Genomic DNA, 55,606 nt, shown 5'->3' with positions numbered 1-55,606 from the left:
AACACCGGCCGCCAGCCGGTTCCGAACAGGTCGGCGTCCACGAGCACGCCGCCGAGCACCATGCCGGAGACGCCGCCCAGCGAGATCACCGCCGCGTACGCGGACAGCGCCCTGGCCCGCGCCGCGCCGTCGAACCGGACCTGGATCACGCTCATGATCTGCGGCATCACCAGCGCGGCGCCGGCACCCTGGACGAACCGGGCCACGATCAGCGTGACCACGTCCGGCGCGAGCCCGCACACCAGTGAGCTGGCGGTGAACAGCAGCACGCCGAGTACGTACATCCGCCGCCTGCCGTAGATGTCACCCAGCCGCGCGCCGGTGATCAGCAGCATGGCGTAGCTGACCGTGTAGCCGGCGACGACGAGCTGCAGGGCCGAGCCGGACGCGTTCAGGTCGGAGCGCATCGACGGCATGGCGACGTTCACGATCGTCACGTCGAGCAGTGCCATGAACTGACCGATCAGCAACACGGTCAGCATCAGCCAGCGGGTGTTCTCCTTGCGCGGCAAGGGTTTCGCGGTCAGGGTATCGAGTGTCACGGCGGCAAGCCTGCCGCCAGCCGGGCCGGACAACCGAGAGCCGGTTGATCCTGGTACTGACAGCACCTGGATCCGTTTGTCGGTGTTCGGTGCGACGATGGGTACGTGACCGTCGAACCACTGTCGTCCGTCGATGTCGCGCCTCGTCGCCGCGCCGAGTTGGGCGAGTTCCTCAAGGCGCGTCGCGCACGGCTGCGGCCTCAGGACGTCGGCCTGCCCCCGGGCGGCAGGAGGCGCACCGCCGGCCTGCGTCGCGAGGAGGTCGCGATGCTCGCCGGCGTCGGCGTCACCTGGTACACGTGGTTGGAGCAGGGCCGCTCGATCAACGCCAGCTCGCAGGTACTCGACGCGGTCGCGCGCACGCTCGGCATGGACAACGCCGAGCGCGAGCACCTGTACCGGCTGGCCGAGGCCACCCCGATCCGCATGGACACCACGACCACCGACGTGCCGGCCACCATCCAGGACGCGGTGCGCGCGCTGGACCCGCTGCCGGCCGCCGTGCTCAACAGCCGGCACGACATCCTGTTCTCCAACGACGCGCACCACGATCTGTTCGCCGACTGGCACACCCTGCCCTGCGTGCACAAGAACAAGCTGTGGTGCTGTGTCACCGAGCCGCTGGCCCGCGAGCGCCTGCTCGACTACGACAAAGAGGTCGCCTACCTGGTCGCCAGGCTGCGCGCCGAGTACGGCCGGCACGTCGGCGATCCGGCGTGGGAGGAGGACATCCGCAGGCTGACCGAGCTGAGCGACGAGTTCGCCGCGCTGTGGTCGCGGCACGAGGTCGCCCCGGCGTCGGTGCGTACGCTGCGGTTCTGGCACCCGGAGGCCGGCGAGCTGACGTTCGAGTCCACACCGTTCACGGCCGCCGCCGAGTCGGATCTGCAGATCCAGGTGTACACGCCGGCCGACGACGGCACCGCGAAACGCTTGTCCCGCACCAGAATTCAGGCGCCGGCGTAGGTGCCGAACGTCCAGCTGTTGCCCTCCTGGTCGGCGACCGTGAACCCGTGCGAGCCGTAGTCGGTGTCGGTCAGCTCCTGGACGATCCGCAGCCCGGCGGCCCGGCACCGCTCGTACACGGCGTCCACAGTGGACGGTGCGTCGGTGTTCACGTACACGCTCGAACCACCGGACCGTTGACCCTCGTGCGCACCCGAACTCGCCTTGACCGAGCCGAGCATCACCCCGCCGCCGTCCGGCCAGCGCAACTCGGCGTGCGCGACGAGATCGTTCTCCCCCGGCACGACCAGCGTCTCGGTGAACCCGAACACCTCGGTCAGTGTCGTCAGCGCGGTGCGGGCGTCGTCGTACTGGAGACCGGGCCACACCCGCGGTTTCGTGTCGTTGTTCGTCATGCCACCGAGTCTCGCGGCGGGCGGGTGTCGCCGTATTGGAGATTTGGGAGCTCCTCGCCGATCCACGTGCCCGGCGTACACCCGGCCAGCGCGCGCCACTCGTTGGTCAGGTGCGCCTGGTCGTAGAACCCACTGGTCACCGCGAGTTCGGCGAGATCGGCACCGGGTGTGCGGCGCAACGTCTCGCAGGCCCGCTCGAACCGCAGCACCCGCGCCGCCTGCTTCGGCGTGAGCCCCACCTCGCGGCGAAATCGTTCGGACAGGTGCCGCCGGCTCCAGCCGACCTCACGGGCCAGCGCGTCGACCCGCCCGGTGCCGGCCAGCATCGACCGCCAGGCGTGGCCGACCTCGGGCGGCGGCTCGTGTTCGCCGCGCGCCGCAGTCAGGAGCACGTCGTCCAGGATCGCGAACCTCTCCGCCCAGGTGGGCGCCCCCGCCAACCGTTCGGGCAGTTCTCCCAGCCCGAGATCGGCGAGGTCCACGACCTGACCGGCGAGTTCGTAGGCCGCGACGCCGAGCAGCCGGCGCACGCCGAGCGGGTTCAGGTCCACCTGCACGCCGGTCTGCGCGCGCCCCTGGGCCATCAGCGCCGGCGCGGTGTGCAGGCCGCCGACCAGGCCGTACAGCGCGGCGGGCGATTGGTCCCCCGGCATGTCCACGATCCGCACCGGCTCGTCCAGCGCGACGACCAGCGTCACGTGCCGCGACGGCAGTCCCCTGTGGATCTCGGGAACACCGTCGTGCTGGCGATAGCCGATGTACCGCGCGGCGATCCCGCGCAGCGCCGGGTGCGGGCTGTGCAGGCTCCACCCTGGACTGTCCACAGTGGACGTCTACTTAGGACACGGTGACGACGGGTTCGCCGGACTCGGCCGTCTCGCCCATGTCCTCGGCGATCCGCATGGCCTCTTCGATCAAGGTCTCCACGATCTGCGCCTCGGGCACGGTCTTGATCACCTGGCCCCGGACGAAGATCTGGCCCTTGCCGTTGCCGGACGCCACGCCGAGGTCGGCCTCGCGCGCCTCACCGGGCCCGTTCACCACACAGCCCATGACCGCGACCCGCAGCGGCACCTCCATGCCGGTCAGGCCCGCGGTGACCTCGTCGGCCAGCTTGTACACGTCGACCTGGGCGCGGCCGCAGGACGGGCAGGACACGATCTCCAGCTTGCGCGGCCGCAGGTTCAGCGACTGCAGAATCTGGTTGCCCACCTTGACTTCCTCGACCGGCGGCGCGGACAGCGACACCCGGATCGTGTCGCCGATGCCCTGCCGCAGCAGCGCGCCGAACGCCACCGCCGACTTGATCGTGCCCTGGAACGCCGGGCCCGCCTCGGTCACGCCGAGGTGCAGCGGGTAGTCGCACTGCTCGGCCAGGATCTCGTAGGCGCGCACCATGATCACCGGGTCGTTGTGCTTGACCGAGATCTTGATGTCGTGGAAGTCGTGCTCGGCGAACAGGCTCGCCTCCCACAGCGCCGACTCGGCCAGCGCCTCGGGTGTCGCCTTGCCGTACTTCTTCATCAGCCGAGGGTCCAGCGAACCGGCGTTCACGCCGATGCGGATCGGCGTGCCGTGGTCGCGCGCGGCGGCCGCGATCTCCTTGACCTTGTCGTCGAACTTCCTGATGTTGCCCGGGTTCACCCGCACGGCCGCGCAGCCGGCCTCGATCGCGGCGAACACGTACTTCGGCTGGAAGTGGATGTCGGCGATCACCGGGATCTGCGAGTGCCTCGCGATCTCCGGCAGCGCCTCGGCGTCGTCGGCGCTCGGGCAGGCCACGCGCACGATGTCGCAGCCGGACGCGGTCAGCTCCGCGATCTGCTGCAGCGTGGCGTTCACGTCGGAGGTCAGCGTGGTGGTCATCGACTGCACGGAGATGGGGTGTTCGCTGCCCACACCCACCTTGCCCACCATGAGCTGCCGCGTCTTGCGCCGCTCGGCGAGCACTGGCGGGGGCGTGCTCGGCATCCCCAGCATCACGTCGGTGTTCACGGTTCCAGGCTACTGCCCGATTCGGATGGGGTTGACGATGTCGGCTGTGACGGTCAACAACACGATGCCGGCTCCGATGAAGACGATTACCATCGTTACCCCGGTCAGCTTGGTGTAGTCGACCGGACCACCTGCCGGCTTCCCGCGCAATCGCCTGATCGTGTCACGCACCTTCTCGTACAACGCGATCGCGATATGGCCGCCGTCCAGCGGTAGCAGCGGCAGGATGTTGAACACACCCATGAAGAAGTTGAGGCTGGCCAGCAGCAACAGGAACAGTTCCCACAGGCCGCGCTCCACGGCGTCACCGCCGATGACGCTCGCGCCGACCACGCTGACGGGCGTGTCCTTGTCACGCTCCCCGCCGCCGATGGCCTCGACGACCTTCGGGATCTTCTCCGGGAAGCGCATCAAACCTTCCCACGTTCGGGCGAAAAGGTCGCCGGTGAACGTAGCAGCGCCACCGAGCCCGCTCAGGCCGTTGTAGTGGTACATCTCGGGACCCTGGTCAGGCGTGACGACCCGGACACCGATCGCGCCCGCGTTGTTCACCTTCGCGACGTCGACCGTGAGCGGCACCACCTGGCCACCGCGGCTGACCGTCAGCGGTGTCGGTCCCGACCGCGCGGCGATCTCGGTCTTCACGTCGTCCCACGACTTCGTGGGCTTGCCGTTGACTGAGGTGATCGTGTCGCCCGCCAGCAGACCGGCCGTCTTCGCCGGCGCCGGCGCGCCCTGCGGGCAGCCCTTGTCGGTCTCCCCCACGCACGGTGAGATCTGGGCCACCACCGGCGCGGTGGCCTTGGCGTCGATCGGCTTGATGCCGAGATTCGGCAGCCCGACGCTGATCGCGGCGAAGTACAGGATCACGAACCCGAGCACGAACTGCATGAGGATGCCGGCCGCCATCACGGTGACCCGCTTCCACACCGGATAGCGGTACATGGCCCGCGGCTCTTCGTCCGGTGTGAGCTCGTCCATCGCGGTCATGCCGGCGATGTCGCAGAACCCGCCGAGCGGGATCGCCTTCAGCCCGTACTCGGTCTCACCCCGGCGGAACGACCAGATCTTGGGGCCGAATCCGATGAAGTAGCGCCGGACCTTCATGCCGAACGCCTTGGCGGCCCACATGTGCCCCGCCTCGTGCAGGGCGACCGACAAACAGATGCCGATCGCGAACAGCACGATCCCCAAGATCCACGCGAGCACGAATCAGTCCTTCCACACCCGGTTACGGGTCACGCCGTCACTCCAAGCCGCTCTCGTGCCCGCGCACGCGCCCACTGCTCCGCCGCGAGCACCTCGTCGACGTCGGCCGGCTCGTGGTGCCAGTCGCGCGCGTCGTCGAGGACACGATGCACAGTGTCCACAATGGCCGTGAAGGTGGTGTGTCCTTCCACGAAGGCGTTGACCGCCTCCTCGTTCGACGCGTTGTAGATCGCGGGAAGGCAGCCGCCCTGCTCGCCGGCCTGCCTGGCCAGGCTGACCGACGGGAACACCTCGTTGTCCAGCGGCTCGAACGTCCAGGCCGTCGGCTCGTCGAACACGCACCGGCGGCCCGATCCGGCCACCCGGTCCGGCCACCCGAGCGCCAGCGCGATCGGCAGCTTCATGTCGGGCAGGCTCGCCTGCGCGAGCGTGGAGCCGTCGGTGAAGGTGACCATCGAGTGGATGATCGACTGCGGGTGCACCACCACGTCGATGCGCTCGTAGGGCACGTCGAACAGCAGGTGCGCCTCGATCAGCTCGAGCCCCTTGTTGACCAGGGTCGCCGAGTTGATCGTGATCACCGGGCCCATGCTCCAGGTCGGGTGGGCCATCGCCTGCTCGACCGAGACACCGTCCAGCTCGTGCCGGGCGCGCCCTCGGAACGGCCCGCCGGACGCGGTGATCACCAGCCGGTCGACCTCGTCGGCCCGGCCGCCGCGCAGGCACTGCGCGAGTGCGGAGTGCTCGGAGTCCACCGGCACGATCTGCCCGGGCTTGGCGGCCCGCAGCACCAGCGAGCCGCCGGCGATAAGCGACTCCTTGTTGGCCAGCGCGAGGGTCTGCCCGGTGGCCAGCGCGCGCAGCGTCGGCGCGAGGCCCCGGGAGCCGGTGATGCCGTTCAGCACGACGTCGGCCGGAGTGGAGTCGATCAGCTCGAGCACGGCGTCCTGGCCGGCGTGGATCCTCGGCAGCGGCGCGCCGTTGGCCTTGGCCTCCAGTGCCGCGCGCAGGTCGTCCACGGCGTTCGGATCGGACACCGCGACGGCCGCCGCACCACTCTGGATCGCTTGCGCGGCAAGGGCTTCCGGATCGGAGCCACCGGCGGCGACACCGGCGACGGTGAACAGGTCCGGGTTGGCGGCGATCACGTCGAGCGCCTGGGTTCCGATCGAGCCGGTGGAACCGAGCACGAGGACCGTGCGGGGGTCAGATGAGGTCATCACGGCCATTGTCCCCGACGCCCGGCGCGGCTCGAACGGCGCCATGCGATGATGTCGCCATGGCGCGCTCGAAGGAGAAGAGCCCGGCGTTCGTCGTGGATCCACAGGACGAACCGTCGGCGGAGTGGGGCTGGCACGGCACGTTTCCGCGAGCCACCCGCGTCGCGGGGTGGATCACGGCGATCGTGTGCTTCCTGTTCCTGATCGGCAATCACCGGGGCAACGTCGAGAACCTGTGGCTGATCTTCACCGGTGCCGGTCTGATCGTCCTGTTGATCATCGACCAGGTGCGCCGCAGGACCTCGTGGCGCCGGTAGCTAGCCGGCCTTCTTCTCAATCTTGGGTAGCTTGCCGAGCAGCTGCTTCGCCGCTCGCTGCAGGTCGGCCTCGTCGTGGCCGAAGTCGTACAGGTAGGACCGCAGCGCCGCCACGATGAGAGTCAGCTCGTCGTCAGTGACCTCGATCACATTCGCGCTCATGTCTCCACGGTAGGCCCGACCGGCGCGCCTGACATCACACTTCGGCCGCGATCGTGCCCACCTGGCAGGATCGCCGCGTGACCGATCTGGACCTCGCGGCGGCGGGCGGCACTGACGCCGGTCTCACCGGCAAAGGCAACTACGACGTCGTGCACCTCAGCGTCGACCCGCTGCTCGCGATCGTCGCCGACGGCATGGGCACCGGGGACGGCAGCGCGATGGCCGGCAAGACCGCCGTCGAGACGCTCCTCCAGCACGTCCGCGCCGCCGGTGACCAGGTCGGACCGGCCGAGATCCGGCGGGCACTGGCGGCGGCGCATCAGGAGATCGGCGCGTTCGGCCAGCGCATCGGGGCGCTCGCCGGGTGCACGCTCACCGCGATCATCGAGTCGGCGCACGGGTTCTGGATCGTGCAGCTCGGCGACTCGCGGATCTACCGGCTGCGCGCCGGCACGCTCGAACTGCTCACCGTGGATCACACGATGGCGTGGCTCGGCGCGGTGCACGGCTGGTACCCGTTCGACTCGCCGCAGGCCGCCGCGGCGCGGTACCACCTGCTCCGCTACGTCGGCCATCCCGGCGCGCCCGACCCGGACGTCATGGCGCTCCATCCGCGTCCGGGCGACGTCTACCTGCTGTGCACCGACGGGATCTCCGACCAGGTCGACTACCACCGGATCGCCGGCCTGCTCGGCGCGCGCGAGGAGCCGGCGACCACGGTGGACGGCCTGATCGCCGCCGCGAACGCCGCCGGCGGAATCGACAACGAGACCGCGATCGTGATCACTGTTGCCGGTAGAGTGCGCAGGTGAACCGGCATATTCGCAGTATCGAGGACGTGCTCCGGCTACTCGACGGACTGTTCGCTCCGAACACCGACCGGTGGACCGACGACGGCGGCTCGTCGTGGTGGGACGGGTTCTACGCCGACCGCGCCAAGGACGTGCCGTTCTTCGCGGACAAGCCCGACGAGAGCCTGGTCTCGTGGCTCGAACACGGGCCGCTCGTGCCAGGTCGCGCGCTCGACCTCGGCTGCGGGCCCGGACGCAACGCCGTGCACCTCGCCTCGCACGGCTTCACCGTGGACGCCGTCGACCTGTCCCCCACCGCGATCGAGTGGGCGCGGGAACGGGCCACGACAACAGGCGTGGACGTGCGGTTCCACCGCGGCGACGCATTCACGGCCGAGCTGACCGGGCCGTACGACCTGATCTACGACTCCGGCTGCTTCCACCATCTCCCGCCGCACCGGCGAGTCAGCTATCTCGACCTGCTCGACCGGTGTCTGGCTCCCGGCGGGCACTTCGCCCTGACCTGCTTCGCGGAGGGTTCGATGGGATCGGAGCTGCCGGACGCCGACCTGTACCGGCACGGCGGCCTCGGCGGCGGGCTCGCCTACTCGTCGGAATCGCTGCGGTGGATCTTCTCCACCCTCACCGAGATCACGCTGCGTCGGCTGAACGACGAGCCGTCGGAGTCACCGTGGTTCGGCGAGCCGTTCCTGTGGACGGCGCTGTTCCGCCGCCCATCAACCGCCGGTTGACCGCGACGACCAGCACCGACAGCGCCACCAGACCGGCGGCGGCCCAGGGCAGCCCGGCCGCGCCCCCGTCGAGGATCACACCGCCGAGGAACGCGCCGCCGGCGACCGCGCCGTTCCAGGTGGCGATGGTCATCGACTGCGCCGCGTCCGACGTCGGTCCCGCGACCATGGCCGTCACACCCTGGAACGCCGTCGGCGCGCCGCCGAAGGAGACTCCCCACACGCCCGCGGCGATCAGTGTCGTCGCGGGATCTCCACCGCCGATGCCGAGCAGCGCGATGCCGACCACGGTCCCCGCGCCGCACGTACCGAGCACCGCGCGCGGACGGCGATCGAGCACCGTGCCCACCATCAGCAGGCCGGCGACCGTGCACGCCCCGAAGACGAGCAGGGTCACGCCGAGCATTCCGTCGCGCTGGACATCGGCCAGCACCGGACCGAGATACGTGTAGAAAACGTTGTGCCCCAACGAGAACGCCAGCACGATCAGGAGCACGGGGCGCAGCCCGGGGACGCGGAGCACGGTGTGCGGCCGGGTGCGGGTCGCCCTGGCCTCACCCGGGTACGGCGGCACGGAAACGATCACCCACACCAGCAGCGGCACAGTGATCAACCCCATGATCGCGAAGGCCCAGCGCCAGCCGACCAGTTCGCCGAGCACCGTCCCGGCGGGGACGCCGACCGCGAACCCGACCGGCGTGCCCGCCATCGCGAGCGCGAGCGCCTTGCCCGCCTTTCCCGGCGGCGCCATGCGCATCGCGTACCCGGCGACGAGCGACCACATCACGCCGGTCACCGCGCCCGATCCGATCCGGGCGGCCAGCACGAGCGGGTACCACGAGCTGATCGCGACGACCAGGTTCGTCAGCAGGAATCCCACGACCAGCACCAGCAGCAGGCTCTTGCGCGGCACGCCGAGGGTGAGCGCGGTGAGCGGTATCGCGGTCAGCGCGGTGGTGATCGCGTAGACGGTCACCAGTTGGCCGGTCACCGACGGAGAGACCGCCAGGCTCTCCGACATGCCCAGCAGCAGACCCGCGGGCAACACCTCGGTCAGGCAACCGAGGAACACCGTGGTGGCGAGCGCGAGGAGCGGGGAAACGGGCAGCGTCGTGGTGCGCGGCTCGGCCAGCACGGTGCTCCTTCCGACGATTCTTCTCAGTCTTCACGTCGGTAGAGCGCCGCGGTAATGCCACTTACCCGTGCTGCCGGGTTATCACCGCCGAGCCACCGGTCCCCCGCCAGAAGTAGTGAGTAGTCGGAAATGCGTACGTGCCCTGGTTGACCGTGGCCGCCGGAGAAGGCGAACTTGATTCTGTCTCGATCCCCGCGCCGCCATCGGAGGGCTGTCGCCATGCGGACCCGTCATCGCTTGCGGATGGTTACGGCACTGCTGACGGCGGCCGCGCTGTCGTTCGCGCCCTCATTGGCCTCGGCCACGCCACCGGACCAGCCGGCGAACCCGTGGCAGGCCGACCATTGGCCGCAGCGCCAGCCATGGCAGGAGCAGCGCCCGGCCGTCGCGCACGGCGTGCCCGGTTTCCCGGCGCCGATCGATCCGCAGAAGTGGGTCAACCCGGATCACATGACCTGGCAGGACTACAAGAAGATTCCCGGAACGAACTGGGCGGACCCGGCGGTGCCCGGATCGACGCGCCAGTTTCGCGGCGCGCTCGTGCTGGCCGACTTCTCGGACAAGCCGTTCGTGGTGACCCAGCCACAGAATTCGACGGTATTCGGCAATCCCACGGCGGAGGCGCACGACGTTCCGCGGGACACGGTGGCGCGGTTCTACCAGGATCTGTTGAACAAACCCGGCACGCTCAACCGCGGCCACACCATTCACGAATACTGGATGGAGGACTCGGGCGGGCGCTACGGCGTCAACCTCACCGCGTTCGGGCCGTACAAACTTGCCGGCAAGGCGCACGAATACGGCATGGACTTCCAGGACGCCTGCCCGCCCGGCGACAACTGCAACCGGAATTTCGCCGGTGATGCCCGTTCCGCGTGGATCAAGGACGTCGGAAGCGAGGTCCCCAAGGGGTTCGACTTCGTGTTCTTCGTGTCCGCCGGGCAGGACGAATCGGGTGCCTGGCAGGAGTTCGGGATGATGAAGTTCCCGAAGAAGGAGGACGTCACCGACCCGTTCGGCCCACCGGCGAGCAGCATGCCCAACTGGTCGGGGACCCGGTACGTCGACTGGACGTCGTGGGCGGCGGGCGCCTCGATCTGGCCACACGCGAGCGGTGGCTACTCCGTGCAGACCGAAAGCTCGGGAATGTCCGTCTACGCCCACGAGTTCAGCCACATCCTGGGCATCGGCGACAACTACAACAATCCGTACGGACAACCTCCGCACCGCGCGTTCAGCGGAATCTGGGACATGCTCAGCCGCGGCACGTTCAACGGTCCGGGTGGCCCGCACAGCCGCTGGCCGATCCCGGCGACCGCGGGGGCGACCATGGGCGCACAACACATGTTGCGTAACAAGATGAAGCTCAACATGGTCGGCGACGACGACGTGCTTCGGCTCTCCCGCGGCGACTTGGCGAAATCCGGCGTCGTGGTCACCAATGTGAAGGCGAGGTCCCTGGTTCCCGGCGAGAGTGAATTGTCGGGTATCAACATCCAACTCGACGGCGGCGACCACAGCGGCCCGTGCGATCCGGACACCGACCCGTTGTGCGATTTCGGAAAGTACGACAACTACACCCTCGAAATCGTCGACCGAATGGGCACCGACTCCTTCACGCCGGACTCGGGCGTGCTGCTCGCGAAGACCCGCAACGTGGACCAGGCGCCGTTCATCTGGGTGGTCGACGCCAATCCGCAGGACATCGGCATGACCGACTACGTGCTGCCGGACGGCACGAAGGTGCCGATCACCATCGGCGACTACCGGCAGCTGTCCGACTCGCTGTTCCACGCCGGCACCAATTCCGGCAGCGAGTACGAGTACGTGGACGAGGCCAATCGCCTGCACTTCTACGTGCTCGGCGTCCATCGCGACCAGGAGGGCCTGCTCTCCTACACGGTCGCCATCCGCAACCTGGACGGCGCGGGCGCCCAGCAGCGCGGAGTCGCGGTGAAGCCGACCAGCGCGGCGCCGGACGCCGACGGGCTGGCGACCTGCCAGTTCCCCGTCACCAACACCGGATCGGGCGGCAGTCCCGGCAGCGACTCGGACGTGTACCGGCTCAGCGCGACGGCGGGCGACAGCTGGCAGATCGTCGTCCCCAACGACCTCGCCGTGGCGAAGGCCGGCCACGAGGTGCGGGTCCCGGTGTACGCGCGGGCGAAGACCGGTGACGCGGGACAAGCCGCGACGGTGACACTGACCGCGAAGTCCGAGAGCGACCCGTCCAAGACCCAGACCGCCGACTGCACGATCCAGTCCCGCTAACGGTGCCGTTCCGCCGGCCCCACCCCCATCACTACCTCACGTGAGGTAGTGATGGGGGTGGGCGATGATTGGGCTAGTTCGGCCCGACCCCAGCGGCCGCGTCGTTGGCGTCCGCGCGGGCCAGGGTGGCGTCGAGCACGGCGTACTCGGCCTCCTCGAGCGCGGCCAGCGCGAAGGCGACGGCCATGTCCGCGCTCTGTTCGGCGCGGTCGGCGCGCCGCTGGATGCGGGTGGCGTCGAAGCTGGCCTGCGTGTCGCGGACCTCGGTGCGCACCGTGCGCACCAGGTTTTTCCACTGGGCCTGCATGCCGCTCCACCTGTTGTCGACGTCCTCGAGCATGCGGTCGCCGTCGGCCAGCAACCCATCGGCGCGCCGCTCGGCCTTCTGCCGGGCTTGGTCCACTATGTCGGTCAGCTTGTCCCGAGTCTGCGTCTTTGCCGCGGCAACGGCGTCCTCGGCGGCTTTGGCGCGGTGGGACAGTTCGACCAGTCGATCAGACACTTGCTGCATTGTGCTCGTCCTTTCCCTGATGATCGGGGAACCCGAGCACAACACCGGGCCAGCCGGCCGGCAATTCGGCGCGGCTTGCGGGGCAGGCCCGCGGGCGGTGTGTTCCCCAGGTCAGCAGTGAACGATCGATCATCCGTTCCCCACCAATTCCTACACTGTTGAGTGAAGATCGCGGTGATCGCTTTCGGCCCGGCGTCGATCCTGTTGGAGCGGAACGCTATGCACGATCCAGGCGTGGGACGAGCATTTCTCGTACCAGCAGTTGCAACGCCGCGGCGACGGGGATGGCGATCACGGCGCCCACGACGCCCAGCAGCGCGCCGCCCACGATCACAGCCACCACGGTGGCCAGGGCTGGTACCTGGACCACCCCTCCGATGATCTTGGGGATCAGGAGGTAGTTCTCGACCAGGCGGTAGACAACGAAGAATCCGATGGTGGCCAGGCCCACCGGCAGTGACACGGTTAACGCCGCCAGAGACGCGATGATCCCGGCGGTGATGGTGCCGACCAGCGGAATCATGTCCAATATCGCCACCATGATCGACAGAAGCAGCGCGTAGGGCACACCGAAGATCAGCAGCCAGGCATAGGCGACGACCCCGGCGATGACCGAGATCAGCAGGTTGCCCAACACGTAGCCACCGACTTTGGCGACGATCTCGTCACCGAGCAGGATGGCGCGCGGTCGACGCGACGCCGGCACCATGCGATAGCCCACTGCCCGGATGCGGGGCAGGTCGGCCAGGAAGTACACGGTCAACACCACCAGGAGCACAAAGCTGCTCAGTGCGGTCAACACCGCTTGGCCTGCCCCCAGGAGACCGCCGATCAGGACGGACTCCCGGCCACTCAGCGCCTGCTCGAATCGTTGCTGGAGTTGGATGCGTTCATTGAGTTGGCCCAACAAGGAATTGCGCTCGGTGGCCTGTTCCAGGTAACCAGGTGCTCTGTGCACGAGTTGCGTTGCCTGGTCCACCAGGACCGGGATCGTCGCGGCCACGAAGCCGCCCACCGCTGCCAGCGCGACCAGGAACACCGTGGTGACCGCGACCCATCGGGGAAAGCGGCGAGCGACCAGCCAGGACACCGCCGGTTCCAGACCCACGGCCAGGAACAACGCCAGTCCGACGAGGAGCATGATTCCCCGGACGCCCAGCAGCAGTTGAACCAGCCCGTAGGTCGCGGCGACCCCGGCGGCTGCCGCCATCCCGACCAGGAACGGCGAACGGCGGTCGAACGGCTTGCCCCGCCCGCCGAACGGTTGGTCGGGGGTGCTGAGCTCGGCGGCAGCCGCTTCCGCATCGGCGATCGGGCCCTCGCGCATGGAACCTCCCGGGTGGACTCATACAGCGGAGGTCCGACGTTCCGCTCTGGATTGGTCAGCGGGCGGTGTCGTCGAGTTTGAGGTTGTCGATTTTGGCTCTGAAAGCGGGCAGTTTGCTTGGGCAGTAGGTGTCGATGATCAGTGTGTCGGCGAGGGCGATGTCGCGGTCGGAGATGATGGGCCGTTGGCCAGGGCCGGTGGCTCCGTTGGACATGTCCTGTTGCCATCGGGCTTGTCGCAACGCGCTTTCGGGGTCGGCGCACACGGCTCCGCCGTCGCTGCGGAACATTCGGGTGATGTCGTTCAGATCGACGGGGAAAGGCAGGCGGGCGGCGGTGAAGCGAGCCTGCAGTTCTTTGGCCTTGTCGAGGTCCTGCTGGTCGACCCGGGCCTGGTGGTAGGCGATCGCCGCGATCGCGGTGAGCACCACGAAGGCCGCGGCCAGGATGAGATACATGAGCCGATGGGTGCGGGGGTTGCCGTGCCCATCGGTGGAGTGCTGTGGTGCGCTCGATGTATGTGCGGTCACTGCTCAGCACCGCCCGCGGTGGTCGGCTCGGCCTGCCATTCGGGCCGCCGGAACTTCAGCAACAGAAACGGAACCAGCAGTCCGATCACGCCCATGCCGCCGCCGACAATCGCGAGATAGGCCAGCAGGTTCCCATCGCCGAACTGTGACGGGGGCACGAACCCGATGAACATCGCGGCGGCTGAGGCGGCGAAGCCGACCGTGCACAACGTCTTGAGCGCGGGCGCGGTGAACCCGCGCGGGTGGTCGGGGTAGCGCCGGCGCAGACGCAGCGCCGCTACGAACATCAGCAGGTACACGATGAGGTACACCTGGGTGGTGATCGCCGACAGGATCCAGTAGGCGCTGGACACGTCCGGGATGAGCGCGTACATCAACGCGATCAACGTGGTGACCACGCCCTGGGTCACCAGGATGTTCTGCTGCACACCCGCCTTGTTGAGCCGTTGCAGGAACGGCGGCAGGTAGCCGTTCTCCCGTGAGATCATCAACAGGCCTTTGGATGGCCCGGCCAACCAGGTGAGCATGCCGCCGAGCGCCGCCGCGATCAGCAGGATGCCCAGGATCGGGGTCATGAACCCGATCCCGAAGTGACTGAAGAACCCGTCGAAGGCCTGCATCACGCCCGCGGTCAGGCTCAGGTTCCCCGCCGGGACCACCCAGCTGATCACCAGCGCCGGCACGATGAAGATCACCAGCACCAGCCCGCAGGACACGAACATGGCTCTCGGGAACTCGGTGGCCGGCTTGCGCAGCGAGGAGACGTGCACCGCGTTCATCTCCATGCCGGAGTAGGCCAGGAAGTTGTTGACGATCAACACCAGGCTGGCCAGCCCGGTCCATTGCGGCAGCAGGTGATCGGCGGTCATCGGTGCGGCCGACGCGTTGCCCTGGCCGAGGAAGATCAGTCCCAACACGACGAGCAACGCGCCGGGGATCAGCGTGCCGATGACCAGGCCCGCGCTGGACAACCCGGCAACGGCCTTGGTGCCCCGCGCCGAGATGTAGACGCCCGCCCAGTACAGGATGATGATCACCAGGGCGGTGTAGAGGCCGTTGCCGGCCAGCCTGGGGTCGATGACGTAGGCGAAGGTGCTGGCCACATAAGCGAGCAGGCTCGGATAGTAGAAGATCGTCATCGCGAACTGGCACCACACGGCCAGGAAGCCCAGCGGTTTGGACAGACCTTCGCTGACCCACCGGTACACCCCGCCGGCCCAGCCCGACGCCAGTTCCGCGGACACCAGCGCGGTCGGCAACAGGAAGCAGACAGCCGGGATGACGTAGAAGAACACGCACGTCAGCCCGTAGACGGCCATCGTCGGCGCCGAGCGGAGGCTGGCTACCGAACTCGTGGTCATCAGCGCCAGCGTCACCCAGGTGATCGCGCTGGCCGGCGCGACGATCTTGATCTTCGCGGGCGCCGGCTCGGGTGACCTGGTCTGTGCCTGGGCACCGTCAGCGGCGGTCATCGCGAGCTCCGACCACGCCCAGTCGCGGCGTACTCATTCAGGAACAACGCCTCCGCCAACGCCATGTGCTCGATCTCGACGGGATCGACGCTCTCGTTGGGCGCGTGGATCAGGCAGTGTGGCTCCTCCACTCCGATCAGCGCGATCTCCGCTCTGGGAAACATGGTCGACAGCACGTTGCACAGGGGGATGGAGCCACCCTGGCCGGCGTAGACCATGTCGGTGCCGTACGCCGCCCGCATGGCCGCGCCGAGCGCGGCGTAGGCCGGACCGTCGGTCCTGGCCTGGAACGGCTGCCCCACCGCCTCCGTGTCCACCGAAACCTTGGCGCCCCACGGAGCCGCCGCGTACAGGTGCTCGGTCAGCGCCACCAGCGCCTTGTCGGAGTCGACGCCGGGCGGCACCCGCAGGCTCACCCGGGCCCGCACCGAGGCCGGCACCGCCGCCGCCGAGCCCACCACCGGCGGGCAGTCGATCCCGAGCACGGTCACCGCGGGCCTGGCCCACAACTCATCGGCGATCTCACCGGAGCCCAACAGCGTCACGTCGTCCAGCACTCCGGCGTCGGCCCGGAACCGCGCCGCGGGATAGGCCACCCCCTGCCACCGGCCGCCGGCGTCTAACCCCTTGATGGCGGTGCCACCTTCCGCGTCGCGCAGCGTGTCCAGCAGACGCACCAACGCGGCCAGGGCGTCCGGGGCGGGTCCACCGAACATCCCGGAGTGCATCTCACCGTTCAAGGTCGACACCGAGACCACCACGTTGACCAGCCCGCGCAACGAGGTGGTCGCGGTCGGCAGCCGGGGTGCGAAGTTTCCCGTGTCGCACACCAGGATCGCATCGGCGGCGAACAGTTCCGGCTGCTGTGCTACCAACTCCTCCAGCCCGCCGGTGCCCTGCTCCTCCGATCCCTCGGCGACGAACTTCAGCCCTACCGGGAAATCAGCGGCGCCCAACGCCCGCAACGCGGTCAGGTGCATCACGATATTGCCCTTGCAGTCCGCCGAGCCCCGCCCATACCAGCGGCCGTCCCGCTCGGTCAGCTCGAACGGCGGCGTCCGCCATGCCTGCTCGTCCAACGGTGGCTGCACGTCGTAATGGCAATACAACAACACCGTGGGCGCACCATCCGGTCCCGGCGCGTTGCCGACCACCGCGTCGCTCCCGTCGGATGTGCGCACCGTCCGCATCTCGCCCAGTCCGGCTTCGGTGAATGCGGACACCAGCCACTCGGCCGTGGCGCGACATTCCTGCGGTGGGAACTGCTGCGGGTCAGCCACCGATTGAAACGCAACCAATTGAGCCAGGTCGGACCGTGCCCTGGGCATCAGACCGCGGACGGTGTAATGAAGTTTCGATTCCACCGAGTCTCCACTCCCGACATCACGCGACGGTCCCGAGAGGACGGTCACCCAAAAGCAGGATGCTGGAACAATCTCGCCTACGCATCCCGATAACTGTCGCACCCACCGAACGAGTGAACGACCAGCCGGCCGGCCGCAGCATTCTCGAACACAACCCGTCGTAATCCTCGCAAAAGCCACGAATGCCCGCGGCCTGAGCTGGCGGCAACAAATCAAGGACGGTCGCGGTCCGAACAATGGACAGGCCAGGAGAGGTGTCAACGGGGATAGTTAGGGCGCGATCTCCACGAGTCGGTGGCGTCCGCAGCCGGCGCCGAAGGGAACTGTGGCCGGCGCGCACTGGCCATAGTGCCGCTGATCAGCGCCGTGATGGCCAGTCCGATGGCCAGGTTGATCAACGCGGTGGCCACCTTGGCCTCAAGTGCGACGCTCAGCGTCAGCGGCAACACGATCGCGATCAGCGTCACCAACGCCATGATCCAGCCAAAGAACTGACCGGGCGTTGGGGTCGCCACACACAGCAAATGCGCTAATCCGGTCGCACCGAGTGCGGCCGCGGCGGCGATGAGGGCATAGGTGAGAGTATTCGCATTGCCCCAGATCCCGCCGCCTTTCGGGGCAAGCACCTCTACGTCGAACAGTCCCCGGGCGATGAGCAGGCCCACCACCGCCACGAGTGCGGCGACCGCGGCGGTCGCCGCGCCACCGGCCCACAATTTCCTGTAGTCGAAAGCAGTCCGGTTCGCTGGACCTTGGTAGCTCATCGATCCGCTCCCTCCGCGCACTGTGCCGGTCGGCCTCATGCGGTTCACGCAGTCGGGTCAGGCATGGGTGGGCGACGGTGCCCCGGTTTTGACAAGTTGGGCGCTGCGACCGAAGAAGAACCATCCCAGGCATCCCAGGAACGAGAAGCCGATGATTACGACGAACCAGAGGAACTTTCCGCCTCCGGTCAACCTGTCATGGCACAGAATCGAGATCGCGGCGGCAATCCACAAAATGAGCTGGATCAGACCGAGGATCACCGCGATCACCACGATCACCGCGACACCGGCATCCGACCCGTCCGTCCCCTCCACGAGAAGCGCTGGCGCAGCGGTCAGCATGAACAAACCTCCTCTCAAGCAACGAACTGATCCCAACACTACGAGCGGTCCTCCCGCGACACATTTGGATGGAACCCAAACCACCCAGACGTGTCACTGCCCCTGAAAGGCGCACACCTCTGAGCGCAAGCAAGCCGAGTGCCGACATCGGCGATCCACCTGGCTCGGCTCGACTTGGCCGTCGCGGCCACAATGCGTCCATGAGCGCACGACACGACGCGGTGGCCGCCCTGGTTCGACTGGCGGACAGTCCCCACGTGCCGGATCGGGCGGACGCGGGCCGCGCGCTGTCCAGCTTCGCCGAGATGGCCGAAGCCCGTGAGCCGCTGCTGACTCTCGTCCTCGACGCGCACGACACCTTCGTCACCGAGGAGACGACGGAGGCGTTGCTGCGCCGGCACGACAAGGCTGGGCTGACCGTGGTCGCCGCCGCGATCGGCACCGCCGACGAGAACACCCTCGATCACCTTCACGACGCGGTCACCGCCGTGCTCTCGATCTACTCCCGCGACCGGGACGCCGCGCTCCGCGTCTGCCAGGAACTGCGCGACGACACCGACGAGCGAGTGCGCTCCGGCGCCGATCAGTTGATCGCCGACCTCACCGAGATCACTCCGGTACTCGTGCCAGCCGGCGAGTAACGCTACCCCTGCGCGGCCTTGATCTTGCGCCAGCCGCCGGCCCGGTTGTTCGCGATGATGTGCTTGAGAAGCCGAGTGAGCGCGGGCACGTTGATCGGCTCGCCCTCGTGATAGGAGATCATCCGGGCGGTCTTGTTCTGGTGCCCGGCCGTGATGATGCCCTCCGGGTCGGGAACGATGCCGCCGTCGTAGAGGAACACGTTCACGTGGTTCTTGGCGGCGAGCAGCGCGCAGACGTTGCCGTCCAGCACGAAGTACGGCTGGACCGTCCGCTTGATCGTCTCGACGACCTCGGGGTCGGCCGCGTGCACGATGTCGCGCACCTGATGGCAGATCTCCTGCTGCCAGTCCGGCAGCTTGTCGATGTAGTCGTCGACGCGTGGATCCTTCTCGTAACTCACGATGTCCTCCCCTGGGCTCGTCGTGTCGATCCCGTCGCGGCGCACTGCGTTCCTAGGCTACGAGCGCTTCCATCGTGGCTGGGAGGGACCCGAGTGTCTGAGGTGCGACGTAGTGTGCCAGCCATCAGGAAAGGAGGACGGATGACGCAGCTGGCTGACAAGGTGCGAAAGCTCTTTGATGACAAGAACTTCGCCGTACTGTCAACGCTCGAACCAGACGGCAAGACACATTCGACCGTTGTCTGGGTAAAGCGCGACGGAGACGAGCTCTTGTTCGCGCTGCCCAAGAGCCGCCGCAAGATCGCCAACATGAACCGCGATCCGCGGGTGACCGTGGCGATCTTCGACGCCGCCAACCCGTATGACAGCGTCCAGGTGCAGGGCACCGCGTCGGTCGAGGACGATCCGGACGGCATCCTGATCGATGAACTGTCGCACAAGTACACCGGCGGCCCGTATCCCGGCTTCGCCGGGCCGAACCCGCAATGGGTGATCGCGAGGATCAGGGCCGACAAAGTCTCCACGAGCTGGCCGGACTCATAAGTCGAGTCAGCCCTCCGCGGCGAGCTGGCCGCAGGCGGCGGCGATCTCCTGACCACGGGTGTCGCGCACGGTGCACGCCACGCCCTGCTCGTTCACCCGCCGCACGAACTCCCGCTCCACCGGCTTCGGCGACGCGTCCCACTTCGACCCCGGCGTCGGGTTCAACGGGATCACGTTCACGTGCGCCAGCGGCCCCAAATGCTTGCGCAGCAACTTGCCCAGCAGATCCGCCCGCCACGGATGATCATTGATGTCGCGGATCAGCGCGTACTCGATCGACACCCGCCGACCGGTCTTGTCCGCGTACCCGCGCGCGGCGTCCAGCACCTCGGACACCTTCCACCGCGTGTTCACCGGCACCAGCGTGTCCCGCAGCTCGTCGTCCGGCGTGTGCAGTGACACGGCCAGCCGCACCGACAAACCTTCCTCGGTGAGCTTGCGGATCGCCGGCACCAGACCCACCGTCGACACGGTCACCGACCGCTGCGAGATGCCGAGCCCGTACGGCTGGGGATCACAGATCCGGCGGACGGCGTCCACCACCCGCCGGTAGTTCGCCAGCGGCTCCCCCATGCCCATGAACACGATGTTGGACACCCTGCCGGGCTCACCCAGCTCGCCGTCTCGCATGGCCGCGGCGGCGGCACGCACCTGGTCGACGATCTCCGCCGTGGACAGGTTGCGCTGCAGCCCACCCTGACCGGTCGCGCAGAACGGGCACGCCATCCCGCACCCGGCCTGCGAGGACACGCACAGCGTCACGCGGTCCGGGTAGCGCATCAGCACGCTCTCCAGCAGCGTCCCGTCGTGCGCGCGCCACAGCGTCTTGCGCGTCGCGCCGTCGTCGCAGCCGAGATGCCGCACGGCCGTCAGCAGCGGCGGGAGCAGCTCGCCGGTCAGCCGCTCGCGCGCGTCGGCGGGGATGTCGGTCATCGCGTCCGGATCGGTGGTCAGCCGGGCGAAGTAGTGACGCGACAACTGGTTGGCACGAAAGGGTTTCTCGCCCAGCTCGGTGACCACGGAGCGACGCTCCTCGACCGAGAGGTCGGCAAGGTGACGCGGCGGCAGACCACGGCGCGGCGCGTCGAAAACCAGGGGAAGTGAAGTCATGACCGCGTCATTGTCCCACGGCGCGGCTGAACCCTGTGCCGACACTCACAGTTGCATCGCGATCGGTTCCGATATATCGTTGACATGTCGCTCGAGCAGACACCATGAACGACCACGACAGACACAGGAGAAGATTCATGCGACAGCGAATGCGAACGCACCGACGCCGTCACGACCACCAGTTCGACTTTCAGGAGGCACACATGGGCGGCCCGCCGTTCCCGCCAGGTCCGCCGTTTCCCCCCGAGGGGCCGTTCGGCGGACCGGGCTTCGGGCCCGGTTTCGGCCGGCGCGGCCGGGGCCACGGCCGGGGAAGGCGGCAGCGCGGCGATGTCCGGGCCGCGATCCTGGCCCTGCTGACCGAGCGCCCGATGCACGGCTACGAGATGATCCAGGAGATCGGCGAGCGCAGCGGCGGGTTCTGGAAGCCCAGCCCCGGCTCGGTCTACCCGACCCTGCAGATGCTGGCCGACGAGGGCCTGATCGTCACCGAGGAGGGCGCGGGCAGCAAGCGGCTGTTCCAGCTCACCGAGGACGGTCGGACCGAGGCCGCCAAGCAGGAAATCCCGCCGTGGGAGCAGATCACGGCCGACGTCGACCCGAACGAGGTCAACCTGCGTACGTCGATCGGCGCCCTGATGGGCGCGACGCACCAGGTCTCCTCGATCGGCTCGTCCGACCAGAAGGAGCGCGCGGTCGAGGTGCTCAACAACGCCCGCCGCGAGCTGTACACCATCCTCAGCGAGATCGAGCCCACCCAGTCCACGGAGGACTGATCATGTGGAGCGGGCTCGCATGAGCAACTCGGCGACGAGGTCACCGAACTCAGCGTCGGTGACCTCGTCCAGCTGTTCGCTCACCGACACCTCGATCACCGACGTGCCGGACAGTTCCGCCGGCTCGACGTACAGCGGCAGCGCGACCCGGCGCTCGGCGAGCAGAGCCTCGGACGTGGCGGCCACCGCGTCCGCCGGCGCCTCCAGGTACAGGTGCAGCATCGACGTCTGCGGCACGCCGGGCACCACCCGCACACCCTCGAGGTCGGCGACCGCGGCCGCGAGCTTGCGCGCCCGCTCGGCGAACTCCGCCATCCTCGGCATCACCTCGTCGAGCCCACGCTCGGCCAGCAGCGCGAACGGCCACGCCCGGGATACGTTGCCGCCCAGGCGATTCCGCCACACGGTGGCCCGCGCGATCAGGTCGTGGTCGCCCGCGAGAACCGCGCCGTAGCTGCCCATCAGCTCCTTGTCGAACGCCACGAACACGGTGTCGAACAGGCCCGCGATCTCGGCGTACGTGCGGTCGTAGAACGGCTGCGCGAGCCACAGCCGGGCTCCGTCCATGTGCGTCGCGACGCCCCGCTCGCGCGCCCACGAGGTCTGCGCGACGAGGTCGTCCCACGCGGGCAGGCGGCCACCGAGATCACGCTGCGGCAACTCAAGCAGCAGCGCGGCCAGCGGCTCGGCGACCTCGTCCAGATCGGACAGTTCGACCAGCGCCTGCCGCCGGCCGACCAGGACCGCGTTCAGCCCGTGCACCACCGAGTAACCCTTGTGCTCGTGCACTTCCAGGTGACAGTGGGGATGAAAGGCGACGGAGCGCACCCCTCGCCGGTCGGCGTGCAGCCGCAGCGCGACCTGCTGTGCCATCGTCCCGGTCGGGAACATCACCGCGGCGGTCTTGCCCAGCAGGCCGGCGATTCGCTCCTCGAGCCGCGACACCGCCTCCCACTCCCGGCCGCGCGCCTCCACCCGGCCGCGCAACACCTCGACGGCCAGATCGGGATCACGCTGGGGCGCGCCGGCGATCGACACGGCGCGGCGCCTCGGTCCGTCGGTCATGGAACCACCAATCCTGTCGGCTTGCGTCGCACGTGCACCCGGTAGCCGACCGGCAGGCTGAGCCCGACCGCCTCGGCGACGGCCCGCTCGGCGACCCGTTGGGAGAACTCGATCCGCAGCACCGCGGCGAGATCGTCGCGGCTGTCGAACCGCCACTCGGTCACGACCCTGCGGCACTGGAAACCCTTGAGGGCGAAGAACTTCTCCACCTCGGCCGGATCGTAGGACGGCAGATCGGCGCGCATCCAGTCGCCGTAGGGGCGATGGGCCGCGTCCAGGTCCACGATCACCAGCGCGCCGCCCGGCCGCAGCACCCGGTCGGCCTCGCGCAACCCCGGCTCGCACCCCGGCCCGAAGAAGTACGCCGTGCGCGCGTGCACCACGTCCGCGCTCGCGTCGGCCAGCGGCAGCCGCTGCGCGGACCCGTTGATCACCGAGGCGCCGGGCAGCTCGCCGATCCGCTGCTCGGCGCGGCGCACCAGCGGCTCGTACGGCTCGACACCGACGACCGTGCGCGCGGTCTCGGCGAATCGGGGCAGATGGAAACCGTCACCGCAGCCGACGTCCACCACGTCGCGGTCGCGCCAGTCGCACAGCTCCCCCAGCACCCGCCAGATCTCGTCGTGCACGTCCTGCGCCCGGTTCTCCACCGCGTACACCTCGGGCCAGTGCCAGAGGTTCGGGCTGGGCAGCACGTCGTCACGACCGTGCAGGCGTGCCCGCATCCGATGTGCGAGCTCGCTCACTCTTCCCACCAGGCAAGCAAACCACGGCCCGCAAACACATTTGCCCATCAGTGCGTCACACGATGGTGACCGGTCCCACTCGAAAGGGCTAACCTGCCGCGGTGAGCGTGACACCAGCGACCGAGCCCGCACCGCAGGGCACCCCGTGCTGGCTGGAGCTCGGCACGACCAACCTGCCGGCGTGCACCGATTTCTACGCCGGCCTGCTCGGCTGGGAGTACCAGCCGGACGACAGCGGCTATCTGACCGCGCACACCGACGGCGTGCCGGCGGCCGGGCTGTACGCGTTCCCCGACGGGCCGCCGCTGCCCACCACCTGGACGCTGTACCTGTCGGTCAACAACGTGGCGAACACCGCCCAGCGGGTGACCATGCTGGACGGCCAGGTCGCCGTCGAGCCGAGAGAGATCCCCGGTCAGGGGCGGCTCATGATCGCGGCCGACCCCACCGGCGCGCTGATCGGCTTCTGGGAGCCGGCGACCATGTGGCCGTTCGCGCAGGGCGGCGCCGGCGCGTTCGCCTGGGCCGACCTGCACACCACCGACGGCAAGCTGGCCGACGAGTTCTTCGTGTCGCTGTTCTCGTTCGACACCGAGCAGGTGGGCGACGGGATCGACTACGACTACACCATCTGGACGCTGGACGGCCCGTCGCTGCTCGGCCGGCTGCGAATGGGCGCGGAGTTCGAGCCCGGCACGCCGCCGCACTGGATGAACTACGTCGGAGTCTCCGCCGCGCTGGGCGTCGATCTCGCCGCCACGCGGGCGATCCAGCTCGGCGGGCGGCTGCACGCCGAGCCGTTCGACTCGCCGTACGGGCGGATCGCGGTGATCGAGGACGTCGCGGGTGGCGTGCTGTCCCTGGTGGACACCTCGCGCCGCACGCCGATCGCCGAGGAGGACATCGGCACCGCCGCGGTGGACGACCCGTACGACGACTAGGCCGAGAGTAGGTTTCGTCATTCGGCGGCCCGCAGCCGGCGATCTCCCTCCTCCGCGACGACGAGCCGAACAACGGGCATGCCCGGCTGCACATCCGGCCTACGCCTGCCGGCGCACGTCGTCGCGCAGTTTCGGCAGCAGGTGGTACAGCGTGTCCCCGGGACACGCGGTGGCGAAGAAGTCGCGGTGCCCGTAGATGCGGCCGGGCCGGATGTCGTACTGGCGGCACAGCCACGCGCACAGCCGCACCAGCTTGGCGTAGTGCTCGTCGCGCATCCGGGCGTCGGTGTAGGTGCCCTCGTTCTCGATGCCGATCTGCTCGTTCTGACCCGGGCAGTGCGCCCCGATCACCACCTTGTGCCCGTCCCGCGCGGCGCCGAGGCTGCCGCGCCGCCCGCACATGATGTGCCCGCCCCGGCTGACCGTGAAGTGCTGGCCGGTGTCGTCCCAGCCGTTGCCGAAGTGCGCCTGCTGGATGCCGCGTGCCAGTTCGTAGGCGTGCCGGCGGGAGTAGTCGTCGCTGTTGGGGGTGGCCGTGTGGTGGATGACGATCTTGTCCGGCCGCTGGCCGACCACCGACAGGTTCCCGCGCGGCGGCGCGGCGCCCCAGTCGTCGCAGCTGGCGATCTCCGGCGCGGCGACCGCGGACCCGGGCAGCCACAACGCGGTGCCCGCCGTGACCAGCGCTGCACCCGCTCCGCCCAGAACCACTCGTCTGGTGACCTTCTTCTCGAACATGACCCGCCTCCTCGTCCGGCGTGCTGGCGACGCGGACGCTACGGACGGCCGGACCGGGCGATAAGCCCGTTGTGCACACGGCGGCGGCATCGCTGCTCAGCCGGACAAGTCCGCTACGGTCCGGGCATGCGGACCATGACCTACCCGGACAAGCCAAAGCCCGGCGACCGGGTGGCCGTGCTGTCCCCGGCCGCCGGTCTCCCCGGGCTGTTCCCGGTGCCACACGACCTCGGGCTGCGCCGGCTCACCGGGGACTTCGGGCTCGTTCCGGTCGAGTACCCCACCACGCGGCGGTTGGGCAGCTCCCCCGCCGACCGCGCGGCCGACCTGCACGCGGCGTTCGCCGACCCGGACATCACGGCGGTGATCACCAGCATCGGCGGGGACGACCAGATCACCGTTCTGTCCCATGTGGACGATGAGCTGCTGCGCGCGAACCCCAAGCCGTTCTTCGGGTACAGCGACAACGTCAACCTGCTCACCCGCCTGTGGGAACTCGGAATCGTCGCCTACCACGGCGGCTCGATCATGACGCAGTTCGGCCGGGCGAGCCGGATCCATCCACTCACCGAGGAGTCACTGCGGGCCGCGCTGTTCACTCGCGGCACCTATCGGCTGTCGGCGCCCGACTCCTACGGCGACGAGGACGTGCCGTGGGACTCCGGCGCGATGTCCGTTGAGCCGCCGATGTTTCCCAGCACCGGCTGGGAGTGGCACAACGCCGACCGGATCGTCGAAGGTCCGTCCTGGGGCGGCTGCCTCGAGGTGATCGCCGGGCTGCTGATGGCGGACAAGGTGCTTCCGGTCGAGGAGTACGCCGGCTGCGTGCTGTTCCTGGAGACCTCGGAGGAGATGCCGTCCGCCGGCGATGTCCACCGGATCCTGCGCGGCATGGGCGAGCGCGGCCTGCTTGGCCAGTTCGCCGCAGTGCTGTTCGGCCGGCCGAAGGCGTGGTCGATCGACCGCCGCACCACACCGACGGAGAAGGCCGAATACCTTGCGGCACAACGGGAATCGGTGCGGCGTGCGTTCGCCGAGTACGCCCCCGACGCGGTACTCGTACTCGACGTGGACCTCGGCCACACCGATCCCCAGCTCGTGCTCCCGTACGGCGGGACCGTCCGGGTGGACGGCCCCGCCCGCACGATCACCGTGGAGTACTGACCTGTGGCCCCGCCGGCCCTTCGTCACGCGTGCTCGGCGCGCAGGACGGCGCCCGGTCGCGAAATCCGCCCGTCGCGAACGTGGTCACCGTTCTGCCGTCCTTGCCCAGGTACTGAGCCGCGCCGACCACGACGAACAGGCCCAGTGGAGTCGGGATCTCCGGGTGGTACGTGAACCCGTCAGAACTGACCGAAACCGGGATCGTAATGATCATGTCCGGCGGACCAGGGTGGACCCGCTGCCCCATGTCCCGGCAGTCCGGCCGCGCCGGCACGACCACCACCGGTACGCCCATCTCCCGGAGCTTCGCGTTGACCGGGTCGAGGGCCCCCAGCATCTCCCTGAGGGTGACGGTGACCGTCCCGTCCGGTGCGCGTTCCACGGCGTAGGCCGCCGGAGGCGAGCCGCCGAAGAAGCTCGGACCGACGATCACCCCGGCGCCGGCGACAGCCACTACCCCGGCGGCGACCGCGATCACCCTGCCGGTTCGCTTCTCCTTGCGTGGCAACGATTCCGGCAGGTGTGCCAGGTCGGCTCCGTGGTGCTCTGCCAGGTCTGCCCAGAGAGTGTCCTCGAACTTACTCATGCGCGTACGCCTCCTGTGTCGGTGTGACGGGGTTTTCCTTGGCAGCACGGCGAAGTCGCCCACGCGCACGACTCAGCCGGGTCCGCATGGCACCTGTCCGCAGACCGAGCAGCGCGGCCGCCTCGCGCGGCTCGAGCCCGGAGAGGTCGACCAGCTCGACCGCCTCTCTGTCCACATCGGACAGTTCAGCGAGGCCGGCGAGCAGCGCACGCCCAGGACGCTCCGCGTCGATTCGCTGGATCAGCTCGTCGAGTTGGTCGCCGTCCAGCTCACGCCGTCCACCGGCGCGTCTGGCCAGCTCGCTCCCCCGGTTCGCGGCCTCCAGATGCGCCGCGAACGAGCGCCGCGCGATACCGATGAGCCACGATTTCGCCGACCCCTTGGACGCGTCGAACGTCGCGAACGAGGTGATCGCGCGGACGAACGTGTCCGAGGTGAGGTCGGCGACCAGATGCGGATCGACGCACCGGCGCGCGAAGTACCGGGTCACGTCGGTGACGTGATCGCGGTAGATCCGCTCGAACGCCTCCAGCGCCGTGCGGTCAGGTGCCTGTTTTCGCTTCACACCAACACATTGCGGACTTCCCGCCGAACCGTCACACCGGCACGAACGCGGTCAGCAGCAGCCAGGACACCACGGCGGACGGCAGCAGCGAGTCCATCCGGTCCATCAGGCCGCCGTGGCCGGGCAGCAGGTTGCCCATGTCCTTGATGCCGAGATCGCGCTTGATCAGCGACTCGACCAGGTCGCCTACGGTCGCGGTGATCACCAGCGCGGCGCCGAACACCACACCGTGCCACGCCCGGCCGTCCAGCATGAGGCTGACCGTGAGGGCGCCGGCGACGCACCCGGCGAGCAACGAGCCGCCGAAGCCCTCCCAGGTCTTCTTCGGGCTGATCGCCGGCGCCATCTTGTGCTGTCCGAACAGGACACCGGCGGTGTATCCCCCGGTGTCCGACGCCACCACGGCGATCATGAAGCAGAACACCCGCGCCGCGCCGTCCTCGGGAATCACCAGCATCGCGGCGAACGCGGCGAACAGCGGCACATAGGCCGCGGTGAAGATCGAGACGGCGACGTCGCGCAGATAGCCGTCGGCGCCGCCGATCATCCTCCACATGAGACAGACGAGCACGGTGACCACGAACGCGGGCAGCACGCCGTCCACGCCGAACGGCCACGCCAGCCACACGATGGCTTGCCCGCCAACGAGAATCGGCCACAGCGTGACCTGAATGCCGGCCGCGCGGCGCACCGCGCCGACCAGTTCCACCGTGGACACCGCGACCGCCGCCGCCACAATCCCGACGAAGATGTGCCGCACGGTCAGCAGCGCCACGATGATGGCGCCGCCGAGCAGCAATCCCACGCCGATCGCCGCCGGCAGATTCCTGCCGGCGCGCGGCCGCTTGGGTTCCACGGCCTCCGGCTCGCCGTCGCTCACCCGCTGCTCCTTGTGGAGTTCGCCGGTCAACCCGACGGGACCGGACACCATGGCAGTACCTCAGACCTCGAGAAGCTCGGATTCCTTGTGCTTGACGAGCTCGTCGATCTGTCCGACGTACTTGTCCGTCAGGTGCTGCAGCTCCTTCTCCGCACGGCCGACCTCGTCCTCACCGGCCTCGCCGTCCTTGGCGATGCGGTGCAGCTCCTCGTTGGCCTTGCGGCGCACGTTGCGAATGGCGATCTTCGCGTCCTCGCCCTTGGACTTGGCCATCTTCACGAAGTCGCGCCGCCGTTCCTCGGAGAGCTGCGGGATCACGATGCGGATGATGGTGCCGTCGTTGCTCGGGTTCACCCCGAGGTCGGACTCGCGGATCGCCTTCTCGATGGCGTGAAGCTGGCCCTGGTCGTAAGGCTTGATCACCGCCATCCTCGCCTCGGGGATGTTGACACTGGCGACCTGGTTGAGCGGAGTCGGCTGCCCGTAGTAGTCGACGTGGATCTTCGAGAACATGGCCGGAGTCGCACGTCCGGTGCGGATCGCGGCCAGATCCTCCTTGGCCACGGTCACCGCTTTGTCCATCTTCTCCTCAGCGTCGAAGAGGGTTTCGTCGATCAAGGCTGCTCCTTGGGAGTACTGACCAATGTGCCGATCCTCTCACCACGCACCGCGCGCGCGATGTTGCCCTCGATGAGGAGGTTGAAAACGATGATCGGCATGTTGTTGTCCATGCACAGGCTGAAGGCCGTCGCGTCGGCGACCTTGAGGCCCTTCTGCAGCGCCTCACGGTGGGTGATGTGGGCGAACATCGTGGCGTCCGGGTCGGTCTTCGGGTCCGCGGTGAAGACGCCGTCGACCGCCTTGGCCATCAGCACCACCTCGGCGCCGATCTCCAGCGCGCGCTGGGCGGCCGTGGTGTCGGTGGAGAAGTACGGCATGCCGGCGCCGCCGCCGAAGATCACCACCCGGCCCTTGTCCAGGTGACGCATGGCGCGCCTCGGGATGTACGGCTCGGCGACCTGCCCCATGGTGATCGCGGTCTGCACGCGCGTGTCGATGCCGTGCTCGCGTTCCAGGAAGTCCTGCAGCGCCAGGCAGTTCATCACCGTGCCGAGCATGCCCATGTAGTCGGCGCGCGCCCGGTCCATGCCGCGCTGCTGCAGTTCCGCGCCGCGGAAGAAGTTGCCGCCGCCGATCACCACGGCGACCTGCGTGCCGTCGCGGACCACGGCGGCGATCTGTCTGGCGACCGTCTGGACGACGTCCGGGTCAACGCCGACACCGCCTCCGTCGAAGCCGCCGAACATCTCGCCGCCGAGCTTCAGGATCACGCGGTGATAGCCACCCTGGCGTACGTCTTCGGCCACCTGTCAGACCTCCTCGGTGTGGCTGTGCCCCGCTCTCGATCGCGCGAGAGCGGGGCACAACGTTAGCGCTGCGGGCCTGATCAGGCTTGGCCGACCTCGAACCGGGCGAACCGGGTGACCTGCACACCGGCGTCGTCCAGAACGGCCTTCACGGTCTTCTTGGACTCCTGCACGGACGGCTGCTCGAGCAGCGCGACGTCCTTGAAGAAGCCGTTGACCCGGCCCTCGACGATCTTCGGCAGGGCCTGCTCCGGCTTGCCTTCCTCGCGGGCGGTCTGCTCGGCGATGTGCCGCTCGTTGGCCACGATGTCCTCGGGCACGTCGTCGCGGCTGACGTACTTCGCCTTGAGCGCGGCCACCTGCATGGCGGCGGCACGGGCGGCGTCGGCGTCGGCACCGGTGTACTCGACCAGGACGCCGACGGCCGGCGGCAGGTCGGAGGCGCGGCGGTGCAGGTAGGTGGCGACCTGGCCGTCGAACACCGCGACCCGGCGCAGCTCCAGCTTCTCGCCGATCTTCGCGGACAGCTCCTGCACGGCCTCGTCGACGGTCTTGCCGTCGAGCTGGGCGCTCTTCACGCTGTCGACGTCGGCCGCCTTGATCTCCTGCGCGGCCGCGGCGATCTTGTTGGCCAGCTCGACGAATTCGGCGTTCTTCGCGACGAAGTCCGTCTCGCAGTTCAGCTCGATCAGCGCGCCGCCAGACGAGGCGACCAGGCCATTGGCGGTCGCGCGCTCGGCACGCTTGCCGACGTCCTTGGCACCCTTGATCCGCAGGTACTCGACCGCCTTGTCGAAGTCGCCGTCGTTCTCCTCGAGCGCCTTCTTGCAGTCCATCATGCCGGAGCCGGTCAGATCGCGGAGGCGCTTGACGTCGGCCGCGGTGTAGTTCGCCATCGTGGCTTTACCGTCCTTCTTCGGTATTCGCGCGGGTGAATTCTCAGGCTCGACGGTGGCGCATCCGTTGTCCCGCAAGGGAAACGGACGCGCCACCGGTCGGGCTCAGGACTGGTTGGACTTCTCGGCGCCAGCGGAGGCACCGGCGTCGGCGGAGCCACCGTCGGCGTTCGCGCTCACCAGCAGCTCGCGCTCCCACTCGGGCAACGGCTCGTCGGCTGCGACCTCCGGCTTGTCCGAGCCCTCGGCCACGCCGTTGCGGGCACCGGAACGGGCGATCAGACCCGCGGCGGCGGCCTCGGCGACGACCTTGGTCAGCAGCGCGGCCGACCGGATGGCGTCGTCATTGCCCGGGATCGGGTAGTCGACCTCGTCCGGGTCGCAGTTGGTGTCGAGGATCGCGACGACCGGGATGTTCAGCTTGCGAGCCTCGCCGACGGCGATGTGCTCCTTCTTGGTGTCCACGATCCACACGGCGCTGGGCACCTTGGACATGTCGCGGATACCGCCGAGGGTCTTCTCCAGCTTGTCCTTCTCACGGGTGAGCATCAGGATCTCCTTCTTGGTGAGACCCTGGAAGCCACCCGTCTGCTCCATCGACTCCAGCTCCTTGAGCCGCTGGAGGCGCTTGTGGACGGTCTGGAAGTTGGTGAGCATGCCGCCCAGCCAGCGCTGGTTCACGTAGGGCATGCCGACGCGGAGCGCCTCGTTGGCGATGGCCTCCTGCGCCTGCTTCTTCGTGCCGACGAACAGGATCGAGCCGCCGTGCGCGACCGTCTCCTTGACGAACTCGAAAGCCCGGTCGATGTAGGTCAGCGTCTGCTGCAGGTCGATGATGTAGATGCCGTTGCGCTCGGTGAAGATGTAGCGCTTCATCTTCGGGTTCCAGCGCCTGGTCTGGTGCCCGAAGTGCACGCCGCTGTCGAGCAGCTGCTTCATGGTGACGACGGCCATGGCCGGGTTCGCACCTCTTCGTTCAGGCGCGCCGGGCATCAGCTCCGGCACGCGGTGTCGGTTGTCGCGACCCGCCGGGTGGCGAGCGCCCTGGTGCTGTGCTGACGCCCGAACCCGCTGAACACCGTGATCAGTGGGACCGCCGGACGCCGAGGCTCGTGAGTCGGGAACCCCCACGATGTGCACTCGCACGCGAAGTCAGCTCGTGTGACACGAACCGCGTCTGGGAGTGTACGCCGTCCCGGTGGCCGATCGGGAATCGGATTGCCCCAGGCAGGCCGGTTATCCACAAGGTCCGTGTTATCCACAGATTCCGGTCGCCCCCGCCCACTGTCCCGACCACCGGGGAATCGTGGACGCATGCACGCAGCACCTCGCCTCGAGCGCCGACCGTGGCGCCGCCGGCTCCTGTTCACGACCATGTTGATCCTGCTCATCGTGGCGGCGTGGCCGTTCGCGGAAGCGCTGTCCGCGTCCGAGCGCGCGGGTCAGCCGCCTCCCCGGTCCTCGTTCGTCTGGCCGGCGCCGGACCCGCATCCGGTGCTCCGCCCGTTCGAGCCACCGCAGACGCCGTTCGGTCCCGGGCATCGCGGTGTGGACATCGGCGGCCTGGCCAACGCGCCGGTGTACTCCGCCGGCGACGGGATCGTCGCGTTCGCCGGCCTGGTCGCTGGCCGGACGGTGGTGTCGATCCAGCACGACGGCGGCATGAAGACCACCTACGAGCCGATCACACCGGGTGTCGCGATCGGTCAGGCCGTCCGCCGCGGCGAGGTGATCGGCCATCTGCAGCCAGGGCACCCGGAATGCCCCGAGCCGGTCTGCCTGCACTGGGGCGCCATCCAGGGCGAGGAGTACCTCGATCCGCTGACACTGCTCGACGGCCAGGGCGCCGGCCGGGTGCGCTTACTCCCCTTGCGGGCCGAGGGCTGATCACGCTCTCAGGCGCTGGCGGTCTCCAGCAGGCTCGCCCGCAGACGCAGCACGGCGCGGGTGTGCAACTGGCACACCCGCGACTCGGTGACCCGCAGGACCTTGCCGATCTCGGCGAGGGTCAGGTTCTCGAAGTAGTACAGGGTCACGACGACGCGATCCCGTTCGGACAGTCGCCCGATCGCGTCGGCCAGCTGCCGGCGGTTGTCCTGGTCGACCAGCATGGCCACCGGGTCCTCGGCGTCGTCGTCGGCCAGGGTGTCGGCGAGCGGCGTGGTGCCACGGCCGGCACTGGTCAGCTCGTCAAGGGCCACCACGCTGGTGAGCTGCAGTTGGGCGTAGATGTCCTTGAGTTCGGAGACGGTCACGCCCATCTCGTCGGCCAGCTGGCGGTCGGTGGGCGTGCGCTGCAGCCGGGCAGCGAGCCGTTCGAGCGCCCGCTCCAGCTCCCGCGCGCGGCCGCGAACCGATCGCGGCACCCAGTCCTGCGAACGGAGGTCGTCGAGGATCGCGCCGCGGATTCGCTGCATTGCGTAGGTCTCGAACTTCAGGCCGCGCTCGGGTTCGAACCGCTCGATCGCGTCGACGAGCCCGAAGATGCCGGACTGCACCAGATCGGCCACGTCGACGTGCGCCGGAAGGCCGGTACCGACCCGGCCGGCCACGTACTTCACCAGCGGTGCGTAGTGCAGGACGAGCCGGTCGCGCAGCCGCTGGTGGCCGAGCCGCCCGTACTCGCGCCACAGCGCGACGATCCCGGCTTCCACGTCATCGGCCGACCGCAGATCCCCTGGCAGCACGCCGGACGACTGGCCGCTGCCGTACGGCGTTGCGTGCCCGCCATCGCCACCGGTCATGGCCGGTGGTGCGAGGTCCGCGGGACGGGAGGTCGCCGTGATGGCGCGTGAACCTACCCGAACGTCGTCAGGACCGGGGGTGGGTTCGATCATGGATCGCCTTCAGCCGTTCGACGGTCACGTGAGTGTATAGCTGGGTGGTCGCTAGCGTAGCGTGACCGAGTAGCTCCTGGACGCTACGAAGGTCCGCACCTCCCTCGAGGAGGTGAGTCGCGGCACTGTGGCGTAGGCCGTGCGGCCCCATGTCCGGCGCGGCCGGCACCGCCTCAAGCGCCTGATGGACGATCCGGCGCGCGGTGCCCGGGTGCAGCCGGCCGCCCCGAGCCCCGAGCAGAAGCGCTCGCCCCGAGTCGCCTCCGGCGAGTTCCGGGCGGCCGTCGGCGAGCCAGTCTCGGACAGCGCGCTCGGCGGGTTCGCCGAACGGCACGGTCCGCTCCTTGCTCCCCTTGCCGAGCACGCGCAGCACACGCCGGTCGTGGTCGACGTCGTCGAGATCGAGCCCGCACAACTCCGATACGCGGATCCCCGTCGCGTAGAGCAGCTCCAGCACAGCGTGATCGCGCAGGGCGACCGCGTCGCGCTCGGCGGCTCCCGACTCCGAGGCGGCCATCAGGTCCGCGGCGTGGTCCTGCCGCAGGACCGTCGGCAGCGTTCGGTGCCGGCGCGGTGCGACCAGTCGCACGCCCGGATCCACCCGCAGGTGCTCCCGTCGGTGCGCCCACGCGGTGAAGGTCCGGATCGACGCGGCCCGCCGTGCCAACGTGGACCGCTCGGCTCCGTCCGCACGCTGTGCCGCGAGCCAGGCGCGAAGCACGGGCAACCCGATCGCGTCGAGCCGCTGCTCGCCCCGCTGCTCGCCCTCGCCGTCCGGCAGCCCGTAGGCGTGCGCCATCAACGAGAGCACATCGCCCAGGTACGCGCGGACGGTGTGCGCGGACAGTCCCCGCTCCAACTCCAGATGCCGCTCGTACGCGTCGACGACCTTCGCGACGGCCGGCGAGAGGGCTGACCGGACACGGCGGACGTTGACCCGATTCGGGCTGCCGGGTGTCGGAGAGGGCACGGTTCAACGCTGGGGGACGGAGACCGTCAGGTCAAGCATCGCCACACTACGTGTACCAGAAAGCCGGCCGAACAAGATCACACGGCGCCGTGGACGTCAGGTGCGCATCGGCCCACCTCCGCCCGCACTCGTGCGACGCCACCCGTCGTCACCGCACTCGGCCAGGCCGGTCAGCTCGAGCTCGACCAGCGACGCCCGGACCTTGCGCAATGGGACACCCGACTCCGCGGCGACGCGCTCGGGATGCCGTGGGTGCCGGGTGGCGAGCGCGTCGTGCACCCTCGACGCCGCCTCGCTGAGACCGTCGGTGCTTCTGGCCTCCGCACCGACCGCCGCCGGCCCATCCGCCCGAAGTGGTCCGATCACTTCAATCACCTCTTCGGGGGAGGTCACCACGCTCGCCACGCCGGCGCGCAGCAGATCGTGGCAGCCGATCGACATCGAGGACGTGATCGGCCCTGGCACGGCAAGCACCTGACGCCCCAGTGCCGCGGCGGTGGTCGCCGTGTTGCGAGCGCCGCTTCGACGGCCGGCCTCCACAACGACCGTCCCGGCTCCCAGGGCGGCGATGAGCCGGTTCCTGACGAGGAAGCGGTGCCTCGCGGGCGGTGTGCCGGGCGGGTACTCGCTGACGACCAACCCGTTGGCGGCGATCCGATCGAGAAGGTCGGTGTGGCCGGCCGGATAGGCGACGTTCACGCCACAGGCGACCACGGCGACCGTGCTGCCGTAGGCCGCCAGCGCACCACGGTGCGCCGCACCGTCGATGCCGTAGGCCGCGCCGGACACCACCGCGTACCCGCGCTCGGCGAGATCGTGACCGAACTCGCCGGCCACATCGGAGCCGTACACCGTCGCGGCCCTGGCGCCGACGATCGCCACCGCCGGGTCGGCCAGCTTGGCCAACGGTGCGGTGCCGCGCACCCACAGGGCGAGCGGCGCGACGGCCCAGCGCAGACCGCGGCTGACCGCGTTGTCGAGTGCGAGCAGCGGCCAACTCGGCCACTCGTCGTCCTCGGGAATGACGAGCCGCGCCCCGGCGGACTCCGCTCGGGCGAGATCGACCTCGGCCATCTCGATCTCGTGCCTGGCGACCGTCTCCTCCCGCACCGGCTCTGGGACCGTGCCGGTGCGAACCAGCCTCGCCGCCTCGACCGCGCCACACTGGCCCACGAACGCGGCGAGCGCGGGCGCCGGAGGTTCGGCGACGCGCAGCAGGTACGCCCGCGCCAACCGAACCGGATCGCCGGCCGGACCGGCTTCCGGCACTCGAAGTGGATCATGCGCCGTGGTCATGCCGCCGCCCTCCGGTGCCGGAACTCGAGCGCGGCGGCGACCTGATCGGGCTCCGGCTTCTCCTGGTCGGCGAGGTCGCTCAGCGTCCAGGCAACCCGAAGACACCGGTCGGCTCCGCGCGCGGTCAGCAGGCCTCGCTTCAGCCCCTTGTCGAGCACCTCGGTGGTGGTCGTGGGCAGGTCGAAGTCACGGCGCAGCACCGGACCCGGCGCCTCGGCATTGGTGCGCCAGCCGTACGCCGACCACCGCTGGGCCGCCCGCTCCCGCGCGCCGAGCACTCGCTCCCGCACGGTCGCCGTGTCCTCCGGCGTGCCGACCTCGGCCCGCGACATCACGGTGATCGGCCGCATCCGCACCCGCAGGTCCACCCGGTCCATCAGCGGCCCGGACAACCGCGCCAGATAGCGCCGCCTGGCGTCCGGCGCGCACGTGCAGTCGCGGTCTCTCGCCGGTGCGCACGGACACGGGTTCGTCGCCAGGACGAGCTGGAACCGCGCCGGGTAGGTGACGATCTTGTCGCGCCGGGCGATGCGCACCTCGCCTTCTTCCAGCGCGGTGCGCAGCGCGTCCAGCCGGTGCGCGCCGAACTCGCACGCCTCGTCCAGGAACAGCACCCCGCCGTGCGCGATGCTCACCGCTCCTGGCCGCGCGTAGCCAAGCCCGCCGCCGATCAGCGCGGCCACCGACGTCGAGTAGTGCGGCGCGACGAACGGCGGCGCCGCGATCAGCGGGGCGTCCTCGGACAACGCCCCGGCGATCGAGTGGATCGCCGTCACCTCGAGTGCGCGCTGATCGGACAGCGGCGGCAGCAGGCCGGGCAACCGCCGCGCGAGCATCGTCTTGCCGGTGCCCGGCGGGCCGGTCAGCAGCAGATGGTGACCACCGGCCGCGGCGACCTCCAGCGCCCAGCGCGCCTCGGGCTGGCCGAGCACGTCGGCGAGGTCGGCCACGTCCGGCTTGTCCGCACTGACGGCGCGCGGGCCCGGGCGGATCAGCGGCCCCTGCTCGTCGGACTCGTCGGCGGCCAGCCACGCCAGCACGTCCCGCAGCCGGGCGGCACCGAACACGTCCAGCCCGCTCACCAGCGCCGCCTCGGCCAGCGCTGCGTCGGCGACGATGGCACGGGTGAAGCCGTGCCCTCGCGCGGCGATCAGGGCCGGGAGCACGCCGGCGACCTGACGGAGGCGACCGTCCAGCGCCAGCTCCCCGATCAGCACGGTCCCGGCCAGACGGGTGGACGGGACCGCGCCGGCCGCCGCCAGCACCGCGCAGGCCAGCGCCAGGTCGTATCCGGAGCCGACCTTGCGCAGCGCGGCGGGCGACAGGCCGATCGTCAGGTGCTTGTTCGGCCACTCCCTGCCGCTGTTGCGCACGGCCGACCGGACCCGGTCCTTCGCCTCGTTGAGCGACGCGTCCGGCAGGCCGACCAAGTGCACACCGGGAGTGCCCTGGCCGATGTCCGCCTCGACCTCCACCATGTGCCCGCGCAATCCCTGCAGGGCCACCGACCACGCGCGTGCCAACGGCATCAGAACGCCCCTTTCAGGTGTTCCAGCCTCGGCTTCTCCCCCGGCGGCCACACGATCGAGACGATGTCGCAGCGCACCTCGCAGCCCCGGCAGTGATGCGCGGCCATCCACTGCCGGGCGAGCCGGCGGATCCGCGCGGCCTTGTCCGCGGTGACCGCCTCGGTCGGCGTGCCGAAGCCGACGCCGGCGCGGGTCTTCACCTCGCAGACGAGCAGCAGCCGGCCGTCGGTCGCCACGACGTCCAGCTCACCGTCACGACATCGCCAGTTCCGAGACAGCACTACAAGGCCCTGGCTTTCCAGGTACCGAACCGCGAGCTCCTCGCCCTTGCGGCCCAGCCGATGTGGCGCGTGCTCAGCAGCGCCGTCGATTACCGTCGCGTCCATGCCGTCGAGCCTGCCCGGCCGCGCGGGGTGCTCCGGGAGGTCGACCCGAATCTGTGGATAACTCGGGGCTGTGGATAACTTTCTCGGCGATCAGCTGCCGAACGGTCCGTCCTCGGGCAGCCGCAGATCCGGCTTGTCCAGCTCCTCGACGTTCACGTCCTTGAAGGTGATCACCCGGACGTTCTTCACGAACCGGGCCGGCCGGTACATGTCCCATACCCACGCGTCGGACATCCGCACCTCGAAGTAGACCTCGCCGTCGGTGTCGCGCACCTGCACGTCGACCACGTTGGCCAGGTAGAAGCGGCGCTCGGTCTCCACGACATAGGTGAACTGGCCGACGATGTCGCGATACTCGCGGTAGAGCTGCAGCTCCATCTCGGTCTCGTACTTCTCGAGATCCTCGGCGCTCATGCGGACCGCGCTCCTCCTCGTGGCCTTGCTGACTCCCCATTCTGAACCACCTCGGCCGCGGCGACCGACAGTGCCACCCGGTGCGGCGCGCGCAGCCCGTGTCGCGCACCCGCGGAGGCCACGTTCACGAACGACCAGCGGTGCTCGGCGCTCGGCCCGTGCTCGCCGAGCGCCCGCGTGTGCGAGGGAGTGCAGTAACCCTTGTGCTCGTCGAATCCGTACACCGGAAGATCGTCGTGCAGGCCGGCCATGATCCGGTCGCGGGTGACCTTCGCGAGCACGGAGGCGGCGGCGATGCAGGCCACCGCGAGGTCGCCCTTGATCACCGGGATGCTCGGCGCGGTGATGCCCGGCACCCGGAACCCGTCGGTCAGCACGTACCCGGGGTGCCTGGTCAGCCGGGCGACCGCGCGCCGCATGCCCTCCACGTTGGCCACGTGCACGCCGATCCGGTCCACCTCCGACGGCGGCACGATCACCACGGCGTAGTCCACCGCCCTGGCCATGACCTGGTCGTACATCCGGTCGCGCGCGGCCGCGGTGAGCAGCTTCGAGTCGGTCAGCCCCTCGAACCTGGCCGAGTCGCCGGGACGCAACACGCACGAGGCGATCACCAGCGGGCCGGCGCACGCGCCCCGGCCGGCCTCGTCGACGCCGGCGACCGGGCCGAGTCCGCGCCGGTCCAGCGCGGACTGCAACCCCCAGGTCCCCGCGTCTCTCCTGAGCACCGCACGCGGCGGGCGAAGCTGGTCGACAGGTCGGGCCACGCTACGGCCGCCCTCTGCGCAGCGAGGTGCGCACTCGACGGCCGAGCCACAGCGTCGGGTACGCCGCGATGGCGCCGACACCCAACGGGATACCGCTCTGCCACGCGGGCGCGGACATCGCGAGTGCCTGCGGGTTGTCGTCACCGATGCCGTTCCAACGCGACGGCGGCAGCACGATCACACGCGCCTTGCCGATCACGTTGTCCACCGGCACCAGCCCGGCCTGGCCGCCACCGCCCTGCTCCCTGGAGTCGTAGGACACGTTCCGATTGTCGCCCATGACGAACAGGAACCCTTGCGGGACCGTCACCGGCTCGAAGGCCTCCTGGTGCTGCGGGAAGCCCTCCTCCCAGTGCAGGTAGGGCTCGTTCAGCGGTTTGCCGTCGACCTGGACGCGATGTTGATCATCGCAGCACTCGACGGTCTGCCCGCCGACCGCGATCACCCGCTTGACGATGTCGTCCTCGTCCGGGGACGCCAGCCCGAACAGCGCGCCGACGCCCTGCAGCCAGCGCACCACCGGGTTCTCGGACCGCTCCGGGGTGAACTCCGACTTCCAGCTCTCCGGCCGCTCGAACACCAGGACCTCGCCCGGCTCCGGATCGGTGAAGGCGTAGACCACCTTGTCCACCAGAATCCGGTCGCCGGTGCAGCCGGCGCAGCCGTGCAGGGTCGACTCCATCGAGCCGGACGGGATCACGAACACGCGCGCGAGGAACGTCTGGATCAGGATGCTGAGCAACAGCGCGACGCCGATCAGGATCGGCAGTTCCTTCCAGAATGAGCGCTTCTTCTTCTCCGCCTTGGGTTTGCGCCGCAACCAGCGCCTGCCGCCCTGCTCCTGCGTCTCAGAGGTGTCTTCGGTGGTCGTGTCGTCGGTCACCTGGTCGCCGGCGGACTGTGTCGTGCTCTCCTTGTCGCCCTCCTCCGGGATGCTCTCGTTGCGCGCGGATTCTGCGGAGTCGCCCATGTAGTCAAACCTATCCGGAGCAGGTGAGGATGCCGTTCAGCGACGCGGCTTGGGCCGGAATGCCGCACCCAGTCGTGTGCCGAACCGCCGGCCGAGCCAGAGGGTCGGCCACGCGGCGGCGAACCCGACGCCGAACGGAAGGCCCTGCTGCCAGGGTGCCGCGACGAGCCGCTCGTTGACCTGCGGGTTGGGGTCGTCGATGCTTTGCCACCGCGACGGTGGCAGCACGATCGCCCGCGCCTTGCCGATGACGTTACCCACCGGCACCACGCCACGCAGGTTGGGTTGCCCGTCGTTGAGATTGCCCTGGCAGCGCGAGTCGCACGAGTCGTTGCGGTTGTCCCCCATGACCCAGATGGTGCCCTCCGGGACGCGGACCGGCTTGAACGACTCTTGAGTCTTCCTGGACGCGTTCTCCCAGTAGATGTAGGGCTCGGCCAGCGGGTTGCCGTCCACGACCACCCGGTTGGCCTCGCAGCACCAGACGGTCTGGCCGCCGACCGCGATCACCCGTTTGACGAAGTCGCGCTCGTCCGGCGGGGCCATGCCGATCACCGAGCCGACAGTCTGCAGGGCGCGCACGAAGACGTTGTCCGAGCGCGGTTCGAGCACGTCGTTCTCGGTCCACGCCTCAGGACCCTTGAACACCACCACGTCGCCCGGCGCCGGGTCGGTGAACAGGTAGGTCATCTTGTCCACGAGCACCCGATCGCCCGTGCAGCCGGTGCAACCGTGCAGCGTCTGCTCCATCGAGCCGGACGGGATCACGTAGACCCGCGCGACGAACTGCTGGATCAGGAACGTCAGCAGGAACGCGACGACCAGCAGGATCGGCAGCTCACGCCAGAACGAACGCTTCTTCTCCGGCGCGCGATGCGCACCGCGATGGCGCCGGGCGCGGTTGCGAGTGTCCGGTGTCCAAGGCTGCCCCGACGGGCGTCCGTCCGGGAAGCGCGCACGGTCGCCCTCAGGCGCGTCGTGAGGCAGTTGGGCGACCACGCAAACAGATTACGTTAGGTAGCCCTGTGCCGGCTCAAGACGCGGGCGAGGTCTCGCGACGCTCCTCGCGGCGCTCCTTGATCTTGGCGGCCTTGCCGCGGAGGTCGCGCAGGTAGTACAGCTTCGCCCGGCGCACGTCACCGCGGCGCGCGACCTCGATCTCGGCGACGTTCGGCGAGTGCACCGGGAAGGTGCGCTCGACGCCGACGCCGAAGGAGATCTTCCGCACGGTGAAGGTCTCGCGGATCCCGCCACCCTGGCGACGGATCACCACGCCCTGGAACACCTGGACGCGCTGGCGCGAGCCCTCGATGACTCGGACGTGCACCTTCAGCGTGTCGCCCGCCCGGAAATCCGGGATGTCGGAACGCAGTGACTGGGCGTCCAGGGCATCCAGGGTGTTCATCGGTGTGTCCGTCCTCGTTCGTGATGGTGATCGTGCGCCCGTGCGGGCGCCACGCAGCCCGCTTGTCGGGCCGAAGTCCTTTGCGCGCCGAAGACATGCCCGGCTGCAGCAACCTGTCCAGTGTGCCAGACGTGCGCGGCCGGACGAAAACCGGGGCCTCGGTGATCAGGTCCGATCGGCGCGCAGCCGGTCCAGCACGGCGCGATCGGCCGCGTCCAGTTCGGCGTCGTCGAGCAGCTCGGGGCGCCGCGCGAAGGTCCGCTCCAGCGCGGTGTCCCGCCGCCAGCGTTCGATCGCCGCGTGGTTGCCCGAGCGCAGCACGTCCGGCACCGCGAGGTCGCGCCACACCTCCGGCCGGGTGTAGCTGGGGCCTTCGAGCAGCCCGCTCAGCGACGCGGAGAACGAGTCCTGCTTGGCCGACGCGGGATTGCCGAGCACACCGGGCAGCAGGCGGGCCACCGCCTCGACGATCACCATGACCGCGACCTCGCCGCCGACCAGCACGTAGTCGCCGATGGACACCTCGTCGACCGGCATCCGGCGCGCGGCGTCGTCGATCACCCGCTGGTCGATGCCCTCGTAGCGGCCGCAGGCGAACACCAGCCACGGCTCCTCGGCGTACTCCTCGGCCACCGCCTGGGTGAACGGGCGGCCGGACGGCGTCGGCACGACCAGCCGGGGCGGGGTGTCTGTGTCCTGCGGGGCACCCGCACCCGGGGAAGCGCACACCGCATCAAGCGCGTCGCCCCACACCTGCGGCTTCATCACCATGCCGGGTCCGCCGCCGTACGGGCTGTCGTCGACCGCCTTGTGCACGTCGTGCGTCCAGCCGCGCAGATCGTGCACCGCGACCTCGAGCAGACCGCGGTCGATCGCCTTGCCCAGCAACGCCTCCCGCAGCGGCGCCAGGTAGTCCGGGAAGATCGTGACGACGTCGATCCTCACGGGATCAGGCCCTCCGGCGGGTCGATCACGACGCGGCCGGCGCCCAGGTCGACCTCGGGCACGATCTCCCGCACGAACGGCACCAGCACGTCCGCGCCCTCGGACCGCTGGACGATGAGCAGCTCGCCGCCAGGGCCGTGGGTGACATCGCGGACCGTGCCGAGCGCCGTGCCGTCGGCGAGCACCACGTCCAGCCCGGTGAGCTGGTGGTCGTAGAACTCGTCAGGGTTCTCGATCGGCGGCAGATCGGCGGTGTCGGCGTACAGCAGCACGCCGCGCAGCGGCTCCGCGTCGTCCCGCGTGGGGACCTCGGTGAACCGGACGAGCAGGCGCTGATCACGGTGTGGGCGAACGCCCTCGATGGTCAGCGGCCTGGTCTCGCCGTCGTGCAACCGGGCGTGCACGACGGCACCCTCGGCGAAGCGACGTTCGGGCGAGTCGGTGCGCACCTCCACGGCCAACTCGCCGTGAATCCCGTGCGCCTTGGCGACTCGCCCGACAACGACGTCCATGACGCCCCCGCCACTGTCCTTAATGGTCGGTGTCCACCACGTCGACGCGCACCCCGCGGCCGCCGATGCCGGCCATGACGGTGCGCAGGGCGGTCGCGGTACGCCCGCCCCTGCCGATCACCTTGCCGAGATCCTCGGGGTTGACGTGGATCTCCAGCGTGCGACCGCGGCGCGTGGTCACCAGTTCGACCCGGACGTCGTCCGGGTTGTCCACGATGCCGCGCACCAGGTGCTCCAGCGAGTCGGCGAGGAAGCTCACTCGCCGTCCTTGGCGGACTCGTCCTTCTTGGCCTCGGCCTTCTCGGACTTGTCGGCCTTCGCCGGCTTCTCAGCCTTCTCGGCCTTGGCGTCCGCCTTGGGCGCCGACTTCTCGGCGGCCTTCTCCGAGGACTTCTCGGCGGGCTTCTCGGAAGCCTTCTCCGGGGCCTTCTTGCCGCCACCCTTCTTCTTCGGGGTGGTGGCGTCGGTGCCCGGGTCGCCGCCGGCCTCCTTGAGCGCCTTCTCGAACAGCTCCTGCTTGCTCGGCTTGGGCTCCTTGACCTTCAGCGTGCCCTCGGTACCCGGCAGGCCCTTGAACTTCTGCCAGTCGCCGGTGATCTCCAGCAGGTGCTTCACCGGGTCGGTCGGCTGCGCGCCGACGCCCAGCCAGTACTGCGCACGGTCGGAGTCGATCTGGATGACGCTCGGCTCGTCCTTCGGGTGGTACCGACCGATCGTCTCGATGGCCTTGCCGCTGCGACGGGTGCGCGAGTCGGCGACGATGACGCGGTAGTACGGCGCGCGGATCTTTCCGAGGCGCTGCAGCTTGATCTTGACAGCCACGGGTTGTGGTGCTCCTCAACACTTCTCATTGATCGTGGGTGGCCGCACGCGATCCGAGTGGGGACGGATGCGAGCGCCCGAAGGCTTGGCGCTGAGCCGGTGAGAGGGGCCGGCCACAACGGACAGTCGGCTATTGTGCCAGACCCCGGTCAGGCGAACGGGTCGAGGGTGACCCCCGCGTCCTCCAGGGCGGCCCGCACCGCGCGCGCGTGCTGCACCGCGCCCGGGGTGTCACCGTGCAGGCACAACGACTCGGCGCGCACGGACAACACGGAGCCGTCCACGGCGACCAGCTCGCCCTTGGCGGCCAGCCGCACCGCCCGCTCGACCACGGCGTCGGTACCGGACAGCAGCGCGTCCGGGCTCGACCGCGGCACGAGCGTGCCGTCGGGCGTGTACCCGCGGTCGGCGAACGCCTCGGTCACCGGGCGCAGGCCGGCCTCCTTCGCGGCGGCGAGCAGGGCGGATCCGGGCAGTCCGAGCACGGGCAGCTCGCCGAACGCGCGCACGCCGTCCACCACCGCGTGTGCCTGTGCCTCGTGGTGCACCACCGCGTTGTACAGCGCGCCGTGCGGCTTCACGTAGGCCACGCGGGTGCCGGCCGCGCGGGCGAACGCGTCCAGCGCGCCGATTTGGTACAGCACCTCGTCGGCCAGCTCGGCCGGGGCCACGTCCACGAACCGCCGTCCGAATCCGGCCAGGTCGCGGTAGGACACCTGGGCGCCGATCGCCACTCCCCTGGCCGCCGCCGAGGCACACACCGCGCGCATGGTGGACGGGTCGCCGGCGTGGAACCCGCACGCCACGTTCGCCGAGGTCACCACGGACAGCAGCGCGTCGTCGTCGCCGAGGCGCCAGATGCCGAAACCCTCACCGAGATCGGCGTTCAGATCCATGATCACTCCGGGATCGCACCGAGCGCGATCAGCAGCACCGCGAGCGCGGGCAGGAAGTTGTTCACCTGGTGGGCGATGACGCTCGCGCCGAGCCGCCCGGTGAACAGGCGCGCGAGGCCGATCGGGATGCCGATGACGATCAGCAGCGAGGTGCGCAGCGGCTCCAGGTGGCTCACCGCGAACACCACGGTGGACAGGGTGAACACGATCCAGCGGCCCCAGTTCAGCCGCTCCAGCGCGCCCCAGAGCAGCCCGCGGTAGATGATCTCCTCGCACACCGGGCCGACCAGCCAGACGTACAGGAACATGATCACCGCGGCGTAGATCGGCAGGTGCGTGTCGTCCACCAGCGCGCCGACCGCGGAGTTCGCGTTCTCCTCGCCGACGATCTTGGTCCACAGCACGGCGCCGATCGTGGTGCACAGCAGGCCGATGAAGCCGAACTTGAATCCGGCGCGCAGGTCCTCGCGCCGCCACGACCAGCGCAGGTCGATCTTGGGGCCGTTGCCGCGTAACACGGTCACCAGCAGCGCGACACCCGTGGCGACCACCGTCGGCAGCATCGTCGCGACCAGGATCGCCGCGACCGACAGCGGCTGGCCCTCCGCCGGGCGGAAGATCGCCGCGACGAACGCGAACGACAGCAGGAGCACGGCTTCGACCAGGAGAAACGCACCGATTCCCCACTTGTGGTCCCGCCGCTCGTCAGCGGATTGGTCGGTGTCCGCGACATCCGAGGGCTCCCGCGAGTGCAGCTGGGTCACGGGCGCCTCCGTGCGACGACGACGATCCCGGCGTTGGGGGGTCGCCCCGCCGGCCTACGCTCCCGAGCCTAACGGCCGCGCCGTGAACGGCACGTTCAACGTGTGATCACGCGGCCACGGAGCATGATCAACACGGGATCGCGCAGCGCCTCGAGGTCGTCCCGCGGGTCGGCGTCGTAGGCGACCAGATCGGCCGGCGAGCCCTCGTCCAGCGCCGAGTAGCCGAGCCAGCGGCGCGCGTTCCAGGACGCCGAGCCGAGCGCCTGTTCGGTGCTCATGCCGGCCTGGTGCAGCGCCACGATCTCGTCCACGATCCGGCCGTGCCTGATGCCGCCGCCGGCGTCGGTGCCCGCGTACACCGGGATACCCGCCTCCACCGCGGCGGACACCATGCCGTTGACCCCCGCGTGCAGATCGCGCATGTGCGCCGCGTAGGCGGGGTACCTGACGGCCTGGTCCGCGATACCGGGAAACAGCTCGATATTGATCAGCGTGGGCACCAGCGCGGTGCCGCGGCGGGCCATCTCATCGATCGTGTCCTCGCGCAGGCCGGTGCCGTGCTCGACGCAGTCGATCCCGGCGTTGATCAGCCCGGGCAGCGCGTCCTCGCCGAACACGTGCGCGGTGACCCGCGCGCCGGCGTCGTGCGCGACCTTGATCGCGTCGACCAGGATCTCGTCCGTCCACAGTGGAGCGAGGTCGCCGGTGCCTCGGTCGATCCAGTCGCCGACCAGCTTCACCCAGCCGTCGCCGTACGCGGCCTGCTCGGCGACCGCGGCGGGGAGCGTCTCCTGGTCCTCGAGATCCACGCCGAGGTACGGGATGTAGCGCTTCGGGCGGGCGATGTGCCGCCCCGCGCGGATGATCCGGGGCAGGTCGAGACGCTCCTGCAGCGGCCGGGTGTCGATCGGCGAACCGCAGTCGCGCAGCAGCAGCGCGCCTGCGTCGCGGTCGGTGCGCGCCTGCTCGGCGGCCTGCTCGACGTCGTCGGCCAGAATGCCGACGTGGCAGTGCGCGTCGACCAGTCCGGGCACCACGAAGCCACCGTCCACAATGGACTCCGCGCCGGCGACCGGTTCGGTGCGCACCCGCCCGTTGACGATCCACAGGTCCCGCTCGACGCCCTCGGGGAGCACGACACCTCGCACGTGCAGCGCGGGCATGCGGTCACCACCTCTCGCTGATCAAACCGGCGCGACCTCGACGGTATACGGGCGGCTGGTCAGCTTCGGCGACGCACCGGGCGCCGGCAGCGTCTCGTACACGCCGGCGAACACCTCGACCGGCGAACCGACCGGCGGCATGGTCACCTCGGCGGCGTCGCCGGTGCACGGGACGGTGCGCTGCTCCTCCCTCGGCTTCTCGCCTGCGGTTGACCGCTCCTGGTACGCGCGGACCAGCGCGTTGTCCCCCGGGACGCAGCGCACCCAGAGGCGCACGGCCGTTCCGCCCGTCAGCTCGAACCGGGCACGCCCTCGGCCGAAGTACAGCGACGCACCGACGCCGTCCTGCGGCGGGTTGGCCACCAGCACCACGCGCTGGTCGAGCACGCGGCGCAGGTGAGCCAGTTCCGAGCGGGTCAGCGGCGGACCGTTCACCGGCAGCTTCTTGATCGACTTGTCGCCGTCGATCGGTGTGGTGATCTCGTACCTCGGGCGGCTGGCCGAACCGCCCGGCTTGGCCGGGATCCACACGCTCAGGTAGCCGCCCGGCACCGGCGAGCCGCCGTCGGCGTTGACCACGAACATGGTCGAGACGCCACCGGTGGCGCAGACCTTCTCGTCCACCTCGGCCCACCGCACGGAATCCGATGGCAGCCGGAACAGCTTGTCCATCGTGCTCGGCCGACCGCCACCGAACGGTGACACGAGCCGAAAACCCTTGGCGCGCAACGGAACCGTGATGGCCTCGCACCACTTGGCCGGCACGCTGTCTGACAGCGTCAGGTCAGCCTCGTAGCTGGCATCGGTCGGATCGCCGTCGCCACACTCGGCGAGCCCCGAGCAGCCCTTGTCGAACCGCGCGCTCGCCGGGTCGAGGCGCACACCGTCCGGCAGCGGTGCCTTGGCCGCCGCGTCCTCCATGGTCTTGCGGAGGTCGGCCACCTCACCCTCGCCGCGCGTGCAGGCGGTCAGCGACACCACAGCCAGCGCCGCGATCGCGACACCTCTGATGATCACGCAGGCGGCTTCTTCTTGAAGTTGAGTTTGGACGGGTCGAATCCGGGCGGCAGCTCGTTGAGCCCCTGCGGCATGTTCGACAGGTCCGGCATACCCGGGGGCATCCCGCCCGGCATTCCGCCGGGGAGACCCGGCATGCCGCCGCGCACCTTCGGCTGCGTCGGGCCGCGCCCCTTGCCCTTCTTGCCCTTCTTTCCCTTCCTGCCCTTGCTCGACCCGCCACCACCGCCGCCGAACCCGAACCGGCCGGCCATCTGCTTCATCATCTTGCGGGCCTCGTAGAACCGGTTCACCAGGTCGTTGACCTCGCGCACGGCCACACCCGAACCGTTGGCGATGCGCTTGCGGCGGGACCCGTCGATGATCTTCGGGTTGGACCGCTCGGCCGGCGTCATGCCTCGGATGATCGCCTGCAGCCGGTCCAACTGCTTGTCGTCGACCTGGGAGAGCTGGTCCTTCATCTGACCGGCGCCGGGCAGCATGCCGAGGAGGTTCGCGATCGGGCCCATCTTGCGCACGGCCAGCATCTGCTCGAGGAAGTCCTCCAGGGTCAGCTCGCCGGTGCCGATCTTCGCGGCGGCGGCCTCGGCCTGATCCTGGTCGAAGTGCTGCTCGGCCTGCTCGATCAGGGTGAGCACGTCGCCCATGCCGAGGATGCGGCTGGCCATGCGGTCCGGGTGGAACGCGTCGAAGTCCTCGAGCTTCTCGCCGTTGGAGGCGAACAGGATCGGCTGACCGGTGACCTCGCGCACCGACAGCGCGGCGCCACCGCGCGCGTCACCGTCCAGCTTGGTGAGCACCACGCCGGTGAACCCGACGCCGTCACGGAACGCCTCGGCGGTGGTGACCGCGTCCTGACCGATCATCGCGTCCACGACGAACAAGGTCTCGTCGGGCGTGACCGCGTCGCGGATGTCGGCGGCCTGCTTCATCAGCTCCTCGTCGACACCGAGCCGGCCGGCGGTGTCCACGATCATCACGTCGTGCTGGGCGTGCTTGGCCTCGTCGATGCCCCGCCGCGCGACCGAGATCGGGTCACCCACACCGTTGCCGGGCTCCGGCGCGAACACCGGCACGCCGGCGCGCTCGCCGACCACCTGGAGCTGGGTCACCGCGTTGGGCCGCTGCAGGTCGCACGCCACGAGCAGCGGGGTGTGGCCCTGTCCCTTGAGCCAACGCGCGAGCTTGCCGGCCAGTGTGGTCTTACCGGAACCCTGCAGACCGGCGAGCATGATCACGGTGGGCGGCGTCTTCGCCATGTTGAGCCGGCGCGTCTCGCCGCCGAGGATCGCGACCAGTTCCTCGTTGACGATCTTGACGACCTGCTGCGCCGGGTTGAGCGCGGCGGACACCTCCGCGCCCTTGGCCCGCTCCTTGACCTTGGCGATGAAGGCCCGCACGACAGGCAGCGCGACGTCGGCCTCCAGCAGCGCGATCCTGATCTCGCGCGCGGTCGCGTCGATGTCGGCGTCGGACAGCCGGCCCTTGCTGCGCAGGTTGGAGAGAACCGAGGTGAGCCGGTCGGAGAGGGTGTCGAACACAGGTGTCGCACTCCACGTAGCAGGTAGACAGTCTCTAACGAGAGTAGCCGTACATCGGAGTGGACTCCGGGGCCACCCGGAAGGACCCGACCCCTCGTACGGGCCCTTCCGGGGGCGACTGGCACACGCCGGCCGGTTCACCTCTCCGAATGTCGGGCCGCCCGACCCCCAGTCGCGGGCGGCTCCCCCTTGATTCCGGTTCGGTGTTCCGTTCTGCGTGACAACACCAAGATTGCCCGGAAGGGGGGTGCCTCCGGCAGCGTGATCGCCCCCGAGTACGGCTGCGTATTCCTACTCAACCGCGACTGAGTCGATCAGCCGACGGCCATGAGTACCGCCCGCTCGATCTTCTGCCGCCAACCGAGATCACCGCTGGTCGCGGACACGAGGGCGAACGAGTCCACGACCGTCGCACCGACCGTGGACACGCGGGCCCAGTGCACGCCCACCCCCGCTGCTTCGAGCGCCTCGGCGACCCGGTGCAGCAGGCCGATCCGGTCGGCCGCGCGCAGTTCGAGCACCACGTCACCCGAGCCGGCCTCGCCGTCGAACCACAGCACCTTCGGCGGCGGCCCGTCCTGGGCCACCCCGGCGTAGTCGCGCTCCTTGGCCGCCAGCTTCTCGCCGAGCGGCAGCGACCCGGTCACCGCACGGGTGAACTGCTCGCGCAGCAGGGTCGCGTCGGGCAGCGACCCGAACCTCGGAGACACGTGGAACTGTTGCACCCCAACGGATCCGTGCGTCCAGACGGTCGCCGCGTGCACCTCCAGGGAGTTCAGCGCGAGCACGCCGGCCGCCCGGGACAGCAGGCCCGGCCGGTCGATCGCCATCGCCGTGACGGTGGCCAGCGACGTGCCCGGGGTGCTCTCCGGCTCCAGCACGATGTCCGGCTTCCCCGACGCGGCGACGGTCTCCGCGCGGGCGCGCTGCTTGTCGTCCAGCGGGTCCGGGCCGGGTGGGCGCTTGCCGGCCATCGCGGTCCGGCACGCGGCGACCAGCTCCGCGACCAGGGTGGCCTTCCAGTCGGTCCACACGCCGGGGCCGGTCGCCCGCGAGTCGGCCTCGGTGAGCGCGGCGAGCAACTCCAGCAGCACCGGATCGCCGTTCAGCGTCTCCGCCACGCGGGACACGGTGGCCTCGTCGGTGACGTCGCGGCGGGTCGCGGTGTGCGGCAGCAGCAGGTGGTGCCGCACCATCGCGGACACCGTCTCGACGTCCGATGTGGACAGTCCGAGCCGGCCGGCCACCTGGCGGGCGAGCTTCGCGCCGACCTCGGAGTGGTCGGCGTCGCGCCCCTTTCCGATGTCGTGCAACAGGGTTCCGACGAGCAGCAGGTCCGGCCGGGACACCGAGGTGACCAGACCCGCCGCGTGCGCGGTGGCCTGCACGAGGTGCCGGTCGACCGTCCACATGTGCGCGGCGTCGCGCGGCGGCAGGTCGCGCACGGCGCCCCACTCGGGGAACAGGCGCGCCCACAGTCCGGTGCGGTCCAACGCCTCCACGATGTCGACCAGGCCGTCACCGGCGCCCAGCAGTGAGATCAGCTCCTGGCGCGCGGAGGCCGGCCACGGTGAGCGCGGCTCGGGTGCGCTGTCGGCGAGCCGGCTGAGCGTGCCCTGCGCGATCGGGTGTTTGCCGCGCGCGGCGACCGCGGCCACTCGAAGGAGCAACGCGGGGTCTCGTTCGGGTGACACGTCGCGCGCGAGGGCCACCTCGGCTCCGTGCAGCACCACCCCGTCGGCGAGCCCACGCCGTTCCGGACCGCGGCGCAACACACCGAGGACCCGCCGCCCGGTCGCCGGCCGTGCCGCGCGGAACGCCACGTCCACCGCGTACCCGACCGCCCGTCCCGCCCCGGACAGCGCCCGCGCGAGCACGAACCGGTCGGTCATGCCGAGTGCGGCGGCCACCTCGTCGCCGTCCTGCGGGCGCAGCACGTCGCGCGCCCGGCCGGCCAGCCTGCGCAGCTCGGTGCGGGCGTCCAGCAGCAGCGCGTGCGCCTGCGTCACGTCGTCGGCCGGCCGGTCCACGAGCTGGGCGAGCGCCAGCGCCTGCACGATCGCCAGGTCGCGCAGCCCGCCCCGGCCGTGCTTGAGATCCGGCTGCACCCAGTGCGCCACCTCGCCGGCCCGCCGCCAGCGCTGCCACGCCGACTCGACCAGGTCGTCCACCCGGTCCCGGACACCGGTTCGCCACTGGGCGCGCGCCGAGGTCGCCAGCCGCTCGGTGACCGTCGCGTCGCCGGCCACGTGCCGCGCGTCGAGCAGGCCCATCGCCGTGCGCAGATCGGTTCTGGCCACCTGGAGCGCCTCGCCGACCGTGCGCACCGAGTGGTCCAGGCCCACGCCGGAGTTCCAGAGCGGGTACCACAGCCGCTCGGCGATCTCCCTCACGTCGGACCGGCCGTCGTGCACGAGTACGAGATCCAGATCGGAGTACGGCACCAGCTCGCGCCGCCCCAGCCCGCCGACGGCGAGCAGCGCCACCCCGGCCCGACCGTCCACACCGGACTGTCCAGCGTGGACGGTCAGCCAGAACTCGTACAGGTCCGCGAGCGCCTCGCGCAGTACCGGAGCGGGCAGTTTCGAGCGCCCGGAACCGTTGCCCAGCAAGCGATCCCGGGCCAGCGCCACGTCGGCGGTCGTTGCTTCGACCGCCGACGTGGCGTCCACTCTGTCTTCCCCCTGGTTGTCGGACACGGGGTGCCTCTAGAGAGCGTCCGCGCCGCGTTCCCCGGTCCGGACCCGCACCACGTTGTCGACCGGCGTCACCCACACCTTGCCGTCGCCGATCTTGCCGGTGCGTGCGGCTTCGACCACGGCGTCCACCACCTTCTCCGCGGTGGCGTCGTCGGTCACCACCTCGATCTTCACCTTGGGCACGAAGTCCACCGCGTACTCGGCGCCGCGGTACACCTCGGTGTGGCCCTTCTGCCGTCCGTAGCCCTGCACCTCGGAGACCGTCATGCCGAGCACGCCCAGCTGCTCCAGTGCGGACTTCACGTCGTCAAGCGTGAACGGCTTGATGATCGCGGTTACCAGCTTCATGGCGCTCAGCCTTCCTTGCTCGCGCTGGCGGGGATCTTGCTGGCGATTTTGTCGGCGTTGCGGCCGATCGGCGATCCGCCGCCACGCACGTCGGAGAACTCGTAGGCGCTCTCCGCGTGCTCGGTCTCATCGACGCCAGTAACCTCGGACTCGTCGTCCACTCGGAACCCGATCGTCACCTTGATCAGGAAGCCGATGATCAGCGTGGCCACCAGCGAGTAGCCGAGCACCGCGAACGCGCCGACCGCCTGCTTGCCGAGCTGGGTCGCCCCACCACCGTAGAACAGCCCGTCCACCGAGGCCGGGTTGACCGACGTGGTGCCGAACAAACCGATCAGCAGGGTGCCGACGAGCCCGCCGACCAGGTGCACGCCGACCACGTCGAGCGAGTCGTCGTAGCCGAACTTGTACTTCAGGCCGACCGCCAGCGCGCACAGGGCACCGGCGATCAGGCCGATCGCGAGCGCGCCCCACACACCGACGTAGGCGCATGCCGGGGTGATCGCGACCAGGCCGGCCACGATGCCGGACGCGCCGCCCAGCGTGGTGGCCTTGCCGTCCCGGATGCGCTCGATCAGCAGCCAGCCGAGCATCGCGGCACAGGTGGCGCCGAGGGTGTTGATGAACGCGACACCGGCGATGTTGTTGGCGGCCAGCGCCGAGCCGGCGTTGAACCCGAACCAGCCGAACCACAGCAGACCGGCGCCGAGCATCACGAACGGCAGGTTGTGCGGCTTCATCCGTTCCTTGGGCCAGCCGCGCCGCTTGCCGAGGACGAGCGCCAGCGCCAGGGCGGCCGCACCGGCGTTGATGTGTACCGCCGTGCCGCCGGCGAAGTCGAGCGCCTTGAGCTTGTTGGCGATCCAGCCGCCGACCGTGGAGCCGTCGGTGGCGTCGAACGCGAACACCCAGTGCGCGACCGGGAAGTAGACGATCGTCGCCCACAGGCCGGCGAACACCAGCCAGGAGCCGAACTTCGTCCGGTCGGCGATGGCGCCGGAGATCAACGCGACGGTGATGATCGCGAACATGGCCTGGAACGCCACGAACGCGGTGGCCGGCGCGGTGCCCGACTTGGCCTCGGGCAGCAGCAGGCCCTTCAGTCCGAAGAACTCGCCGGGGTTGCCCAGCAGGCCACCGCCGACGTCGTTGCCGAACGCCATGGAATATCCGAAGACCATCCAGAGCACGCCGACGACGGCCATCGCGCCGATGCTCATCATCAGCATGTTCAGCACGCTCTTCGTGCGGACCATGCCGCCGTAGAAGAACGCGAGCCCAGGTGTCATCAGCAGCACCAGAGCGGCGCTGATGAGTAGCCAGGCCGTGTTACCCGTATCCACACTTGCCTCCTCGATACGCAGGCCTTGTTGTTCTCGTTGGCCAGCAGCATCGACAGGCGCTGTTTCGCGGGATCGCGTGCCAGGTTTCACCGGCGTGAACGATCCGGACACCTGTGTTACACCCGCGTTTCATACTGCTCACGGATCACCCGATGGGTGGAATGGGACCATGTCAGAGTGACCAACCAGCACCTTCGGCCGGTGCCAGCCGTGGCGATCACCGACGCGTCGTGGCTGGACGCCCAACTCGACGCGGCGCGGCGCCGGTACCGGTTCGCCCAGCGGGACGCGCTCGGGGTGCTCTGGTGGTACTCGGCCAGTTCGGTGCTGCTCGGTCCGGTGATCTCGTCTTTGGGGCAGGGTGATTCGGCCGCCGACCCGGGCCTCGCGGCCACCACGCTGTACCTGCACCCGGACGGCCGCGTGCTCGACGCGCGATCGGACTCGGTGTGCCCCGACGACCACGCGAAACTCGGGCCGGCGATCGCGGACTCGCTGCGCGACTCGATCGACGCCGTGGTGGCCGCGTCGGGCGCGCACACGCGGGCGCTGTGGGCGATCGCCTCCGACTCGCTCGGCAACCGCCTGTTGTGGGCTGATCGGCGTGACCTGGCCGAGCCGCTGGCCCTGGCCATCGGGCCGGAGTTGCCCCGGCCGCGCTACGTCGAGGTCGGCGGCACGCACGTGGTCCGGCGGAACTCGTGCTGCCTGGTGTACCGCTCCCCCGGCACGGCCAAGTGCGCCAGTTGCCCCCGCCAGCACCCGGACGAGCGCGCCGCCCGGCTGCGGGCCGCCCTCGGCTGACTCGTAACATCGCGCCCCATGTGACCGACATCACGTAAATTAGGGGTTTCGATGACGAATCACGTGACGCTCAGCAGAGGCGAACGACTGCTGTGGGCCGGCAGGCCCCATGCCGTGTGGCGACACACGGCCGACCGGCGCCTGGTCCTGCTCGGGCTCTTCCTCGTGGGTTGGGCCGCTGTGGCGATCTTGATCTCGACCGCGCCGAACATCGTGGAAGACCCGCCAGGTGCGAAGCCGATCATGCTGTTCGCCGCGATAGTCACCGCGAGCATCGGCTTATTCCTCGGGATGATCGGACTGCTGTCCGGGCACCGCAGACTGCGGCGAACCGAGTACGTCCTCACCGACCGCCGGCTGATCGTCACCACGACGCACGCGCACAGCGTGGACACGACCACGGAGTTGCTGCGTGGTCTGCCCGCGCCCGTGACCAGCATGAGCCTCCGCCGGGGGTGGGGCACCGTCCAGTTCGGCGAAGGCGGCGACCGCGAACACCCCGTCCTCTACGCGATCGACGGCGCGCGCCGGGTGCAGGACCTGATCGTCGCCGCCCAGGCGGTTCTGGCGAGGAGTAACGCTACAGAGCGCGGCACCGCTTCGAATAACTGAGGACAAGGCTCGGAGGGGTGCCATGACCGCGGAGACCACGGACGCCAACACACTGTTGAAGGCGCTACGGGAGTTGATGGAGGACGGTTCGCCGACCCGGGAGCTGATGGTTCGGTTCACGGTTCGGGAGCGCGACGAGGCCCACGCCGCTGCGGGGCCCCGGGCCACCGCCGGCGGGAGTACTGGATTCGACACGGAGTTCCTGGGCAGCACGGTCGACCCGCCCCTGCTCGGGGCGACGATCATGCCGGACGTGGTTCAGCTCGACGGTTCGGAGAAGATCGATTACACGCACTTCTCCCTGGCGCTGAGCAAATCGCGACGGTTCGCGTTCTGGGTAGCCTGGAACATCGACGGCGGGGGTTTGCGAAAGCTGTCGCGCAAGGAAATCCCGTTCGTCAAAGATAAGCGTGTGCCGGCCGAGTTCCAGGTCGGCAACGAGCTGTACGAAGGCAACCGGCTCGACCGGGGGCACCTCGCGCGGCGGGCTGATCTACTGTGGGGCACCCTCGCCGAGGCGAAGGCGGCGAACACGGATTCGTTCTTCTACACCAACATCACGCCGCAGATGGACGACTTCAACCAGAGCGCGCGGAATGGGCTGTGGGGGCGACTCGAGGATGCGTTGTTCGCCGATGTCGATGTGGACGATCTGCGGGTGAGCGTGATCGGCGGGCCGGTGTTCCGGGACGACGATCGGGTGTTCCGGAACGTGCAACTGCCGCGAGACTTCTGGAAGGTGATCGTCTTCAACGAAGGCGGAAAACTGACCGCGACGGCGTTTCTGCTGACTCAAAATCTGAACACGCTGGAGACGCTCGATCTTGACGAGTTTCGAGTGTTCCAGGTTTCTCTTGGGGAGATCGAGGAGCGGACCAATCTCCGATTCTCCGACGTGATTCAGTCCGCCGCTACTCCGTTACTCGCTCCGTCGTCGTTGCGTGATCCGCTGGAGGGGCCTGAGGATATCGTCTGGGGTTAGGCGACTCTTGGGGTGATCGGCGGCGCGGTATTGTGCGGGCCGATTCTCACAAGTCAAGGGCGCCTTCGGCGTCGGCTTCGCCGACTCGGCCCTGGGGGGCC

The 55,606-nt window shown here is 69.5% G+C and carries 62 protein-coding genes and 1 pseudogene (1 of these 63 cut by a window edge); 14 read left to right on the top strand and 49 right to left on the bottom strand.

What is annotated here, in order from left to right; all coding sequences use genetic code 11:
- A protein-coding gene (locus tag EV193_RS22335) for an MFS transporter (RefSeq protein WP_242613577.1) crosses the window boundary here: on the bottom strand, positions 1-542 show its 5' end (the start). 898 nt of this gene lie to the left of the window's left edge; only the first 542 of its 1,440 coding nucleotides appear in the window; it begins with the start codon at positions 540-542; its stop codon lies off the left edge, out of view.
- Between the two features lie 105 nt (positions 543-647).
- On the opposite strand from EV193_RS22335, the gene EV193_RS22330 reads away from it, so the two are divergent.
- Positions 648-1,508, top strand: coding sequence for a helix-turn-helix transcriptional regulator (locus EV193_RS22330; RefSeq protein ID WP_242613576.1), 861 nt, complete (start codon positions 648-650; stop codon positions 1,506-1,508).
- Here the strand turns inward: EV193_RS22330 and EV193_RS22325 are convergent.
- Genes EV193_RS22325 through dxr form a run of 5 tightly spaced genes read right to left on the bottom strand, consistent with a single transcriptional unit; the run spans position 1,493 to position 6,327 of the window.
- Entirely contained in the window at positions 1,493-1,903 is a 411-nt protein-coding gene (locus tag EV193_RS22325; protein ID WP_130346173.1) for a VOC family protein, read from the bottom strand. The two genes, EV193_RS22330 and EV193_RS22325, sit on opposite strands and share 16 nt — an antisense overlap.
- Positions 1,900-2,727, bottom strand: coding sequence for an AraC family transcriptional regulator (locus EV193_RS22320; RefSeq protein WP_130346172.1), 828 nt, complete (start codon positions 2,725-2,727; stop codon positions 1,900-1,902). The genes EV193_RS22325 and EV193_RS22320 overlap by 4 nt, the downstream gene beginning before the upstream one ends.
- Positions 2,728-2,740: 13 nt before the next feature.
- Positions 2,741-3,874 carry a flavodoxin-dependent (E)-4-hydroxy-3-methylbut-2-enyl-diphosphate synthase gene (gene ispG, locus EV193_RS22315; protein ID WP_423202211.1) on the bottom strand — a complete coding sequence of 378 codons (1,134 nt, stop codon included), beginning with the start codon at positions 3,872-3,874 and terminating at the stop codon, positions 2,741-2,743.
- Between the two features lie 33 nt (positions 3,875-3,907).
- Complete coding sequence (locus tag EV193_RS22310) at positions 3,908-5,107, bottom strand: M50 family metallopeptidase (protein ID WP_130346171.1); 1,200 nt, start codon at positions 5,105-5,107, stop codon at positions 3,908-3,910.
- Between the two features lie 29 nt (positions 5,108-5,136).
- Positions 5,137-6,327: a 1-deoxy-D-xylulose-5-phosphate reductoisomerase gene (gene dxr / locus EV193_RS22305; RefSeq protein ID WP_130346170.1), complete on the bottom strand. Its 1,191-nt coding sequence runs from the start codon at positions 6,325-6,327 to the stop codon at positions 5,137-5,139.
- Between the two features lie 59 nt (positions 6,328-6,386).
- Here dxr and EV193_RS22300 point away from each other — a divergent pair, with 59 nt between their 5' ends.
- Entirely contained in the window at positions 6,387-6,644 is a 258-nt protein-coding gene (locus EV193_RS22300) for a DUF2631 domain-containing protein (protein ID WP_130346169.1), read from the top strand.
- Here EV193_RS22300 and EV193_RS33460 read toward each other — a convergent pair whose 3' ends face one another.
- Entirely contained in the window at positions 6,645-6,806 is a 162-nt protein-coding gene (locus EV193_RS33460) for a hypothetical protein (RefSeq protein WP_165401463.1), read from the bottom strand.
- Positions 6,807-6,883: 77 nt separating this feature from the next.
- Between EV193_RS33460 and EV193_RS22295 the strand changes: the two genes are divergently transcribed.
- Both EV193_RS22295 and EV193_RS22290 read left to right on the top strand, forming a co-directional pair.
- On the top strand, positions 6,884-7,618 hold the full coding sequence (locus EV193_RS22295) for a PP2C family protein-serine/threonine phosphatase (RefSeq protein WP_242613575.1): 735 nt from the start codon (positions 6,884-6,886) through the stop codon (positions 7,616-7,618).
- Complete coding sequence (locus tag EV193_RS22290) at positions 7,615-8,349, top strand: SAM-dependent methyltransferase (protein WP_130346167.1); 735 nt, start codon at positions 7,615-7,617, stop codon at positions 8,347-8,349. The genes EV193_RS22295 and EV193_RS22290 overlap by 4 nt, the downstream gene beginning before the upstream one ends.
- Here the strand turns inward: EV193_RS22290 and EV193_RS22285 are convergent.
- A complete protein-coding gene (locus EV193_RS22285; RefSeq protein WP_242613574.1) occupies positions 8,249-9,484 on the bottom strand; it encodes an MFS transporter in 1,236 nt (411 codons plus the stop codon). The two genes, EV193_RS22290 and EV193_RS22285, sit on opposite strands and share 101 nt — an antisense overlap.
- 243 nt (positions 9,485-9,727) lie before the next feature.
- On the opposite strand from EV193_RS22285, the gene EV193_RS22280 reads away from it, so the two are divergent.
- Entirely contained in the window at positions 9,728-11,755 is a 2,028-nt protein-coding gene (locus EV193_RS22280; protein ID WP_165401462.1) for a M6 family metalloprotease domain-containing protein, read from the top strand.
- Positions 11,756-11,828: 73 nt separating this feature from the next.
- Here EV193_RS22280 and EV193_RS22275 read toward each other — a convergent pair whose 3' ends face one another.
- From EV193_RS22275 to EV193_RS22245, 7 genes are all read right to left on the bottom strand, one after another.
- Entirely contained in the window at positions 11,829-12,257 is a 429-nt protein-coding gene (locus EV193_RS22275) for a hypothetical protein (RefSeq protein WP_207222754.1), read from the bottom strand.
- 226 nt (positions 12,258-12,483) lie between these two features.
- Complete coding sequence (locus tag EV193_RS22270; protein WP_130346164.1) at positions 12,484-13,593, bottom strand: AI-2E family transporter; 1,110 nt, start codon at positions 13,591-13,593, stop codon at positions 12,484-12,486.
- Between the two features lie 55 nt (positions 13,594-13,648).
- On the bottom strand, positions 13,649-14,050 hold the full coding sequence (locus EV193_RS22265) for a hypothetical protein (protein WP_130346163.1): 402 nt from the start codon (positions 14,048-14,050) through the stop codon (positions 13,649-13,651).
- A gap of 68 nt (positions 14,051-14,118) precedes the next feature.
- A complete protein-coding gene (gene gadC, locus EV193_RS22260) occupies positions 14,119-15,594 on the bottom strand; it encodes a glutamate/gamma-aminobutyrate antiporter GadC (RefSeq protein WP_130346162.1) in 1,476 nt (491 codons plus the stop codon).
- Positions 15,591-16,958: a dipeptidase gene (locus EV193_RS22255; protein ID WP_130346161.1), complete on the bottom strand. Its 1,368-nt coding sequence runs from the start codon at positions 16,956-16,958 to the stop codon at positions 15,591-15,593. The genes gadC and EV193_RS22255 overlap by 4 nt, the downstream gene beginning before the upstream one ends.
- Before the next feature lie 257 nt (positions 16,959-17,215).
- On the bottom strand, positions 17,216-17,722 hold the full coding sequence (locus EV193_RS22250) for a DUF6069 family protein (RefSeq protein ID WP_242613573.1): 507 nt from the start codon (positions 17,720-17,722) through the stop codon (positions 17,216-17,218).
- A gap of 57 nt (positions 17,723-17,779) precedes the next feature.
- Positions 17,780-18,064: a PLD nuclease N-terminal domain-containing protein gene (locus tag EV193_RS22245; protein WP_130346160.1), complete on the bottom strand. Its 285-nt coding sequence runs from the start codon at positions 18,062-18,064 to the stop codon at positions 17,780-17,782.
- A 200-nt stretch (positions 18,065-18,264) separates the two neighbouring features.
- Between EV193_RS22245 and EV193_RS22240 the strand changes: the two genes are divergently transcribed.
- Positions 18,265-18,705, top strand: coding sequence for a hypothetical protein (locus EV193_RS22240; protein ID WP_130346159.1), 441 nt, complete (start codon positions 18,265-18,267; stop codon positions 18,703-18,705).
- 2 nt (positions 18,706-18,707) lie between these two features.
- Here EV193_RS22240 and EV193_RS22235 read toward each other — a convergent pair whose 3' ends face one another.
- Positions 18,708-19,106, bottom strand: a complete 399-nt coding sequence (locus EV193_RS22235; protein WP_130346158.1) for a DUF1801 domain-containing protein — start codon at positions 19,104-19,106, stop codon at positions 18,708-18,710.
- 141 nt (positions 19,107-19,247) lie between these two features.
- On the opposite strand from EV193_RS22235, the gene EV193_RS22230 reads away from it, so the two are divergent.
- The gene (locus tag EV193_RS22230; RefSeq protein ID WP_130346157.1) at positions 19,248-19,649 is read left to right on the top strand and encodes a PPOX class F420-dependent oxidoreductase; all 402 of its coding nucleotides are present in this window, start codon (positions 19,248-19,250) and stop codon (positions 19,647-19,649) included.
- 6 nt (positions 19,650-19,655) lie between these two features.
- On the opposite strand, the gene rlmN is transcribed toward EV193_RS22230, so the two are convergent.
- Positions 19,656-20,759 carry a dual-specificity RNA methyltransferase RlmN gene (rlmN, locus tag EV193_RS22225; RefSeq protein WP_130346156.1) on the bottom strand — a complete coding sequence of 368 codons (1,104 nt, stop codon included), beginning with the start codon at positions 20,757-20,759 and terminating at the stop codon, positions 19,656-19,658.
- Between the two features lie 203 nt (positions 20,760-20,962).
- Between rlmN and EV193_RS22220 the strand changes: the two genes are divergently transcribed.
- Positions 20,963-21,535, top strand: a complete 573-nt coding sequence (locus EV193_RS22220) for a PadR family transcriptional regulator (protein WP_207222752.1) — start codon at positions 20,963-20,965, stop codon at positions 21,533-21,535.
- Here the strand turns inward: EV193_RS22220 and EV193_RS22215 are convergent, their stop codons facing one another.
- Positions 21,536-22,600, bottom strand: a complete 1,065-nt coding sequence (locus tag EV193_RS22215) for a threonine aldolase family protein (protein WP_130346154.1) — start codon at positions 22,598-22,600, stop codon at positions 21,536-21,538.
- A complete protein-coding gene (locus EV193_RS22210) occupies positions 22,597-23,325 on the bottom strand; it encodes a class I SAM-dependent methyltransferase (RefSeq protein WP_207222764.1) in 729 nt (242 codons plus the stop codon). The genes EV193_RS22215 and EV193_RS22210 overlap by 4 nt, the downstream gene beginning before the upstream one ends.
- A 122-nt stretch (positions 23,326-23,447) precedes the next feature.
- Here EV193_RS22210 and EV193_RS22205 point away from each other — a divergent pair, with 122 nt between their 5' ends.
- The gene (locus EV193_RS22205; protein ID WP_130346152.1) at positions 23,448-24,287 is read left to right on the top strand and encodes a VOC family protein; all 840 of its coding nucleotides are present in this window, start codon (positions 23,448-23,450) and stop codon (positions 24,285-24,287) included.
- Positions 24,288-24,386: 99 nt separating this feature from the next.
- Here the strand turns inward: EV193_RS22205 and EV193_RS22200 are convergent, their stop codons facing one another.
- Complete coding sequence (locus EV193_RS22200; RefSeq protein ID WP_130346151.1) at positions 24,387-25,025, bottom strand: peptidoglycan recognition protein family protein; 639 nt, start codon at positions 25,023-25,025, stop codon at positions 24,387-24,389.
- Positions 25,026-25,151: 126 nt separating this feature from the next.
- On the opposite strand from EV193_RS22200, the gene EV193_RS22195 reads away from it, so the two are divergent.
- Positions 25,152-26,189: a S66 family peptidase gene (locus EV193_RS22195; RefSeq protein ID WP_130346150.1), complete on the top strand. Its 1,038-nt coding sequence runs from the start codon at positions 25,152-25,154 to the stop codon at positions 26,187-26,189.
- Here EV193_RS22195 and EV193_RS22190 read toward each other — a convergent pair.
- The 7 genes from EV193_RS22190 to rpsB form a co-directional block, all read right to left on the bottom strand.
- Positions 26,173-26,775: a hypothetical protein gene (locus EV193_RS22190; protein ID WP_130346149.1), complete on the bottom strand. Its 603-nt coding sequence runs from the start codon at positions 26,773-26,775 to the stop codon at positions 26,173-26,175. The genes EV193_RS22195 and EV193_RS22190 overlap by 17 nt on opposite strands.
- The gene (locus EV193_RS22185; protein WP_130346148.1) at positions 26,768-27,340 is read right to left on the bottom strand and encodes an RNA polymerase sigma factor; all 573 of its coding nucleotides are present in this window, start codon (positions 27,338-27,340) and stop codon (positions 26,768-26,770) included. The genes EV193_RS22190 and EV193_RS22185 overlap by 8 nt, the downstream gene beginning before the upstream one ends.
- A 31-nt stretch (positions 27,341-27,371) precedes the next feature.
- Entirely contained in the window at positions 27,372-28,271 is a 900-nt protein-coding gene (locus EV193_RS22180; RefSeq protein WP_130346147.1) for a phosphatidate cytidylyltransferase, read from the bottom strand.
- A gap of 9 nt (positions 28,272-28,280) precedes the next feature.
- A complete protein-coding gene (gene frr, locus EV193_RS22175; RefSeq protein ID WP_130346146.1) occupies positions 28,281-28,838 on the bottom strand; it encodes a ribosome recycling factor in 558 nt (185 codons plus the stop codon).
- Positions 28,835-29,587, bottom strand: coding sequence for a UMP kinase (gene pyrH / locus EV193_RS22170; RefSeq protein ID WP_130346145.1), 753 nt, complete (start codon positions 29,585-29,587; stop codon positions 28,835-28,837). The genes frr and pyrH overlap by 4 nt, the downstream gene beginning before the upstream one ends.
- 80 nt (positions 29,588-29,667) lie before the next feature.
- Positions 29,668-30,483 carry a translation elongation factor Ts gene (gene tsf / locus EV193_RS22165; RefSeq protein WP_130346144.1) on the bottom strand — a complete coding sequence of 272 codons (816 nt, stop codon included), beginning with the start codon at positions 30,481-30,483 and terminating at the stop codon, positions 29,668-29,670.
- 105 nt (positions 30,484-30,588) lie between these two features.
- The gene (gene rpsB / locus EV193_RS22160) at positions 30,589-31,437 is read right to left on the bottom strand and encodes a 30S ribosomal protein S2 (protein WP_130346143.1); all 849 of its coding nucleotides are present in this window, start codon (positions 31,435-31,437) and stop codon (positions 30,589-30,591) included.
- 360 nt (positions 31,438-31,797) lie between these two features.
- Here rpsB and EV193_RS22155 point away from each other — a divergent pair, with 360 nt between their 5' ends.
- On the top strand, positions 31,798-32,370 hold the full coding sequence (locus EV193_RS22155) for a M23 family metallopeptidase (protein WP_242613572.1): 573 nt from the start codon (positions 31,798-31,800) through the stop codon (positions 32,368-32,370).
- Between the two features lie 8 nt (positions 32,371-32,378).
- Here EV193_RS22155 and EV193_RS22150 read toward each other — a convergent pair whose 3' ends face one another.
- From EV193_RS22150 to EV193_RS22045, 22 genes and pseudogenes are all read right to left on the bottom strand, one after another.
- Complete coding sequence (locus tag EV193_RS22150) at positions 32,379-33,227, bottom strand: FliA/WhiG family RNA polymerase sigma factor (protein WP_242613571.1); 849 nt, start codon at positions 33,225-33,227, stop codon at positions 32,379-32,381.
- A 67-nt stretch (positions 33,228-33,294) separates the two neighbouring features.
- Positions 33,295-34,290 (bottom strand): tyrosine recombinase XerC, encoded by a 996-nt coding sequence (locus EV193_RS22145; protein ID WP_130346141.1) that lies wholly within the window; start codon positions 34,288-34,290, stop codon positions 33,295-33,297.
- A 96-nt stretch (positions 34,291-34,386) separates the two neighbouring features.
- Positions 34,387-35,586, bottom strand: a complete 1,200-nt coding sequence (gene dprA / locus EV193_RS22140; RefSeq protein WP_130346140.1) for a DNA-processing protein DprA — start codon at positions 35,584-35,586, stop codon at positions 34,387-34,389.
- Positions 35,583-37,115 (bottom strand): YifB family Mg chelatase-like AAA ATPase, encoded by a 1,533-nt coding sequence (locus EV193_RS22135; RefSeq protein ID WP_130346139.1) that lies wholly within the window; start codon positions 37,113-37,115, stop codon positions 35,583-35,585. The genes dprA and EV193_RS22135 overlap by 4 nt, the downstream gene beginning before the upstream one ends.
- Positions 37,115-37,501: a YraN family protein gene (locus tag EV193_RS22130; protein WP_130346138.1), complete on the bottom strand. Its 387-nt coding sequence runs from the start codon at positions 37,499-37,501 to the stop codon at positions 37,115-37,117. Before EV193_RS22130 ends, EV193_RS22135 begins: the two co-directional genes overlap by 1 nt.
- A gap of 90 nt (positions 37,502-37,591) precedes the next feature.
- Positions 37,592-37,915 carry a DUF2469 domain-containing protein gene (locus EV193_RS22125; RefSeq protein WP_130346137.1) on the bottom strand — a complete coding sequence of 108 codons (324 nt, stop codon included), beginning with the start codon at positions 37,913-37,915 and terminating at the stop codon, positions 37,592-37,594.
- Positions 37,912-38,682, bottom strand: coding sequence for a ribonuclease HII (locus tag EV193_RS22120; RefSeq protein WP_130346136.1), 771 nt, complete (start codon positions 38,680-38,682; stop codon positions 37,912-37,914). The genes EV193_RS22125 and EV193_RS22120 overlap by 4 nt, the downstream gene beginning before the upstream one ends.
- 1 nt (position 38,683) lies before the next feature.
- Positions 38,684-39,652 carry a signal peptidase I gene (gene lepB, locus EV193_RS22115; RefSeq protein WP_130346135.1) on the bottom strand — a complete coding sequence of 323 codons (969 nt, stop codon included), beginning with the start codon at positions 39,650-39,652 and terminating at the stop codon, positions 38,684-38,686.
- A gap of 36 nt (positions 39,653-39,688) precedes the next feature.
- Entirely contained in the window at positions 39,689-40,651 is a 963-nt protein-coding gene (gene lepB / locus EV193_RS22110) for a signal peptidase I (protein WP_242613570.1), read from the bottom strand.
- 34 nt (positions 40,652-40,685) lie between these two features.
- Positions 40,686-41,057 carry a 50S ribosomal protein L19 gene (gene rplS / locus EV193_RS22105; RefSeq protein ID WP_130346134.1) on the bottom strand — a complete coding sequence of 124 codons (372 nt, stop codon included), beginning with the start codon at positions 41,055-41,057 and terminating at the stop codon, positions 40,686-40,688.
- A 165-nt stretch (positions 41,058-41,222) separates the two neighbouring features.
- On the bottom strand, positions 41,223-42,002 hold the full coding sequence (gene trmD / locus EV193_RS22100) for a tRNA (guanosine(37)-N1)-methyltransferase TrmD (RefSeq protein ID WP_130346133.1): 780 nt from the start codon (positions 42,000-42,002) through the stop codon (positions 41,223-41,225).
- The gene (gene rimM, locus EV193_RS22095) at positions 41,999-42,514 is read right to left on the bottom strand and encodes a ribosome maturation factor RimM (RefSeq protein WP_130346132.1); all 516 of its coding nucleotides are present in this window, start codon (positions 42,512-42,514) and stop codon (positions 41,999-42,001) included. The genes trmD and rimM overlap by 4 nt, the downstream gene beginning before the upstream one ends.
- 19 nt (positions 42,515-42,533) lie before the next feature.
- On the bottom strand, positions 42,534-42,773 hold the full coding sequence (locus tag EV193_RS22090) for an RNA-binding protein (RefSeq protein WP_130346131.1): 240 nt from the start codon (positions 42,771-42,773) through the stop codon (positions 42,534-42,536).
- A 128-nt stretch (positions 42,774-42,901) separates the two neighbouring features.
- A pseudogene (gene rpsP, locus EV193_RS22085) lies at positions 42,902-43,336 on the bottom strand (30S ribosomal protein S16); the annotation flags it as partial.
- A gap of 149 nt (positions 43,337-43,485) precedes the next feature.
- The gene (locus EV193_RS22080; protein WP_130346129.1) at positions 43,486-44,232 is read right to left on the bottom strand and encodes a LamB/YcsF family protein; all 747 of its coding nucleotides are present in this window, start codon (positions 44,230-44,232) and stop codon (positions 43,486-43,488) included.
- A 2-nt stretch (positions 44,233-44,234) separates the two neighbouring features.
- Positions 44,235-44,996: a CPBP family intramembrane glutamic endopeptidase gene (locus EV193_RS22075; protein WP_423202206.1), complete on the bottom strand. Its 762-nt coding sequence runs from the start codon at positions 44,994-44,996 to the stop codon at positions 44,235-44,237.
- A 95-nt stretch (positions 44,997-45,091) separates the two neighbouring features.
- Positions 45,092-46,159, bottom strand: a complete 1,068-nt coding sequence (locus EV193_RS22070; RefSeq protein ID WP_207222751.1) for an amidohydrolase family protein — start codon at positions 46,157-46,159, stop codon at positions 45,092-45,094.
- A gap of 21 nt (positions 46,160-46,180) precedes the next feature.
- Entirely contained in the window at positions 46,181-47,176 is a 996-nt protein-coding gene (locus EV193_RS22065; RefSeq protein WP_130346128.1) for a hypothetical protein, read from the bottom strand.
- On the bottom strand, positions 47,173-48,717 hold the full coding sequence (ffh, locus tag EV193_RS22060) for a signal recognition particle protein (RefSeq protein WP_130346127.1): 1,545 nt from the start codon (positions 48,715-48,717) through the stop codon (positions 47,173-47,175). Before ffh ends, EV193_RS22065 begins: the two co-directional genes overlap by 4 nt.
- Before the next feature lie 314 nt (positions 48,718-49,031).
- Positions 49,032-51,416 (bottom strand): [protein-PII] uridylyltransferase, encoded by a 2,385-nt coding sequence (locus EV193_RS22055; protein WP_278044209.1) that lies wholly within the window; start codon positions 51,414-51,416, stop codon positions 49,032-49,034.
- Positions 51,417-51,425: 9 nt separating this feature from the next.
- Positions 51,426-51,764, bottom strand: a complete 339-nt coding sequence (locus EV193_RS22050) for a P-II family nitrogen regulator (protein ID WP_130346126.1) — start codon at positions 51,762-51,764, stop codon at positions 51,426-51,428.
- A gap of 5 nt (positions 51,765-51,769) precedes the next feature.
- Positions 51,770-53,107 (bottom strand): ammonium transporter, encoded by a 1,338-nt coding sequence (locus EV193_RS22045; protein ID WP_130346125.1) that lies wholly within the window; start codon positions 53,105-53,107, stop codon positions 51,770-51,772.
- Positions 53,108-53,284: 177 nt separating this feature from the next.
- Here EV193_RS22045 and EV193_RS22040 point away from each other — a divergent pair, with 177 nt between their 5' ends.
- From EV193_RS22040 to EV193_RS22030, 3 genes are read left to right on the top strand one after another with little or no spacing between them, the layout of a single operon-like run.
- Complete coding sequence (locus EV193_RS22040) at positions 53,285-53,911, top strand: (2Fe-2S)-binding protein (RefSeq protein WP_130346124.1); 627 nt, start codon at positions 53,285-53,287, stop codon at positions 53,909-53,911.
- A 51-nt stretch (positions 53,912-53,962) separates the two neighbouring features.
- Positions 53,963-54,523 (top strand): hypothetical protein, encoded by a 561-nt coding sequence (locus tag EV193_RS22035; protein WP_130346123.1) that lies wholly within the window; start codon positions 53,963-53,965, stop codon positions 54,521-54,523.
- A 22-nt stretch (positions 54,524-54,545) separates the two neighbouring features.
- Entirely contained in the window at positions 54,546-55,505 is a 960-nt protein-coding gene (locus tag EV193_RS22030) for a DNA/RNA non-specific endonuclease (protein WP_130346122.1), read from the top strand.
- Positions 55,506-55,606 lie beyond the last annotated feature (101 nt).

The organism is Herbihabitans rhizosphaerae (assembly GCF_004216555.1).
In the GTDB taxonomy this organism is placed as follows: Bacteria; Actinomycetota; Actinomycetes; order Mycobacteriales; family Pseudonocardiaceae; genus Herbihabitans; species Herbihabitans rhizosphaerae.
Note: the sequence above shows the minus strand (reverse complement) of the source record. Positions and strands in the feature narration are given on the sequence as shown.

What these genes read in the sequence shown, in the direction of transcription:
- EV193_RS22325 (WP_130346173.1), bottom strand. Translation starts at nt 1,903, where the DNA reads ATGACGAACAACGACACGAAACCGCGGGTGTGGCCCGGTCTCCAGTAC.
- ispG (WP_423202211.1), bottom strand. Translation starts at nt 3,874, where the DNA reads ATGCCGAGCACGCCCCCGCCAGTGCTCGCCGAGCGGCGCAAGACGCGG.
- dxr (WP_130346170.1), bottom strand. Translation starts at nt 6,327, where the DNA reads ATGACCTCATCTGACCCCCGCACGGTCCTCGTGCTCGGTTCCACCGGC.
- EV193_RS22300 (WP_130346169.1), top strand. Translation starts at nt 6,387, where the DNA reads ATGGCGCGCTCGAAGGAGAAGAGCCCGGCGTTCGTCGTGGATCCACAG.
- EV193_RS33460 (WP_165401463.1), bottom strand. Translation starts at nt 6,806, where the DNA reads ATGAGCGCGAATGTGATCGAGGTCACTGACGACGAGCTGACTCTCATC.
- EV193_RS22280 (WP_165401462.1), top strand. Translation starts at nt 9,728, where the DNA reads ATGGTTACGGCACTGCTGACGGCGGCCGCGCTGTCGTTCGCGCCCTCA.
- EV193_RS22270 (WP_130346164.1), bottom strand. Translation starts at nt 13,593, where the DNA reads ATGCGCGAGGGCCCGATCGCCGATGCGGAAGCGGCTGCCGCCGAGCTC.
- EV193_RS22265 (WP_130346163.1), bottom strand. Translation starts at nt 14,050, where the DNA reads ATGTATCTCATCCTGGCCGCGGCCTTCGTGGTGCTCACCGCGATCGCG.
- gadC (WP_130346162.1), bottom strand. Translation starts at nt 15,594, where the DNA reads ATGACCGCCGCTGACGGTGCCCAGGCACAGACCAGGTCACCCGAGCCG.
- EV193_RS22250 (WP_242613573.1), bottom strand. Translation starts at nt 17,722, where the DNA reads ATGAGCTACCAAGGTCCAGCGAACCGGACTGCTTTCGACTACAGGAAA.
- EV193_RS22245 (WP_130346160.1), bottom strand. Translation starts at nt 18,064, where the DNA reads ATGCTGACCGCTGCGCCAGCGCTTCTCGTGGAGGGGACGGACGGGTCG.
- EV193_RS22240 (WP_130346159.1), top strand. Translation starts at nt 18,265, where the DNA reads ATGAGCGCACGACACGACGCGGTGGCCGCCCTGGTTCGACTGGCGGAC.
- EV193_RS22230 (WP_130346157.1), top strand. Translation starts at nt 19,248, where the DNA reads ATGACGCAGCTGGCTGACAAGGTGCGAAAGCTCTTTGATGACAAGAAC.
- rlmN (WP_130346156.1), bottom strand. Translation starts at nt 20,759, where the DNA reads ATGACTTCACTTCCCCTGGTTTTCGACGCGCCGCGCCGTGGTCTGCCG.
- EV193_RS22220 (WP_207222752.1), top strand. Translation starts at nt 20,963, where the DNA reads ATGGGCGGCCCGCCGTTCCCGCCAGGTCCGCCGTTTCCCCCCGAGGGG.
- EV193_RS22215 (WP_130346154.1), bottom strand. Translation starts at nt 22,600, where the DNA reads ATGACCGACGGACCGAGGCGCCGCGCCGTGTCGATCGCCGGCGCGCCC.
- EV193_RS22210 (WP_207222764.1), bottom strand. Translation starts at nt 23,325, where the DNA reads ATGCGGGCACGCCTGCACGGTCGTGACGACGTGCTGCCCAGCCCGAAC.
- EV193_RS22200 (WP_130346151.1), bottom strand. Translation starts at nt 25,025, where the DNA reads ATGTTCGAGAAGAAGGTCACCAGACGAGTGGTTCTGGGCGGAGCGGGT.
- EV193_RS22195 (WP_130346150.1), top strand. Translation starts at nt 25,152, where the DNA reads ATGCGGACCATGACCTACCCGGACAAGCCAAAGCCCGGCGACCGGGTG.
- EV193_RS22190 (WP_130346149.1), bottom strand. Translation starts at nt 26,775, where the DNA reads ATGAGTAAGTTCGAGGACACTCTCTGGGCAGACCTGGCAGAGCACCAC.
- EV193_RS22180 (WP_130346147.1), bottom strand. Translation starts at nt 28,271, where the DNA reads ATGGTGTCCGGTCCCGTCGGGTTGACCGGCGAACTCCACAAGGAGCAG.
- tsf (WP_130346144.1), bottom strand. Translation starts at nt 30,483, where the DNA reads ATGGCGAACTACACCGCGGCCGACGTCAAGCGCCTCCGCGATCTGACC.
- rpsB (WP_130346143.1), bottom strand. Translation starts at nt 31,437, where the DNA reads ATGGCCGTCGTCACCATGAAGCAGCTGCTCGACAGCGGCGTGCACTTC.
- EV193_RS22155 (WP_242613572.1), top strand. Translation starts at nt 31,798, where the DNA reads ATGCACGCAGCACCTCGCCTCGAGCGCCGACCGTGGCGCCGCCGGCTC.
- EV193_RS22150 (WP_242613571.1), bottom strand. Translation starts at nt 33,227, where the DNA reads ATGACCGGTGGCGATGGCGGGCACGCAACGCCGTACGGCAGCGGCCAG.
- dprA (WP_130346140.1), bottom strand. Translation starts at nt 35,586, where the DNA reads ATGACCACGGCGCATGATCCACTTCGAGTGCCGGAAGCCGGTCCGGCC.
- EV193_RS22135 (WP_130346139.1), bottom strand. Translation starts at nt 37,115, where the DNA reads ATGCCGTTGGCACGCGCGTGGTCGGTGGCCCTGCAGGGATTGCGCGGG.
- EV193_RS22130 (WP_130346138.1), bottom strand. Translation starts at nt 37,501, where the DNA reads ATGGACGCGACGGTAATCGACGGCGCTGCTGAGCACGCGCCACATCGG.
- EV193_RS22125 (WP_130346137.1), bottom strand. Translation starts at nt 37,915, where the DNA reads ATGAGCGCCGAGGATCTCGAGAAGTACGAGACCGAGATGGAGCTGCAG.
- lepB (WP_130346135.1), bottom strand. Translation starts at nt 39,652, where the DNA reads ATGGGCGACTCCGCAGAATCCGCGCGCAACGAGAGCATCCCGGAGGAG.
- rplS (WP_130346134.1), bottom strand. Translation starts at nt 41,057, where the DNA reads ATGAACACCCTGGATGCCCTGGACGCCCAGTCACTGCGTTCCGACATC.
- rimM (WP_130346132.1), bottom strand. Translation starts at nt 42,514, where the DNA reads ATGGACGTCGTTGTCGGGCGAGTCGCCAAGGCGCACGGGATTCACGGC.
- EV193_RS22080 (WP_130346129.1), bottom strand. Translation starts at nt 44,232, where the DNA reads ATGGATCTGAACGCCGATCTCGGTGAGGGTTTCGGCATCTGGCGCCTC.
- EV193_RS22070 (WP_207222751.1), bottom strand. Translation starts at nt 46,159, where the DNA reads ATGCCCGCGCTGCACGTGCGAGGTGTCGTGCTCCCCGAGGGCGTCGAG.
- EV193_RS22050 (WP_130346126.1), bottom strand. Translation starts at nt 51,764, where the DNA reads ATGAAGCTGGTAACCGCGATCATCAAGCCGTTCACGCTTGACGACGTG.
- EV193_RS22035 (WP_130346123.1), top strand. Translation starts at nt 53,963, where the DNA reads ATGACGAATCACGTGACGCTCAGCAGAGGCGAACGACTGCTGTGGGCC.
- EV193_RS22030 (WP_130346122.1), top strand. Translation starts at nt 54,546, where the DNA reads ATGACCGCGGAGACCACGGACGCCAACACACTGTTGAAGGCGCTACGG.